57 protein-coding genes (2 of these 57 only partly in view) are annotated in these 53,935 nt (G+C 71.1%); 22 read left to right on the forward strand and 35 right to left on the reverse strand.

What is annotated here, in order from left to right; all coding sequences use genetic code 11:
• The 3 genes in view from ACIBHX_RS12655 to ACIBHX_RS12665 are tightly spaced (at most 56 nt apart) and all read right to left on the reverse strand, a layout consistent with a single transcriptional unit that may run on beyond the window.
• Positions 1–274 carry the 5' portion of an NCS2 family permease gene (locus tag ACIBHX_RS12655; protein ID WP_397066929.1) on the reverse strand. The gene continues 1,103 nt to the left of window position 1, outside the view, so the window shows 274 of its 1,377 coding nt (coding positions 1–274); its start codon is at positions 272–274; the stop codon falls past the left edge of the window.
• Positions 275–330: 56 nt separating this feature from the next.
• Positions 331–555, reverse strand: coding sequence for an EF-hand domain-containing protein (locus ACIBHX_RS12660; RefSeq protein ID WP_397066930.1), 225 nt, complete (start codon positions 553–555; stop codon positions 331–333).
• Complete coding sequence (locus ACIBHX_RS12665) at positions 552–2,765, reverse strand: molybdopterin cofactor-binding domain-containing protein (protein WP_397066931.1); 2,214 nt, start codon at positions 2,763–2,765, stop codon at positions 552–554. The genes ACIBHX_RS12660 and ACIBHX_RS12665 overlap by 4 nt, the downstream gene beginning before the upstream one ends.
• A gap of 93 nt (positions 2,766–2,858) precedes the next feature.
• Here ACIBHX_RS12665 and ACIBHX_RS12670 point away from each other — a divergent pair, with 93 nt between their 5' ends.
• Positions 2,859–4,337 (forward strand): PucR family transcriptional regulator, encoded by a 1,479-nt coding sequence (locus tag ACIBHX_RS12670; RefSeq protein WP_397066932.1) that lies wholly within the window; start codon positions 2,859–2,861, stop codon positions 4,335–4,337.
• Between the two features lie 85 nt (positions 4,338–4,422).
• Here the strand turns inward: ACIBHX_RS12670 and ACIBHX_RS12675 are convergent, their stop codons facing one another.
• Positions 4,423–5,136 (reverse strand): DUF3105 domain-containing protein, encoded by a 714-nt coding sequence (locus ACIBHX_RS12675; protein WP_397066933.1) that lies wholly within the window; start codon positions 5,134–5,136, stop codon positions 4,423–4,425.
• Between the two features lie 101 nt (positions 5,137–5,237).
• Between ACIBHX_RS12675 and ACIBHX_RS12680 the strand changes: the two genes are divergently transcribed.
• The gene (locus ACIBHX_RS12680; RefSeq protein WP_397066935.1) at positions 5,238–5,870 is read left to right on the forward strand and encodes a DUF305 domain-containing protein; all 633 of its coding nucleotides are present in this window, start codon (positions 5,238–5,240) and stop codon (positions 5,868–5,870) included.
• Positions 5,867–7,321: a phytoene desaturase family protein gene (locus ACIBHX_RS12685; protein ID WP_397066937.1), complete on the forward strand. Its 1,455-nt coding sequence runs from the start codon at positions 5,867–5,869 to the stop codon at positions 7,319–7,321. The genes ACIBHX_RS12680 and ACIBHX_RS12685 overlap by 4 nt, the downstream gene beginning before the upstream one ends.
• Positions 7,322–7,349: 28 nt before the next feature.
• On the opposite strand, the gene ACIBHX_RS12690 is transcribed toward ACIBHX_RS12685, so the two are convergent.
• The 6 genes from ACIBHX_RS12690 to ACIBHX_RS12715 form a co-directional block, all read right to left on the reverse strand.
• Positions 7,350–8,390, reverse strand: coding sequence for a threonine aldolase family protein (locus ACIBHX_RS12690; RefSeq protein ID WP_397066939.1), 1,041 nt, complete (start codon positions 8,388–8,390; stop codon positions 7,350–7,352).
• Positions 8,387–9,016: an SDR family NAD(P)-dependent oxidoreductase gene (locus tag ACIBHX_RS12695; RefSeq protein ID WP_397066940.1), complete on the reverse strand. Its 630-nt coding sequence runs from the start codon at positions 9,014–9,016 to the stop codon at positions 8,387–8,389. Before ACIBHX_RS12695 ends, ACIBHX_RS12690 begins: the two co-directional genes overlap by 4 nt.
• Complete coding sequence (locus ACIBHX_RS12700) at positions 9,013–11,085, reverse strand: DUF6421 family protein (protein WP_397066942.1); 2,073 nt, start codon at positions 11,083–11,085, stop codon at positions 9,013–9,015. The genes ACIBHX_RS12695 and ACIBHX_RS12700 overlap by 4 nt, the downstream gene beginning before the upstream one ends.
• A gap of 358 nt (positions 11,086–11,443) precedes the next feature.
• Complete coding sequence (locus tag ACIBHX_RS12705; RefSeq protein WP_397066944.1) at positions 11,444–12,100, reverse strand: response regulator; 657 nt, start codon at positions 12,098–12,100, stop codon at positions 11,444–11,446.
• Positions 12,101–12,157: 57 nt separating this feature from the next.
• A complete protein-coding gene (locus ACIBHX_RS12710) occupies positions 12,158–13,645 on the reverse strand; it encodes a serine/threonine protein kinase (protein ID WP_397066946.1) in 1,488 nt (495 codons plus the stop codon).
• Positions 13,645–15,123 (reverse strand): hypothetical protein, encoded by a 1,479-nt coding sequence (locus ACIBHX_RS12715; RefSeq protein WP_397066948.1) that lies wholly within the window; start codon positions 15,121–15,123, stop codon positions 13,645–13,647. Before ACIBHX_RS12715 ends, ACIBHX_RS12710 begins: the two co-directional genes overlap by 1 nt.
• Positions 15,124–15,226: 103 nt before the next feature.
• Between ACIBHX_RS12715 and ACIBHX_RS12720 the strand changes: the two genes are divergently transcribed.
• Both ACIBHX_RS12720 and ACIBHX_RS12725 read left to right on the forward strand, forming a co-directional pair.
• The gene (locus ACIBHX_RS12720) at positions 15,227–17,206 is read left to right on the forward strand and encodes a hydantoinase/oxoprolinase family protein (protein WP_397066950.1); all 1,980 of its coding nucleotides are present in this window, start codon (positions 15,227–15,229) and stop codon (positions 17,204–17,206) included.
• Positions 17,203–18,846, forward strand: a complete 1,644-nt coding sequence (locus ACIBHX_RS12725; protein WP_397066951.1) for a hydantoinase B/oxoprolinase family protein — start codon at positions 17,203–17,205, stop codon at positions 18,844–18,846. Before ACIBHX_RS12720 ends, ACIBHX_RS12725 begins: the two co-directional genes overlap by 4 nt.
• On the opposite strand, the gene ACIBHX_RS12730 is transcribed toward ACIBHX_RS12725, so the two are convergent.
• The 9 genes from ACIBHX_RS12730 to ACIBHX_RS12770 form a co-directional block, all read right to left on the reverse strand.
• Positions 18,843–19,472, reverse strand: coding sequence for an adenosylcobinamide amidohydrolase (locus ACIBHX_RS12730; protein WP_397066952.1), 630 nt, complete (start codon positions 19,470–19,472; stop codon positions 18,843–18,845). The genes ACIBHX_RS12725 and ACIBHX_RS12730 overlap by 4 nt on opposite strands.
• Positions 19,469–20,242, reverse strand: coding sequence for an ABC transporter ATP-binding protein (locus tag ACIBHX_RS12735; RefSeq protein WP_397066954.1), 774 nt, complete (start codon positions 20,240–20,242; stop codon positions 19,469–19,471). Before ACIBHX_RS12735 ends, ACIBHX_RS12730 begins: the two co-directional genes overlap by 4 nt.
• The gene (locus ACIBHX_RS12740; RefSeq protein ID WP_397066956.1) at positions 20,239–21,264 is read right to left on the reverse strand and encodes a FecCD family ABC transporter permease; all 1,026 of its coding nucleotides are present in this window, start codon (positions 21,262–21,264) and stop codon (positions 20,239–20,241) included. The genes ACIBHX_RS12735 and ACIBHX_RS12740 overlap by 4 nt, the downstream gene beginning before the upstream one ends.
• Complete coding sequence (locus ACIBHX_RS12745; protein WP_397066958.1) at positions 21,264–22,211, reverse strand: ABC transporter substrate-binding protein; 948 nt, start codon at positions 22,209–22,211, stop codon at positions 21,264–21,266. The genes ACIBHX_RS12740 and ACIBHX_RS12745 overlap by 1 nt, the downstream gene beginning before the upstream one ends.
• 199 nt (positions 22,212–22,410) lie before the next feature.
• On the reverse strand, positions 22,411–23,271 hold the full coding sequence (locus tag ACIBHX_RS12750) for a Gfo/Idh/MocA family protein (RefSeq protein ID WP_397066960.1): 861 nt from the start codon (positions 23,269–23,271) through the stop codon (positions 22,411–22,413).
• Between the two features lie 10 nt (positions 23,272–23,281).
• On the reverse strand, positions 23,282–24,079 hold the full coding sequence (locus ACIBHX_RS12755) for an SDR family NAD(P)-dependent oxidoreductase (protein ID WP_397066962.1): 798 nt from the start codon (positions 24,077–24,079) through the stop codon (positions 23,282–23,284).
• Complete coding sequence (locus ACIBHX_RS12760) at positions 24,076–25,257, reverse strand: cytochrome P450 (RefSeq protein ID WP_397066963.1); 1,182 nt, start codon at positions 25,255–25,257, stop codon at positions 24,076–24,078. Before ACIBHX_RS12760 ends, ACIBHX_RS12755 begins: the two co-directional genes overlap by 4 nt.
• Positions 25,203–26,192, reverse strand: a complete 990-nt coding sequence (locus ACIBHX_RS12765) for a phosphotriesterase (protein ID WP_397066965.1) — start codon at positions 26,190–26,192, stop codon at positions 25,203–25,205. The genes ACIBHX_RS12760 and ACIBHX_RS12765 overlap by 55 nt, the downstream gene beginning before the upstream one ends.
• Complete coding sequence (locus ACIBHX_RS12770; protein ID WP_397066967.1) at positions 26,189–26,950, reverse strand: phytanoyl-CoA dioxygenase family protein; 762 nt, start codon at positions 26,948–26,950, stop codon at positions 26,189–26,191. The genes ACIBHX_RS12765 and ACIBHX_RS12770 overlap by 4 nt, the downstream gene beginning before the upstream one ends.
• Before the next feature lie 97 nt (positions 26,951–27,047).
• Between ACIBHX_RS12770 and ACIBHX_RS12775 the strand changes: the two genes are divergently transcribed.
• On the forward strand, positions 27,048–27,707 hold the full coding sequence (locus ACIBHX_RS12775) for a hypothetical protein (RefSeq protein WP_397066969.1): 660 nt from the start codon (positions 27,048–27,050) through the stop codon (positions 27,705–27,707).
• 218 nt (positions 27,708–27,925) lie between these two features.
• Positions 27,926–28,843, forward strand: coding sequence for a TIGR03621 family F420-dependent LLM class oxidoreductase (locus ACIBHX_RS12780; RefSeq protein WP_397066970.1), 918 nt, complete (start codon positions 27,926–27,928; stop codon positions 28,841–28,843).
• Between the two features lie 47 nt (positions 28,844–28,890).
• Here the strand turns inward: ACIBHX_RS12780 and ACIBHX_RS12785 are convergent, their stop codons facing one another.
• Positions 28,891–29,193 carry a DUF4260 family protein gene (locus ACIBHX_RS12785; protein ID WP_397066972.1) on the reverse strand — a complete coding sequence of 101 codons (303 nt, stop codon included), beginning with the start codon at positions 29,191–29,193 and terminating at the stop codon, positions 28,891–28,893.
• A gap of 314 nt (positions 29,194–29,507) precedes the next feature.
• On the opposite strand from ACIBHX_RS12785, the gene ACIBHX_RS12790 reads away from it, so the two are divergent.
• Complete coding sequence (locus ACIBHX_RS12790; protein WP_397066974.1) at positions 29,508–30,092, forward strand: histidine phosphatase family protein; 585 nt, start codon at positions 29,508–29,510, stop codon at positions 30,090–30,092.
• A gap of 77 nt (positions 30,093–30,169) precedes the next feature.
• On the opposite strand, the gene ACIBHX_RS12795 is transcribed toward ACIBHX_RS12790, so the two are convergent.
• The 6 genes from ACIBHX_RS12795 to ACIBHX_RS12820 form a co-directional block, all read right to left on the reverse strand.
• A complete protein-coding gene (locus ACIBHX_RS12795) occupies positions 30,170–30,436 on the reverse strand; it encodes a sigma factor (protein WP_397066975.1) in 267 nt (88 codons plus the stop codon).
• Complete coding sequence (locus tag ACIBHX_RS12800; RefSeq protein WP_397066976.1) at positions 30,436–31,743, reverse strand: hypothetical protein; 1,308 nt, start codon at positions 31,741–31,743, stop codon at positions 30,436–30,438. Before ACIBHX_RS12800 ends, ACIBHX_RS12795 begins: the two co-directional genes overlap by 1 nt.
• Before the next feature lie 123 nt (positions 31,744–31,866).
• On the reverse strand, positions 31,867–32,634 hold the full coding sequence (locus tag ACIBHX_RS12805; RefSeq protein WP_397066978.1) for a hypothetical protein: 768 nt from the start codon (positions 32,632–32,634) through the stop codon (positions 31,867–31,869).
• Between the two features lie 66 nt (positions 32,635–32,700).
• Complete coding sequence (locus ACIBHX_RS12810) at positions 32,701–32,940, reverse strand: hypothetical protein (RefSeq protein WP_397066980.1); 240 nt, start codon at positions 32,938–32,940, stop codon at positions 32,701–32,703.
• An 87-nt stretch (positions 32,941–33,027) separates the two neighbouring features.
• Positions 33,028–33,264: a DUF397 domain-containing protein gene (locus ACIBHX_RS12815; RefSeq protein ID WP_214326735.1), complete on the reverse strand. Its 237-nt coding sequence runs from the start codon at positions 33,262–33,264 to the stop codon at positions 33,028–33,030.
• Positions 33,265–34,086, reverse strand: coding sequence for a helix-turn-helix transcriptional regulator (locus ACIBHX_RS12820; RefSeq protein ID WP_214326867.1), 822 nt, complete (start codon positions 34,084–34,086; stop codon positions 33,265–33,267).
• A 223-nt stretch (positions 34,087–34,309) separates the two neighbouring features.
• Between ACIBHX_RS12820 and ACIBHX_RS12825 the strand changes: the two genes are divergently transcribed.
• Both ACIBHX_RS12825 and ACIBHX_RS12830 read left to right on the forward strand, forming a co-directional pair.
• Positions 34,310–34,825: an ATP-binding protein gene (locus ACIBHX_RS12825; RefSeq protein ID WP_397066981.1), complete on the forward strand. Its 516-nt coding sequence runs from the start codon at positions 34,310–34,312 to the stop codon at positions 34,823–34,825.
• Positions 34,826–34,903: 78 nt separating this feature from the next.
• The gene (locus ACIBHX_RS12830; RefSeq protein ID WP_397066983.1) at positions 34,904–37,306 is read left to right on the forward strand and encodes a helicase-associated domain-containing protein; all 2,403 of its coding nucleotides are present in this window, start codon (positions 34,904–34,906) and stop codon (positions 37,304–37,306) included.
• Here the strand turns inward: ACIBHX_RS12830 and ACIBHX_RS12835 are convergent.
• The gene (locus ACIBHX_RS12835) at positions 37,290–38,261 is read right to left on the reverse strand and encodes an ABC transporter substrate-binding protein (RefSeq protein WP_397066985.1); all 972 of its coding nucleotides are present in this window, start codon (positions 38,259–38,261) and stop codon (positions 37,290–37,292) included. The genes ACIBHX_RS12830 and ACIBHX_RS12835 overlap by 17 nt on opposite strands.
• Before the next feature lie 84 nt (positions 38,262–38,345).
• Between ACIBHX_RS12835 and ACIBHX_RS12840 the strand changes: the two genes are divergently transcribed.
• From ACIBHX_RS12840 to ACIBHX_RS12855, 4 genes are all read left to right on the forward strand, one after another.
• Positions 38,346–39,344, forward strand: a complete 999-nt coding sequence (locus ACIBHX_RS12840) for a FecCD family ABC transporter permease (RefSeq protein ID WP_397066987.1) — start codon at positions 38,346–38,348, stop codon at positions 39,342–39,344.
• Complete coding sequence (locus ACIBHX_RS12845; RefSeq protein ID WP_397066989.1) at positions 39,341–40,348, forward strand: FecCD family ABC transporter permease; 1,008 nt, start codon at positions 39,341–39,343, stop codon at positions 40,346–40,348. Before ACIBHX_RS12840 ends, ACIBHX_RS12845 begins: the two co-directional genes overlap by 4 nt.
• Positions 40,348–41,142 carry an ABC transporter ATP-binding protein gene (locus ACIBHX_RS12850; RefSeq protein WP_397066991.1) on the forward strand — a complete coding sequence of 265 codons (795 nt, stop codon included), beginning with the start codon at positions 40,348–40,350 and terminating at the stop codon, positions 41,140–41,142. The genes ACIBHX_RS12845 and ACIBHX_RS12850 overlap by 1 nt, the downstream gene beginning before the upstream one ends.
• Positions 41,143–41,279: 137 nt before the next feature.
• Positions 41,280–41,894 carry a pyridoxamine 5'-phosphate oxidase family protein gene (locus ACIBHX_RS12855; protein WP_397066993.1) on the forward strand — a complete coding sequence of 205 codons (615 nt, stop codon included), beginning with the start codon at positions 41,280–41,282 and terminating at the stop codon, positions 41,892–41,894.
• Here the strand turns inward: ACIBHX_RS12855 and ACIBHX_RS12860 are convergent.
• The gene (locus ACIBHX_RS12860; protein ID WP_397066994.1) at positions 41,857–42,483 is read right to left on the reverse strand and encodes a TetR/AcrR family transcriptional regulator; all 627 of its coding nucleotides are present in this window, start codon (positions 42,481–42,483) and stop codon (positions 41,857–41,859) included. The two genes, ACIBHX_RS12855 and ACIBHX_RS12860, sit on opposite strands and share 38 nt — an antisense overlap.
• A gap of 35 nt (positions 42,484–42,518) precedes the next feature.
• On the opposite strand from ACIBHX_RS12860, the gene ACIBHX_RS12865 reads away from it, so the two are divergent.
• Complete coding sequence (locus tag ACIBHX_RS12865; RefSeq protein ID WP_397066996.1) at positions 42,519–42,845, forward strand: rhodanese-like domain-containing protein; 327 nt, start codon at positions 42,519–42,521, stop codon at positions 42,843–42,845.
• Between the two features lie 144 nt (positions 42,846–42,989).
• Positions 42,990–43,907, forward strand: coding sequence for an endonuclease/exonuclease/phosphatase family protein (locus tag ACIBHX_RS12870; protein WP_397066997.1), 918 nt, complete (start codon positions 42,990–42,992; stop codon positions 43,905–43,907).
• Here ACIBHX_RS12870 and ACIBHX_RS12875 read toward each other — a convergent pair.
• From ACIBHX_RS12875 to ACIBHX_RS12885, 3 genes are read right to left on the reverse strand one after another with little or no spacing between them, the layout of a single operon-like run.
• Positions 43,894–44,457, reverse strand: a complete 564-nt coding sequence (locus tag ACIBHX_RS12875; RefSeq protein WP_397066998.1) for a DUF1349 domain-containing protein — start codon at positions 44,455–44,457, stop codon at positions 43,894–43,896. The two genes, ACIBHX_RS12870 and ACIBHX_RS12875, sit on opposite strands and share 14 nt — an antisense overlap.
• 5 nt (positions 44,458–44,462) lie before the next feature.
• Positions 44,463–45,152, reverse strand: coding sequence for a spherulation-specific family 4 protein (locus ACIBHX_RS12880; RefSeq protein WP_397067000.1), 690 nt, complete (start codon positions 45,150–45,152; stop codon positions 44,463–44,465).
• Positions 45,149–46,195 carry an NAD-dependent epimerase/dehydratase family protein gene (locus ACIBHX_RS12885; RefSeq protein WP_397067001.1) on the reverse strand — a complete coding sequence of 349 codons (1,047 nt, stop codon included), beginning with the start codon at positions 46,193–46,195 and terminating at the stop codon, positions 45,149–45,151. Before ACIBHX_RS12885 ends, ACIBHX_RS12880 begins: the two co-directional genes overlap by 4 nt.
• Before the next feature lie 361 nt (positions 46,196–46,556).
• Between ACIBHX_RS12885 and ACIBHX_RS12890 the strand changes: the two genes are divergently transcribed.
• Complete coding sequence (locus ACIBHX_RS12890) at positions 46,557–46,877, forward strand: GroES family chaperonin (protein ID WP_397067002.1); 321 nt, start codon at positions 46,557–46,559, stop codon at positions 46,875–46,877.
• Between the two features lie 29 nt (positions 46,878–46,906).
• Here ACIBHX_RS12890 and ACIBHX_RS12895 read toward each other — a convergent pair whose 3' ends face one another.
• Together ACIBHX_RS12895 and ACIBHX_RS12900 are read right to left on the reverse strand one after the other, a co-directional pair.
• Positions 46,907–47,845, reverse strand: coding sequence for a hypothetical protein (locus tag ACIBHX_RS12895; protein WP_397067004.1), 939 nt, complete (start codon positions 47,843–47,845; stop codon positions 46,907–46,909).
• A 61-nt stretch (positions 47,846–47,906) separates the two neighbouring features.
• On the reverse strand, positions 47,907–48,308 hold the full coding sequence (locus ACIBHX_RS12900; protein WP_397067005.1) for a TIGR02611 family protein: 402 nt from the start codon (positions 48,306–48,308) through the stop codon (positions 47,907–47,909).
• A 193-nt stretch (positions 48,309–48,501) separates the two neighbouring features.
• On the opposite strand from ACIBHX_RS12900, the gene ACIBHX_RS12905 reads away from it, so the two are divergent.
• From ACIBHX_RS12905 to ACIBHX_RS12920, 4 genes are all read left to right on the forward strand, one after another.
• Positions 48,502–49,401, forward strand: a complete 900-nt coding sequence (locus ACIBHX_RS12905) for a phosphotriesterase (RefSeq protein ID WP_397067007.1) — start codon at positions 48,502–48,504, stop codon at positions 49,399–49,401.
• A 90-nt stretch (positions 49,402–49,491) separates the two neighbouring features.
• Positions 49,492–49,881: a PPOX class F420-dependent oxidoreductase gene (locus ACIBHX_RS12910; protein WP_397067009.1), complete on the forward strand. Its 390-nt coding sequence runs from the start codon at positions 49,492–49,494 to the stop codon at positions 49,879–49,881.
• Positions 49,882–49,904: 23 nt separating this feature from the next.
• A complete protein-coding gene (locus ACIBHX_RS12915; protein WP_397067011.1) occupies positions 49,905–50,780 on the forward strand; it encodes a sensor histidine kinase in 876 nt (291 codons plus the stop codon).
• Positions 50,777–51,430 (forward strand): response regulator, encoded by a 654-nt coding sequence (locus ACIBHX_RS12920; RefSeq protein WP_397067013.1) that lies wholly within the window; start codon positions 50,777–50,779, stop codon positions 51,428–51,430. The genes ACIBHX_RS12915 and ACIBHX_RS12920 overlap by 4 nt, the downstream gene beginning before the upstream one ends.
• 8 nt (positions 51,431–51,438) lie before the next feature.
• Here the strand turns inward: ACIBHX_RS12920 and secY are convergent, their stop codons facing one another.
• Positions 51,439–52,728 (reverse strand): preprotein translocase subunit SecY, encoded by a 1,290-nt coding sequence (gene secY, locus ACIBHX_RS12925; RefSeq protein ID WP_397067015.1) that lies wholly within the window; start codon positions 52,726–52,728, stop codon positions 51,439–51,441.
• An 88-nt stretch (positions 52,729–52,816) separates the two neighbouring features.
• Here secY and ACIBHX_RS12930 point away from each other — a divergent pair, with 88 nt between their 5' ends.
• A complete protein-coding gene (locus ACIBHX_RS12930) occupies positions 52,817–53,413 on the forward strand; it encodes an AAA family ATPase (RefSeq protein WP_397067016.1) in 597 nt (198 codons plus the stop codon).
• Here the strand turns inward: ACIBHX_RS12930 and ACIBHX_RS12935 are convergent.
• Positions 53,355–53,935: the 3' portion of a TetR/AcrR family transcriptional regulator gene (locus tag ACIBHX_RS12935; RefSeq protein WP_397067018.1), read on the reverse strand. Its footprint extends 28 nt past the window's final position; 581 of the gene's 609 nt are visible here — the last part of the coding sequence; its start codon lies off the right edge, out of view — the gene reads right to left on this strand; it ends in the stop codon at positions 53,355–53,357. The genes ACIBHX_RS12930 and ACIBHX_RS12935 overlap by 59 nt on opposite strands.

Genomic DNA, 53,935 nt, shown 5'->3' on the forward strand with positions numbered 1-53,935 from the left:
CCACCACCGCGTTCAGCCCCAGCCCGGCCGCCAGGCCGAACGGCGCGTTGCCCACGAAGGCCATCAGCAGCGTCGAGACCGCCGCCGCCAGCGCGGTCGAGGTCGTCAGCTGCGCGATCGTCAGCTTGGCGCCCGTGACGTCGTGCGCGCCGCCCAGGATGATCGGGTTGAGCAGGATGATGTAGGCCATCGCCATGAAGGTGGTGATCCCGCCACGCACCTCCCGCGCGACCGTGGTCTCCCGGCCGCGCAGCTCGAACAACCCGTCCAGCACCGATCTCTCCCCCCGTCGCCGGGGGATGAGCGGTTCCTACCCTGTCTCGGGTACGGCTACCGCTTCTCGTGCCTGCCGCCGCCCACCAGGGCGACGAACTCCTCCAGCCCCACCTTGCCGTCGCCGTCGCGGTCGGCCGAGGCGATGAACGCCTCGATCTCCTCCGCCGACGCGCCGTGGTCGCCGAGCGCCTCGTTGACCTGGCGGATCTCGGCGGCCGTCAGCACACCGTCGCCGTCGGTGTCGTACTTCTCGAACTCGGCCCTGGCAGCGTCACTCATCGGATTCCCTCCCCGTAGTCAACCAAGGCGATATCTTCGGGCCGAATCGGAACCCGCGTCAACTGCCGGCCGCTCGCCGCCCGGACCGCCGCGGCTATCGCCGGGGTCGAGGACAAGGTGGGAGGCTCGCCCGCGCCGCGCAAGCCATAGGGGGCCGCCGGGTCCGGATTTTCCAGGATCTCCATGGTCATGGGTGGCATGTCGAGAATTGTCGGGATCAGGTAGTCGGTGAACGATGGATTCAGCACCCGGCCGTCCCTGATCTGGATCTCCTCCATCAGCGCCAGGCCGAGCCCCTGCGCCGAACCGCCGTGGATCTGGCCCTCCAGCGCCTGCGGGTTCATGATCCGCCCCACGTCCTGCACCGCGGCCAGCTCCACGACCTTGACCAGCCCCAGCTCGGCGTCCACGTCCACCACCGCCCGGTGCACGCACAGGGCCAGCTGCGTGTGCGAGGAGCCCTGCCCGGTCATCGGGTCCAGCGGGTAGGTCGGCCGGTGCCGGTAGACGCGCGTCTCCTCGATCGGGCCGAACTTCTCCAGCGCCTCGCGCGGCGGCAGCCCCTCGAAGCGCTCCCGCACGGCCTCGCAGGCCGTCTTGACCGCGCCACCCGTGACGTACGACTGCCGGGAGGCCGACGACGAGCCGGCCGAGCCCACCGCGGTGTCGGCGGTCGCCACGGTGACCTGGTCGATGCCCAGCTCGGTGCGGGCGATCTGGGCCTGGATCGTCACCAGGCCCTGGCCCACCTCGGCCGCGGCGGTGTGCACGGTGACGTGCGGCTCGCCGTTGATCAGCTCCGCGCGCACCCTGGCCGTCGAGTAGTCGTCGAAGCCCTCGGAGAAGCAGATGTTCTTGATGCCGACGCCGTAGCCGACGCCCCGCCGTACCGACTCGCCGTGGGTGGTCTGGGAGACGCCGCCCGGCAGCGAGCGCAGGTCGTCGTCGGCGGGTGGCGGCAACGGCATGGCGTGGAGGCGGCGCAGCATGTCGGCCAGCGGCGCGGGCGAGTCGATCACCTGGCCGGTGATGAGGTGGGAGCCCTGCGAGACGGCGTTGCGGATCCTGATCTCCAGCGGCGACAGGCCGCACGCCTCGGCCAGGCGGTCCATCTGCGACTCGTAGGCGAAGCAGGCCTGAACCGCGCCGAAGCCGCGCATCGCGCCGCACGGCGGGTTGTTGGTGTAGACGCCGGTGGCCACCACGTCCACGTTGGGCACCTCGTAGGGGCCGACGCCGAGCGAGGCCGCGTTGCCGACCACGGCGGGCGAGGAGGAGCAGTACGCGCCGCCGTCGAGCAGGATGTCAGCCTTGACGTAGACCAGCCTGCCGTCACGGGTGGCGCCGTGCTCGTAGCGCATCCTGGCCGGGTGGCGGTGCACGTGGCCGAAGAACGACTCCTCCCGCCCGTAGACGATCTTGACGGGCCGGTTCAGCCGCAGCGCCAGCATGCAGGCGTGCGCCTGCATCGACAGGTCCTCGCGGGCGCCGAACGCGCCGCCCACGCCCGACAGCGTCAGCCGCACCTTCTCCGGCGGCAGGCCCAGGCAGGGGGCCAGCTGGTCGCGGTCCACGTGCAGCCACTGCGTGGCGATGTACAGGTCCACGCCGCCGTCCTCGGCCGGGACCGCCAGGCCCGACTCGGGGCCGAGGAAGGCCTGGTCCTGCATGCCGACCTCGTACTCGCCGGTCACCACGACGTCCGCCTCGAAGGTGTCGCCCACCTTGACCGGCTGGCGGCGCAGGATGTTGCCGCCCGGGCGGAGCTTGGGCTGGGTCTCGTCATGTGCCGCTTTATAGGGATCCGTCACGGCTTGCCGGATCTCGTACTCGATGACGATCTTCTCCGCGGCCCTGCGCGCCGTCTCCGGATGGTCGGCCGCCACCAGCGCCACCGGCTCGCCCTGGTAGTTCACCTGGTCGATGGCCAGCACCGGTTGGTCCTTGTGCTCCAGGCCATAGCGCTTGTCACCCGGCACATCCTCGTGCGTCAGTACGGCCAGCACCCCCGGCACCGCCAGCGCCGGTCCCACGTCGATCGACCGGATCCACGCCGAGGCGTGCGGGCTGCGCAGCGTCACGCCCCAGACCATCCCGTCGAGCCACAGGTCGGAGGCGTAGGCGAACTCCCCCGTCACCTTCAGCACCCCGTCGGGGCGCCGCACGCTCTCACCGACGCCCTGCCGCGTCACGCTGGCCGTCTCCGTCATCTTTCGAGTAGAGCACCGGCGTTCTCGCAGTCCAATGCATGTGCGGTGAAATTGCGGTCAGGGGTTCGCGGGACGACTTGTATATTCCTCCAAGTGCGGATCAGTGACCTGCTGGCGATGCCGGAGCTTCGGCTGAGGCTGCTCTCCGGGGATCCCTCGCGCGAGTTCAGCACCGTGCACATCACGGATCTGCCCGCGCCTGGCCGCTACCTGTCGGGCGGCGAGCTCGTGCTGACCGGCCTGATGTGGCGCCAGTCGCCCGGCGACTCGGCCGCCTTCGTCGCCGCCCTCGTCGAGGCCGGGGTGGCGGGCCTGGGTGCCGGACAGGCCTGGCTCGGCCACGTCCCCGCCGACCTCGTCGAGGCGTGCAGGGAGGCGGGGCTGGCGCTCTTCGAGGTGCCCACCGAGATCTCCTTCCGCACGGTCGCCGAGGTGGCCGTGCCGCGCCTGGCGGGCGACGTGCGTGACGCGCTCGGCCGTCAGCGCCGCATCGTCGCGGCCGTCGCCGAGGGCGCCGACCTGCCCGAGCTGTTCGCGCTGACGGCCGCCGAGCTGGGCATCACGGCCACGCTGCTGTCCGCGACCGGCGCCCCGCTGGTCGGCCCGCTGCCTGAGAGCGAGGAGACGGTACGGCTGGCGCGGGACTACCTGACCGCCGCCCGCCTCCCCACCAGGTCCGGAAATTTCACCATCTTCGCCGTCGGGCGGGGCCATCGCGCGGCCGGATGGCTGCTGGCATGCGAGGGCGACCTCATGGACCGCGCCGACCTGGGATACGAGCTGGCCGCCGGCCTCGCCCTCGAACGCAGCCGGATGGAGGAGGGCCGCCGGGTCGAACGCCGCCTGGCCGAGCAGCTCGTCGGCGCCGCCCTGGCCGACGCCGACCAGGCCGAGCTCACGGCACGGCTGCGCACCTGCGGGATCGAGGCGGCCGAGCCGTACGCGATCGTCGACGCCACCGCGGCGGCCCGCGGACCCGACGACGCCGCGCTGGGCGGGCAGGTGATCGAGGAGCTGCTGGCGCGCGAGGTCGTCGCACCCGCCGGGGCGGACGGCGCCGTGGCACTGGTCCCGCTGCGCGGCACGACCGTCGACGAGCTTTCCCGGCGCCTGCGCCGCGGCGCGGACGTCCTGGCGGCACTGCCGGACACCCGGGTCTGCGTCGGCGTGAGCGGCGCCCTCACCGGCGCCGCCGCCATCAGGGGCGGCGTCCAGGAGGCCGGGCACGCCAGGCGCCTGGCCGAGGCCCGTGGCGGCGGCGTGGTCACCAGCGACGAGATCTACACCCACGCGCTCCTGCTCGCCACGGTGCCGGGCGACATCCGCCGCTCCTATGCCGACAGGCTGCTCCAGCCGCTCGTCGACTACGACCGCGGCCACCAGTCGGACCTGGTGCGTACGCTGGCCACGTTCCTGGACTGCACCGGCTCGTGGAACGCCTGCGCGGAGCGGCTGCACGTGCACGTCAACACGGTCCGCTACCGCATCCGCCGCGTGGAGGAGCTGACAGGCAGGGATCTGGCCACGATGGCCGACAGAGTCGACTTCTTCCTCGCCCTCCAGGCCCTCTGAGAGCAGCGTTTCCCCATGCGATGGGTGGAAACGGAAAGGCGCGCCGCTGTCGGTCAGCGGCGCGCCTCGTGGTGAAGCGTCGTGGTTACTTCTTGGTCGGCGAGGGCGAGATCGTCTCGGTGGGCATCGTCTGCTGCTGCTGGGTGTTCTTCGGCTGCGGCGGCAGCGGGGCCTGGTCGGCCGTCGTGGTGATGGCGTCGGGGCCGCCGCAGATGGCGCCCGGCTCAGGGGTGTCCTTGCCGTTCTGGAACTTCTTGATGAAGGCGGGCAGCCTCGGGTCCTCGGCGTCGTCCAGCTTCAGCTGGTGACCCCAGGAGCTCACCACCACCGGCGACGGCAGCCCCGGATACGGGCTGACCAGCATGTAGTCCTGCTGGCCCGTCGAGGTGGCCACCTTCTTCAGCGCCGCCACCTTGTCCTTGGCCAGGTCGGGCCGGTAGGTGATCCACACGGCGCCGTGCTCGAGCGAGTGCACGCCGTGCTCGTTGTGTATGGGCTTGTCGTAGACCGCGCACTGCTGCCAGTAGTTGTTGTGCTGGCCGCCGACGGGCGGGGTCTCCTTGTACTGGACCGGGTTCCAGACGTGCTCACCGGCCTTGTAGTTGTAGTTGGCGACGGCGTCGAGCGAGGTCTCACGCGACTGCTTGATCAGATAGAACCCGACCAGGCCGACGAGCAGCACGACCACGAGGCCGCCGGCTCCCCACATGAGCATCGCGGCGCGGCGCTCCTTGCGCTTCTGCTCGGCGCGCATCTTCTGCAGATGCTCGCGGCGCGCCTGCGCCTTCTCCTTCGTCATCGTTCCTCCATCGGCCAACCAACTCCGGGTCACCCTATGCCCTCGGGGCGTATGCGGTGAATAAGACCGCCGGGCCCATCGGTGGGTAGGCTGGACGCGCCATGGAAAAGCCTGCCAAAAGATCGCTCCTCATCGCCCTCGCGGTGCTCGTCGTCGCCGCCGCGGCCGTCTTCGTCGTGCTGGGCAGGAGTGGCACGCCGGGCGACGCCTCCGCCGATGCGGGGTTCGCCCGCGACATGGCCACGCATCACGCGCAGGCCATCGACATGTCGTTCACGATCAGGGACAAGACCTCCTCCAAGGACGTCCGCAACCTGGCCTACGACATCATCACCACCCAGGCCACCCAGCGGGGCATGTTCCTCGGCTGGCTCCAGGAGTGGGGCCTCGACCAGGCCACCGATCGGCCCGCGATGGCCTGGATGGCGGCGCACGGCGGCGGCCACGGCCCGGTCGCCGCGGGCGGCTCGATGCCGGGGATGGCCTCCCCACAGGACCTGACCAGGCTCAAGGACGCCCAGGGCACGGCCGCCGAGGTGCTGTTCCTGCAGCTGATGATCCGCCACCACGAGGGCGGCGTGCAGATGGCGCAGGGGCTGGTCAAGCTGTCCAACCGCGACGAGGTCGTGAGCATGGCCCAGAAGATCATCAATGGGCAGACGGGCGAGATCAAGCTGATGACGGACATGCTGCACCAGCGCGGCGCCCAGCCGCTTCCCTCGATACTGAAGTGAACCCCGACGCGGTCGTGGTCGGCTCCGGTCCCAACGGGCTCGTCGCCGCCGTGACCCTCGCCTCCGCCGGACGCCGCGTGCTCCTGCTGGAGGCGGCCGACGCCTTCGGCGGCGGGCTGCGCTCGGCCGAGCTCACGCTTCCCGGCCGCGTGCACGACCTCGGCGCCACGATCATGGCGATGGCGATGGCCTCCCCCGCCTTCCGCTCGCTCGGCATCCTCCACGACGCCTCCGCACAGGCTCACGGCTCCGGTACGGCGGGCGCTGCCGCCGTGGAGGTGGTGCATCCCGCGGTGGCGGCGGCGCATCCGCTGGACGGGCGGCCTGCCGTCCTGGTGTACCGGGACGCCGAGCGGACCGCGGCGGAGCTGGGGCGTGACGGCTGGGCGTGGCGGGCCACCGTGGGAGCCGCCGCGGAGGCCGGGTTCGCGCTGACGGATCTGCTGCTGCGGCCGCTGGGGCCCTGGGAGGTGCCCGGCGTGGCGACGCTGGCGGCGGCCGCGCGATTCGGCGCGTTCGGGGCGCTGCCGGCCACCACCGTGGGCAGGCGGCTGTTCAGGACCGTCGAGGGACGGGCGGTGCTGGCGGGGATGGCCGCGCACTCGGTGCTCGACCTGCGCTCCCCCATCACCGCCGGGTACGGCCTGCTGCTCGCGGCCACCGCGCACCTGGTGGGCTGGCCGCTGGTCAGGGGCGGGTCCCAGGTGCTGGCCGACGCGCTGGTGGCCCGGCTGAGGGAGCTGGGCGGCGTGGCCGTGTCCGGGCACCGGGTCAGGCACCTGCGCGAGCTGGACGCGCCCGTGATCGTGCTGGACGTGACGCCCAGGCAGCTGGCGGCGATGGCCGATCTGCCACCCCGCTACCGGCGGGCGCTCGCGCGGTACCGCTACGGGCCCGGCGTGTTCAAGCTCGACTGGGCGCTGGACGGGCCGGTGCCGTGGCGGGATCCGGCGGTCGCGGCGGCGGGCACGGTCCACCTGGGCGGCACGATGGAGGAGATCGCCCTCGGCGAGGCCGAGGTGGCCGCGGGCCGCCACTCGCCCCGGCCGTACGTGCTGCTCGTCCAGCCGTACGCGGCCGACCCGACCAGGGGCGGGCACACCCTGTGGGCGTACTGCCACGTGCCGAACGGCTCGACGGCGGACATGACGGCCGCCGTCGAGGCGCAGATCGAGCGGTACGCCCCGGGCTTCCGCGACCGGATCCTGGCCAGGCACGCGATGACCACCGCCGACCTGGAGTCCATCAACCCGAACCTGGTCGGCGGCGACATCGGCGGCGGCTGGGCCGGGCTCGGCCAGTTCGTCAGGCGGCCGGTGTGGTCACCGGCGCCGTGGCGCACTCCGCTGCCCGGCGTCTACCTGTGCTCCTCGGCGACGCCGCCGGGCGGAGGCGCCCACGGCATGGGCGGCTGGCAGGCGGCCCGCCTGGCCCTCCACGACACCCGCTAGCCGTCGGGCCGGCGCCCGCTGGCTTGTACTAGCCGAGCTCCTCGGTCAGCGCCTCGGCGAAGGCGTCGACGTCGGCCTCGGTGGTGTCGAAGGAGCACATCCAGCGCACCTCGTTGAGCGCCTCGTTCCAGACGTAGAAGCGGAAGCGCTTCTGCAGCCGCTCGATGACGTCCTTGGGCAGGCGGGCGAAGACGGCGTTGGCCTCCACCGGCCGGGGCACCTCCACGCCTGGCAGGTCGCGGACGGCCTCGGCCAGCCGCCGGGCCATCGCGTTGGCCTGCCGCGCGTTGCGCAGCCACAGGTCGCCGGACAGCAGCGCCTCGAACTGCGCCGACACGAAGCGCATCTTGGACGACAGCTGCATGTACGTCTTGCGGATGTACTCGATCCCGGACGCGGCGCCGGGATTGAGGACCACCACGGCCTCGCCGTACAGCAGCCCGATCTTCGTGCCGCCGAAGGACAGCACGTCGACTCCCGCGTCGGTGGTCAGCGCGCGCAGCGGCACGTCGAGCGCCGCGGCGGCGTTGGTGAGGCGGGACCCGTCCAGGTGCAGCAGCAGCCCGAGGCCGTGGACGTGGTCGGCGATCTCCCTGATCTCGGCGGGGGTGTAGACGGTGCCCAGCTCGGTGCTGTTGGAGATCGACACCACGCGTGGCTGTGACCGGTGCACGTCGCCGAAGCCCCACGCCTGCCGGTCGATCAGCTCGGGCGTGAGCTTGCCGGCCGGCGTCGGGACGGTGAACAGCTTGAGCCCGGCCACGACCTCGGGGGCGCCGCCCTCGTCGGTGTGGATGTGGGCGGTGTCGGCGCAGATGACCGACTGCCAGGGGGCGGCCATCGAGCGCAGCGACACCACGTTGGCGGCGGTGCCGTTGAACACCGGGTACGCGGTGGCCTGCTCGCCGAAGTGGGCCTGGAAGACCCCCTGGAGCGCCTCGGTGTAGACGTCCTCGCCGTAGGAGATCTGGTGGCCGCCGTTGGCCTCGGCGATGGCCCGCAGGATCTCCGGGTGGACGCCGGCGTAGTTGTCGCTGGCGAAGGCCTTGAGCTCGGGATCGTGCCTCACGCGGTCAGGTCCCGTCGTGCGCCGTTGACCTCGGAGGCGGGCAGCTCGAAGAGCTCGCCGACTGCCTCGGCCAGATCGTTGACGTCGGTGAATCCGGCGAACTTGGCCTCCGGCTTGGCGGCCCTCATCTCGTCGTTCACCAGTGCCTTGACCACCAGGATCGTCGCCGCTGAGCCCGTGTCCTTCAGCGCGTCGGCCAGCGACAGCGTCCACGCCTCCGAGGCCGCCTTGGCCGCGGCGTAGGCGGCGCCGCCCGCCGTGGGCTTCTCGGCCGCCTTGGCGGACACGATCACGAAGCGGCCGTTCTCGCTCTCGCGCAGCAGCGGCTCGAAGGCCAGCGACACGTGCTGGAGCGTGCGGACCAGCAGGTCGTGCAGCGTGTCCCAGTCCTCCAGCTTGGTGTCGGCGAACGTCTTGCCGCCGCGCCAGCCGCCGACCAGGTGCACGACGGCGTCCACGCGGCCGTGCTCGCGCTCGATCCCGTCGGCCAGAGCCTGGACGGCATCGCGGTCGAGAAGGTCGACGTCATCCTTGTCGACCCCGATCACGGTGTGCCCGTTTTTCTCGAAATATCCGGACACTGCCTGACCGGTGGGACCGGCCGAGCCGGTGATGAGGATGATCATGCGCGGATGCCTTTCGTGGACTCGACCACATCGGCCAGCTTACGGCGCAGTGCCTCGTAGAACATGCTCAGGGGGAACTCGTCGGACAGCACCGCGTCCACCTTGGCCTTCTGCTCCTCCGGCAGCGCCTGGATGCCCTTGGCCCAGGTCGAGCCCGGGTTCGGCTCGACGTAGGCGCTGACGAGCTCGTAGGCGGCCAGCCAGTGGGCCAGCTTGGAGCGGTCGATGCTGTCGCGGTAGAGCTTCTCCACCTCGCCGCGCAGGTCGGCCACGCCGCCGGGCACCCGCTCCCAGTCGATCGACAGCCGGTTGTCGGTCCATCGCACGATGTCGTTGCGGTGCAGGTAGGCGAACAGCAGCTGCCCGCCGAGCCCGTCATAGTTGCGCACCCGCTCGCCGGTGATCGGGAAGCGGAAGAGCCGGTCGAACAGGATGGCGTGCTGCACGTAGCGCGCGTGCGCCACGCCCTGCCGCTCCAGCTCGACCGCCTCGCCGAAGGCGGTCAGGTCGCAGCGCAGCTCCTCGAGCGAGTACAGCCAGTACGGCATGCGCTGCTTGATCATGAACGGGTCGAACGGCAGGTCGCCGTGGCTGTGCGTGCGGTCGTGGATCAGGTCCCACATCACGAACGTGTCCTGGGCCAGCTGCTGGGAGTCCAGGAGCCGGGCGGCGTCCGGCGGCAGGTCCACCTTGAGCGTCTGGGTGGCCGCCTTCGAGACGCGGCGGAAGCGGGCTGCCTCGCGGTCGGCGAAGATGCCGCCCCAGGTGAAGCGCTCGGGCGCCTGCCTGACGGCGACAGTCTCGGGGAACAGCACCGCCGAGTGGGTGTCGTAGCCGGAGGTGAAGTCCTCGAACGCGATCGGCACGAACATCGGGTTGTCGTAGCCGCTCGCTTCCAGCCTGGCCAGCCAGTCGGGCCAGATCGTGCGGATCCAGACGGCCTCGAGGTTGCGGTTGAGGTTGCCGTTCTGGGTGTACATCGGGAAGACCACGAGGTGCTCGAGGCCGTCGACGCGCTGGCTGTCGGGGTGGAAGAGGTTCAGCGAGTCCAGGAAGTCGGGCACGCCCAGGTCCTGCTCGACCCACGCGGCCAGGTCGTTCCGCACGGCCTGGAGGTAGTCGGCGTCATGCGGGAAGTGCGGCGCGATCTTGCCGATCTTCGCGCTGATGGCCTCGACGAGGGACTTGGCGTGTTCCTTGTCCTCCGGCACCGAGCCGTCCTTGACCTGCAGCGGGCGCAGCTCCTCCACGCTCGCCTTGAGGTCGGCGAACAGCCCCGCCACCGGAGACTCGGTACGGCCGGCCGCGCCGTCGGCGGGCACCCGGGCCACCCAGGTGACCAGGTTGCCCCAGAGCCGCCGGTGGTCGTGGTCCTCGATCGAGTCGTCTCCGAACAGGTCGGAGTCGGCGAGGACCACGACGCGGCCCTCGCCGTACGTCAGTGCCAGGGCCAGCGGCGCGGAGGCCGGGGTGGCGGTCGGCGAGCTGCGGAACAGCACGGTGGCGCTGGCGGACAGCTCAGGCAGGACCGTGAGCGCGCCGGAGCGGTAGAAGGCGGCGGTCCTGACGCCGGCCAGGATGCCGTCGCGGGTGGCGGGCTCGCCGAGCACCCAGGTGGCGACGTCCTTGTGCGCCCGCTTCGGGTCACGGACGGTGGTGTGCTCGACGCCGACGCCGAAGCGGGCGAGCAGGTCGGCGAGGTTGTTGCCGTACTTGTCCTGCTCTTCCTCGGCGAGGACGACCAGGCCGCCGCCGTCGCGGACGTAGTCGGCGATCGCGTCGAGCTCGGCCGCGGCGAAGACCGGGCTGCCCTGGCCGGTGGTGCGCTCCCAGCGCTCACCCGACGGGTGCGCGATGACCAGCACGTCCTGGTCCTGGAGCGTTCCCGGCTCGATCGCGCCCTCGACGTGGGCAGTCACCGTGTGCCCCAGGTGGCGCAGTTGCTCGGCGGCGCGCGCGTAGCTGTTGTCGTCGGGATGTCCGGGGTTGATGGACTCGGCGACGTCGCGGCGGATCGTCCACGACTCGCTGTGGGCCTCGTCGAACAGCACCTTGGGGAAAGACCGCATGAAATATCTCCTGTACTTACGACCTTCTAACGGAAAATATACACATACATGAGGTGTGCAACGCCAGAGCCTCCCGAATGGCGAGACAGCGTGTGCGTCCGGTTACGTGGCGCTAACCCCGCGCTGACCCGTACCCATCTACGGTTCTGGCCAGCGGTCGCCCCGGGCGAAGCAGATTCCGAGCCGTCGCGAGCACGGCAAGGGCGCCACGCCGCCCGGGGCGATCGTGCCGCGACCGGATCCGCCGTCCAAGCCCCCCCGCTCCGCGGCGGATCCGCCCCCTCCCACGACCCCCGCTCCGCCCCCGTCCCCCCGCACGCGGGAGCGGAGCGGGCCCACAGCCAGGTGTGGAACGTTCTCAGGCGGCGCCGGGGCTGACCACGCCGGATTCGTAGGCGAACACGACGGCCTGGGCGCGGTCGCGCAACGACAGCTTCATGAGGACGCGGGCCACGTGGGTCTTGACCGTGGCCTCCCCGACGTACAGTTCCCTGGCGATCTCCGCGTTGGTGATGCCGCGGGCCAGCAGGCGCAGGACCTCGAGCTCGCGGGGCGTGAGTTCCTGAAGGCGGGGCGAGGGCGTGGGGTCGGGGCGGGCGGCGAAGGAGGCCAGGACGCGGCTGGTGACGGCCGGGTCGAGCAGGCCGTCCCCGGCGTGCACGAGCTTGATCGCCGCGATGAGCTGCTCCGGCGGCGACACCTTGAGCAGGAACCCGCTGGTGCCCGCGCGCAGCGCCGCGTACAGGTTCTCGTCCGTGTCGAAGGTGGTGAGTGTGATGACCTTGGGCGGGTGGGGCGTGTCGAGCAGCTCCCTGGCCGCGGCGACGCCGTCCATGCGCGGCATCGAGATGTCCATCAGCACGATGTCGGGCCGGGTACGGCGGGCCACGGCGATGGCGTCGCGCCCGTCGCCGGCCTCACCGACGACCTCCATGCCGGGCTCGCTCTCCACGATCATGCGCAGGCCGGCCCGGACCATGGCCTGGTCGTCCACGATGACAATGCGAATACCCACATCCGGAGGGTAGACGCTGGCCGAGGCGGAAAAAAGCCGGTCCAAGTCGGTTGCAAGTCAGAAGACATGCACGCTCTGCGCGATGCGCCGCTCGGTGGCGTCGTCGCAGCTGTTGCGGGCGCAGAAGTACAGCAGCAGCACCGGCTTGGGCTGCCGGTCGATGACGTAGCTGACGAAGCCGAGCCCTGAGCCGCTCCTGGGGTCGTGCAGGGAGCCGTCGTAACGGGTGGCGTCGCGGTCGCCGGCCCGGTCCTGGACGGGCTTGCTCAGCTCGACCCTGCCGGGCAGCAGGCCTTCCAGGATGGTCTTCATCTGCTCGTCGCTGGCGCCGGGGTCCAGCGTGTCGGAGACCTGCACGTAGAAGCCGGAGGCGGAGTCGGGGTCGTCGTTGATGATCGGCTGCACGGCCGACCAGTCGGCGCCGGCGCCGCCGACGAACAGCGCGTCGAACTCGTCGTGCCGGGGCGAGGCCAGCGCGAACAGGTCGCCGTGGTTGCGCGCGGTCCACGTGGCCGGGTAGCTGAACGTGAGCGGCGCGGCGATGCTCTGCTGGTAAGTCGACCACGAGTCGCCGCGCTGGTTCATGACGAGCAGCACGACCAGGGCCAGCGCGGCGATGGCGGCGACCAGGGTCACCGCGACGATGGGCAGGCGGCCGGGGCGGCTTCGGCGTACCGGAGCGGTCCGGGGCTCGGTGGCCACCGGATGGCCGCTGATCGCGTCGCGCAGGGCGGTGACGAAGGCCGTGCAGGAGGGATAGCGCTGCTCGGGCGACTTGGACAGCGCCCGCATCATCACCGCGTCGACCTCGGGCGGCAGTTCCGGGCGCACGTGCGACAGGGGCACGGGCCGGTCGGCCAGGTGGGCCCAGAGCAGCGCGATGTCGTTGTCGCGCTCGAACGGCAGCCGGCCCGACAGCGCCTCGTAGATCACGCAGGCCAGCGCGTACTGGTCGCAGCGGCCGTCGATGTGCTCCTTGTTGATCTGCTCGGGTGACATGTACCGGGGCGTGCCGATGAACTGGTCGGTCTGGGTGAGCCCGGAGATCGAGGTGCGGTGCTTCGTGATGCCGAAGTCGGTCAGGTAGACGTGGTCACCAGCGAGCAGGATGTTGGCCGGTTTCACGTCGCGGTGGATCAGGTCGTGCGCGTGCGCCGCGTCGAGGGCGGCGGCCACCTGGGCGAAGATCTGGTTGGCCTGCCCGACCGGCAGCGGCCCGTTCTCGTAGAGCAGGCGGCGCATGTCGAGCCCGTCGACGTAGCGCATCGCGATGTACAGCACACCGTCGGCGTCGGCGTTGGCCTCGTAGATCGGGATGATGTTGGGGTGCTCGATGCTGGCGACCGTCCTGGACTCCAGCACGAAGCGCTGGCGGAAGCGCTCGTCCATGCTGAGCACCGGGTTGAGGATCTTCAGCGCGACCCGCCTGGACAGGCGCGGGTCCAGTGCCAGGTAGACGACGGCCATGCCGCCCTTGCCGACGATGTCCTCGATGTAGTACCCGGCCACCTCCTGGCCGATGAGTGATCTGTCATTCACCTGCATCACGTCTCGATGGGGTGGCCGCAGTAGCCGCAGAACCGGTGCGCGGGCCCGAGCCGCATGCCGCATTCGGTGCAGTACTTGACGGATGGCTGCTCGTTGGCGGTCATCAGGGGCTGCTGCCGGGGGACCACCTGGAAGGGCTGCGAGCGCCGCACCACGACGGTCGGGTTGGCGCCCTCGTCGAACGGCTGCTGTGGTGACGCCGTGGCCACCGGCGCGGGCGGCTCCTCCACCCTCTCCTCGGGCGCCCGCCGCCGCCACAGCAGGAAGGCTCCCACCAGCGCGGCGACCAGCAGCACCGCGGCGGCCACGATGAACGGCCACAGGGGCAGGGACCTGGGCGTGGGCGAGACGGCCCCCTTGGTGCCCGCGTCCTCGGCGGTGCCGCGCTTCTGTAGGGAGATCTTCAGCAGCCCGGCGGCCACCACGTTGCCCGGATACAGCTCGAGCACGCGCTGGAAGCCGGAGGCCGCCTCTGTGTAGTACTTGGTGTGGTAGCGGGTCAGCGCGGCCTCGAAGGCGGAGTCGATGGCGCCGCGGCGCGGGGCGACCCCGGCCTTGGCCAGCGCGGCGGTGATCTCGCGCACTCCGATCATCCTGCCGTCCTGGCCGCCGCCGAAGAGCATGCCGACGACGTGCCCGTCCTTGTCGCCGATCACGGGGGCGCCGAGGAATCCCTCGTCGATGAGCTTGCCCAGCTTGACCGGCTCGTCGACCTTCTTCTCCGGGTCGGCGAACTGCCTGCCCTGCGAGTCTCCCCCGCCCCCCTGGCGCAGGTGCGCGATGTCCACGGTGAACGGCAGGTTGGGCGCGGGCCGGCCGAGGAAGCCTGCCACGTTGGTCGGCGAGCCCGCGGCGTCTGGCACCTTGTCGGCCAGCGGCGCGGTCGGCATGCCGAGGCTGCCGAGGACGCGGCCGGACAAGGTCAGCACGGCCGGGCTGTCGAGCGTGTCGCCCGCCTTGACCAGGTCGGCCTTGAGGCCCTTGGGGTCGGCCGGTGAGACGTTCGGGAAGACCGTGATGTTCGTGGTGACGTTGATGATGCAGGTCGCGGTGGGCGTCTTGGGCGGGTAGCACTCCTGCAGGTGGTGGTTGAGCACGTCGTCCTTGAGCTTGTGCCTGGCGAAGTCGGCCGGGATCTTCACCTTGTGGTGCTCGGCGAACACCCGGTTGGCCGCGTAGACCGCCACGTCCCTGTCGGTCTTGACGACCCGGGTCAGCGTGACGATGCCGCCCTCGGGGTTGATCACGATGCCGGTGCCCGAGCCGATCGGCACGTCATAGGAGCGCTCCACATGGACGAGTTCGCCGATGTGGTCTAACAGGGTGATGTCCACGTGGGCCGTGGCCTCGACCCGGACCACGGCGGGCGTCACCAGGTCGGTGATGCCGCTGGGGTGGTTGTGCGCCATCGCTGGGGCGGCCAGCAGCACCAGCGCCACCGCGAGGCCGCCGGCAAGTGCTGTGAGACGCGCCATCTCCGCTCCCAACTGAGGAATATGACCAGGGTCCCAAGCGCCTGCCGTAAGTCAAGAGATCGACTCGTAGACAAGCGCTTGGTAGGGGTTTTACGGTACTCCGGTGGGCTACGCGATCGGCGTCGACGTCGGGGGCACCTTCACGGACGTGGTCCTGCGGGCCCCCGCGGGCGAGATCACGGTCGCCAAGCGGTTGAGCACCCACGATGACCCCATCGCGGGCATCACCACCGGCGTTACGCAGGTCCTCGGCGACCTCGACCCGGCGCTCGTCACGCGGGTGGTGCACGCCACGACGCTGGCCACCAACGCGGTCCTGGAGCGCAAGGGGGTCCGGGTCGCCTATGTCACCACGCGCGGCTTCCGCTCGGTGATCCCGCTCGGCCGCTACGCCCGCGTCGAGGAGGACCGCTACGACCTGCGCTTCACTCCCCCGCCGCCGCCGGTGGACCCGGCCGACTGCTTCGAGGTGGCCGAGCGCGTCTCGGCCCGCGGCGAGGTCCTCGAGCCTCTCGACCTGGACTCGGTACGGCGGGCCGCGGCCGAGATCGGGCGCCGCGGGATCGAGTCGGCGGCCGTCTGCCTGCTGCACTCCTACGCCAATCCGGCACACGAGCAGCAGGTCGCCGCGATCCTGCGGGAAACGGTCCGGAACGTGGTGGCCTCGTCGGAGGTGTGGCCGGAGATCCGCGAGTACGAGCGGGCCACCACGACCATCATGTCCGCCTACGTCGGCCCGCTCATGGCCTCCTACCTGACGCGGCTGCGGTCCCGGCTGGCCGAGCTGGGGATCTCGGCGCCCATCCACGTGATGGAGTCGGGCGGCGGCGTGATCTCCGCCGAACTGGCGGCCCGGCGCGCGGTCTCCACGATCGAGTCGGGTCCCGCGGCGGGCGTGCTCGCGGCGGCGGCCACCGGGCATCCGGACGTGATCTCCTTCGACATGGGCGGCACCACGGCCAAGACCTGTGTGGTGCGCGGCGGCAGCCCCGAGATCACGCACGAGTTCCACGTGGGCGGCAAGGGCAGCTTCGGCGGACGGAGGGCGGGCACCGGCGTGCCGATCAAGACGCCCGCCATCGACCTGGCCGAGGTGGGCGCGGGCGGCGGCAGCATCGCCTGGCTCGACGGCGCGGGCGCGCTGCGCGTCGGGCCGCACTCGGCGGGTTCCTCGCCGGGTCCTGCCTGCTACGGGCTTGGCGGCTCGGAGCCCACGGTGACGGACGCGAACCTGGTGCTCGGCTACCTGTCATCCGCCTCGATCCCGCTGTCGCCCGCGCTCGCGGACAAGGCGCTCGACCGGCTGGCCGGGCCGCTGGGCGTGACGCGGGCCCAGGCGGCGCACGCCGTCCACGAGATCGTCAGCGCCTCGATGGCCTCGGCGGTGCACGTAGTGACGGTGCAGCGGGGCATCGATCCGCGCGGCTTCGTCCTGGTCGCCTTCGGCGGCGCGGGCCCGATGCACGCGGCCAGGGTCGCCGAGCGCTTCGGCATCCCGCGCGTGATCGTCCCCCCGCACTGCGGCGTGGCGTCGGCCGCCGGTCTCCTCACCGGCGCCCTGTCCACCGAGCGCGTCCTGTCCCGGCTCGGCGTCTCGGATCCCACGGAGATCTTCGACACTCTCGCCGCGGAGGCCGCCGCCGACCTCGGCGTCCCGGGCGGCGAGATCGCGCGCTCGGTGGACGTCCGCTTCAGGGGCCAGTCCCACGACCTCACCGTGCCCTGGAGCGAGTCCCACCATGACCTCGCATCCCACTTCTTCGCGAAATATCGCCAGGTGTACGGCATAGCCCAGGAAGGCGAGATCGAGATCGTCAGCTACCGGGTCCGCCTGACCCTGGAAACCCCGGCCTCGGGCGCCGGTGCGGCGCGGAGAGGGCCCGCCGCACCACGTGTGCCGGACAGGCCCGCGTACTTCCCTGAGACCGGCGGCTACACCGACGTCCCTGTCCTCACCCGGGACGGCCTGGAGGCCGTGGCGGGCCCGGCGATCATCGAGGACCCGGAGTCCACGATCGTCGTCCCACCGGGCTGGGCCGCCACGGTGGACGGGACGCTCGCCGTACGCCTGGAGAGACGATGACGGACCTGACCGCGGAAGTCCTGCGCAACGCCCTGGTGGTCGCCGCCGAGGAGGCGAGCATCGTGGTGGTCAGGTCCGCGTACTCGACGTTCATCGTGGAGGGCTCCGACGCCTCGGCCGCGATCCTGGACGCCGGCGGGCGCCTGATCGCGCACTCCATGGCCACGACGCTGATGAACAGCATGGCCCTGCGGGTCGCGCTCCCGTCGCTGGCCGAGGACGTGCCGCCGGAGACGATGCGGCCCGGCGACGTCTACGTGCTCAACGACGCCTACCGCGGCGGCGTCCACACCAACGACCTGCTGGTCTTCCGCCCGGTCCACTGGGCGGGGCGGGTGGTGTACTTCACCGCCACCATGATCCACGTCTCGGACCTGGGCGGCCTGTCGGCGGGCGGCATGGCGCCGCTGGCCACCGACATCTACCTGGAGGGCCTCCAGCTCCCCCCGGTACGGCTGGCCACCGCCGACGGCATCGAGCCGGCCATCGAGGCCGTGCTCCGCGCCAACAGCCGCACGCCCGACAAGGTCATGGGCGACGTCCGAGCCCTGGTGGCAGGCACGGCGGTCGCCGCCGCCCGCGTCGAGTCGCTCCTGGAGGAGTACGGCGAGGCGGGCCTGGCCGCCGGCGTCGAGGAGTACCTCGACTACACCGAGGCCCGCACCCGCGCCGCCCTCACCGACCTCCCGCCCGGCACCTACCAGGCGTCCTACCCCATCGACGACGACGGCATCGACCTGGACACCCCGCACCACGTCCACGTCACGATCGGCGTGACGAACCCGCCGGCCGCGGTGGTGGTGGACTTCGCGGGCACGGGGCCGCAGGTGCCGGCGGCGATCAACGCGTCGGCCTCGCAGTCGCTGGCGGCGGCCGTGTTCGCGGTGCGGTGCTTCCTGGATCCGACGATCCCGATGAACGAGGGGTGCCTGCGGGCGATCGACGTCCGCCTGCCCGAGGGGTCGCTGCTCAACGCCCGGCGCCCCTTCCCGTGCGGGGGCCGCTACGTGCCGATCTACGCCGCCATGGAGGCCGTCTTCCAGGCGCTGTCCGACGCGATGCCCGAGCGGGCGATCGCGGCGAGCGGGATCCTGCAGCCGTTCTCCATCGCGGCGGTCGGCGCGCCGTACTGGATCCATCTGTCCTACGACTTCGGCGGCGTCGGCGCCCGGCCGGGGCTCGACGGTCCCGACGCGACCGGCGTGCACTTCGGGATCGGCCGTAACTCGGTGCCGCAGGTCGAGCCGGTCGAGAGCCGCTGCCCGCTGATCGTCGAGTCGATCGAGACGATCCCCGACTCGGGCGGGCCGGGCCGGCACCGCGGCGGGCTGGGGTCGCGGACGGTCTACCGCTTCCTGGCCGACTGCCACGTCACGACCCGCGGCGACCGGCTGCGCCTCGCCCCGCCTGGCCGCGACGGCGGGCAGCCCGGCAGGCTGGGCGGCTTCTTCAAACGCCACCTGGACGGCAGGGTCGAACGCCTGGCCTCCAAGGTCAACAACGTCCGCTTCGCCGCGGGCGAGGCCTTCATCGTCGAGACCACGGGCGGCGCCGGTCTCGGCGTGCCCGCGGAACGTGACCGCTCCGCCGTACGGGAAGACGTGCGCGCGGGACGCGTCACGCGGCAGAGCGACTACTAGCGGGCGCTCCAGGCGCGGGCGCCCTGGCGGACGGCGGCGTGGACGGCACGGGCGATGCGGGCGCCCCAGTCAGAGCGCGGCCCGCCGAAGATCTCGGGCATCCCGTGGTCGGGCACCGCGACGCAGACCGCGTCCGAGGCGGTGCCCGTGCCGGCGAAGCCTTCCTCGACCAGCGCCTGCGTCTTGGCCTCCGTCACGGTCATGACGGCGTTGACCAGCGCGGCGTCGGTCATGGCGACGGGCACGACGACCAGGATGTTGATCGTTCCCACCCGGATCGGCGCCAGTTCGGGATCGGCCGTGCCCGCGGGCGCGGCCGCCCAGGTCGGGACGCGCAGCCCGACCGTGGCGGTGGCCTCGACGCCGTCATCGGCGGCGGTGACGTGCCGCTCGACGGAGGCGGCGGTCATCATGCCCACGCCGTCGCCGCCGGGTCCCAGCTCGATCAGGTGCTCGACCGGATCCATGCGCGAGTATCCGGCCGCGACCTGGGCGTTCAGCACCCAGGTGCGCGGCCCGATGCCGCCGCCGAGCATGGCCGAGGAGATCATGCGCCACCCGGATCCGAACTCCCACAGCAGCGACCCCAGCCGCTCGCCGTCCTCGTCCCGGTAGCTGAGCCTCACGCCGCGCCTCTCACCAGATGGACGACCGGCCGCCCGCCGGGGCCGGGTTCGATCTTGACGTGCGCGTCGAAGTGCGTGCCGACCAGCGCCTCGGTGAGCACCTCCGCAGGCCTGCCGGTGGCCACGGCGCGGCCACCGGCCAGCAGGAGGAGCATGTCGGCGTACTGGCCCGCCACGGTCAGGTCGTGCAGCGTGCTCAGCACGGTCAGCCCGTCGGCCAGCCGCAGCCGGTCCACCAGCTCCAGGACCTGCTGCTGGTGACCGAGGTCGAGGGCGGTGGTGGGCTCGTCGAGCAGGAGCACGGGCGCCTGCTGGGTCAGCGCCCTGGCCAGCACCACGCGCTGCCGCTCGCCGCCGGACAGCTCGCCCAGCCGCCGCCCGGCGAAGGCGTCCAGGTCCAGCCGTTCCAGCACGCCCGCGGTCACCTCACGGTCCTGCCTGCTCTCCCGGCCGAAATAGGAGATGTACGGCGTGCGTCCGAGCAGGGCGTAGTCGAACACGCTCATGTCAGCGGGTAGCGCCGGCGACTGCGGCGCGTAGGCCACCAGGCGGGCGCGTTCCTTGGGCCGCAGGGCGCGGCCCGGCCTGCCGTCCAGCGTGATCTCGCCGTGCTGGCCGACCAGGCCCATCACGGCCTTGAGCAGCGTGGACTTGCCCGCTCCGTTGGGGCCGATGACGGCCAGCCACTGCCCCCTGGGCACCTTCAAGTCGACGCCGTGCAGCACCTCCCGCTCGCCGAGGGCGACCGACAGCCCGCTGACCTCGATCATGTCTCTGCCCGCCGGGTCATGCGCAGCACGCCCACGAAGAATGGCGCTCCCACGAACATGGTGACGACCCCGATGGGCAGCTCGGCCGGGGCGATCACGGTGCGTGCCAGCAGGTCGGCGAGCACCAGGAAGGCGGCGCCGCCGATGAGCGAGAGCGGCAGCACGATCCGGTACGAGCCGCCCGCGAGCCGCCTGACCACGTGCGGGATGACGATCCCCACGAATCCGATCAGCCCGCTCACGGCGACGGCCGCCGCGGTGGCCAGGGAGGCGGCCAGCAGGACGGCCAGCCGTACCCGGGTGGCGCGCAGGCCCAGGCTGGTGGCCTCCTCGTCGCCGACCGCCAGCACGTCGAGCACCCGGCCGTGCAGCAGCAGCAGGACGGAGGAGACGGCGGCGTAGGGCAGGACCAGCCAGAACTGGTCCCAGCCGCCGCCCACGTCGCCGAGGATCCAGGAGTAGATGCGCTGCAGTTCCTCGACCTTGAACTGCTGGATGAACGTCTGGATCGCGGTGAGGAAGGAGGTCACCGCGACCCCGGCCAGCACCAGCGTGGCGGTGCCGCCGGAGCGCCCGGCCGTGTTGCCGAGCAGGTAGGCCAGGAAGACCCCGCCGACGGCCCCCGCGAAGGCGGCCAAGGGGACGCTCGCGACCGGGGCGGGCACGAGCACGATGACCAGCGTGGCCGCCATGCCCGCGCCCGCCGCGGACCCGAGCAGGTAGGGGTCGGCCAGCGGGTTGCGGAACACGCCCTGGTACCCGGCGCCCGCCATGGCCAGCAGCCCGCCGACCACGGCGGCCACCAGCACCCGGGGCAGCCGGATCTCCCACAGCAGCCCCTGCTCCACGGGCGCCAGCCCGGACTCCACGTGGACGAACGGCAGCCAGTCGAGCGCCTGGAGCACCACCTGCCACGGCGAGATCCCGGCCGCGCCGCCGAGCAACCCGGCGAGCATGGACGCGGCCAGCACGACCAGCGCCGCCGCGATCCACAGCGGCCTGGCCCTCGACGGCTTGACCACTACCGGTTCGACGCCTTGGTCACCGCGTCGCCGACGACCTTGGCCAGGTCCACGATGCGCGGGCCCCAGCGGGAGGCGATGTCGTCGTCGAGCTCGATCACCTGGCCGTTCTTGATCGCGGACAGGCTCTTCCAGCCGGGCCGCTTGGCCAGGGTGTCCTTGCTCTGCTGGCAGCACTTGACGTCGGCCAGGAAGATCAGGTCGGGGTCGGCCTGGGCGATGAACTCGGCCGACAGCTTCGGATAGCCGCCCGCCGCCTCGGGCGCCTTGTCGGCGACGTTGGTCAGGCCGAACATCGCGTAGATCTGCCCGATGAACGTGCTGGAGGTGGCGCCGTAGGGCGTCTGGTCGATCTCGTGGTAGTACGTGAGCTTCTTCTGGGGGGCGTTCGCGGCGAGCTTGCCCAGCTCGCTCTTCATGCCCGCGACGACCTCGTCGGCCTTGGCCTTGTTGCCGGTGGCGGCGCCGAGCTCGGCGATCTCCTGGTAGGCGTCGTCCAGCTTGGTCGCCGCCGGTTCCAGGAGCACGGGCACGTTGAGCTTGCCCAGCTCGATGACGACCTTGTTGATGTCGTCGGAGACGATCACCAGGTCGGGCTTCTTGGCGACGATGGCCTCGACGTTCGGCTTGTAGCCGGACAGGTCGGATTTGGGGGCGTCGGCGGGGTAGTTCGACAGGGCGTCGACGGCCACCACCTGGGGGCCCGCGCCGATCGCGAAGAGCGTCTCGGTGTGGGTGGGCGACAGCGACACGATCCGCTGCGGCTTCTTGGGAATGGTGATCTTGCCGTTGCCGGCCTCGATCGTGACGGGGAAGTTCTGGTCCTGCGGCGGGGCTGCCGCGGTCGAGGGGTTGCCGGCCGGGGTGTTGCTGGTCGTCTGGCCGCATCCGGCCAGGAGGAGTGTTCCCAGCAGCGCGCCCGCGAAGGCCATGCGTACGGGCCTCACGAGGAGTCCTTTCACACTGTCGGAACCGAGAGACCCGCGTTGAGGGACGGATCACCCTTTTCCACGAGGGTTGATGACGTCAGCGCAGAGGCAGGCGACCTGGCTATGACAGTTGCGGGACAGCGCCGGACTCGCACCGGACTTCGCTGCAACACTGCGCGTCGGACAAACGTTATCAATTCTCCAGATGGGCCCGAAGTCAAGGGCCTGCCAGTTGCTCCTCCGCCGAAACGACGATCTCCTGCAGCCGCAGCCCGTGCGCGGCGTCCAGCGGGTGCCCGCCGCCCTGCCGTACCGTCCGCGCGAACTCCTCCGCGACGGTCTCCAGCGGGTCGTCGTCGAAGGCCTCCAGTACGGCGCTGCCGCCGCGGCCGTAGACCGCGAAGTACGACGGCGGTGTGTCCCCAGGGGCGGCCATGCACAGGGACGCCTCGCTGACGGCGCCGCCCTCGTGCTCGAGCAGCAGCCCGGTCCACTGCCTCGCGTCACCGTGCGCGCGCACCCCCGTCACCTTGCCGAGCGCGGCGTCCAGCAGGTCGATCACGTGCGGGCCCACGTCGAGCAGCGCGCCGCGCTCCTTTCGCCACGGCGTGCCGAACGGATGGTCGCCGAGCAGCACGCCGGAGATGTTGGCCGCGTGCCCGCCGAAGGGGTCGATCTCGCGGCAGCGGGCCAGGAAGTCGCGCGTCTGCCGGGCGTAGCGCATGGTCAGGATCATCTGCGAGGCCACGCCGTGCTCCGCCACGGCCTCGGCCAGCTTGCGCGCGCCCTCGATCGAGTCGGCCAGCGGCTTCTCGAGCAGCAGCGCCTTGCCGGCCGCCGCCGCCTTGATCGCCAGCTCCGCCTGTACGGCGGGCGGCACGCAGAACGCGACCGCCTCGCAGTTGTCGAAGAGCTCCTCGATCCGCTCGTAGACCGGTGCGCCCAGCCGGGCCGCCGCCTCGGGCCTGCGCGCCCACACGCCCGCCAGCCGCGTGTGCGGCCCCTTGGCCAGCATCGGCGCGTGCGCCATTTCGGCCCACGGCCCCGCCCCTACCAAACCCACCGAAACCGGATCCATGGCAGCAACCTTAGAGGGCCTGCCTGATCGCGTGCTCGGGGCGGTGCGCCAGGGTGCCCGAGTCGATCACCACGGTCTGGCCGGTGATGCAGCGGGCCTCGTCGGAGGCCAGGAAGCAGACCAGGCCGGCCACGTCGCCGACCTCGCACGGCCAGGGCAGCAGGCGTTCGGCCGCCTTCTCGGCCAGCCGCTCGGGTCCGAGCGCCCGCCTGGCCTCCTCGGTCATGACCAGGGCGGGGGCGACGGCGTTGCACCGGATGCCGCGCTTGCCGTACATCGTGGCGACATAGCGGATGAAGCCGCCGATGGCGGCCTTGGAGGTGCCGTAGGCGGCGTGGTCGGTGTCGCCGGTCAGGCCGGAGACCGACGAGGTGACGACGATCGCCCCGCCGTCGGGCATCGCGGGCACCGCGTGCTTGACCATGAGCATCGCGCCGCGCAGGTTGACGGCCATGGTCCTGTCCCACACGGCGGCGTCCAGCGCGTCGTCGTCACGGCCGTAGACGTCACGGCCGAGCGCGGCGGCGTTGGAGTGCAGCACGTCCAGCCGCCCGAAGGAGGCCACCAGCTCCGCCACGGCGCTCTCGACCTGCTTCTCGTCCGAGACGTCGCAGGTCAGCGCCACGGCGGTGCCGCCGTGGCCGCGGATGGCCGACGCCGACGCCTTGGCCGCCGACGCGCGCACGTCCAGCACGCCCACGCAGGCGCCCTCGGCCGCCAGGCGGGCCGCGCAGGCGGCGCCGATGCCCGACCCGGCGCCGGTCACCAGCGCGACGCGCCCGTCGAAGCGCCGCATCTCCCTGCTCACCAGGCCACCCGTAGCGCCTGCAGTCCCCGTCCCACGATCGACCTGCGGTAGGCGATCGGCTCCCCCTCGACCAGCCGCAGGGACGGCAGGCGCCGCCCGAGCACCTCCAGCGCGGTACGCAGTTGGAGGCGGGCGAGCGCGGCGCCCACGCAGAAGTGGATGCCGTAGCCGAACACCAGGTGGGCGTCGGCGTTGGCGCGGTCGATCACGAAGCGCTCGGGGTCGGTGAAGACGCTCTCGTCGTGGGCGGCGGAGTCGGTCGACAGCAGCACCAGCGCCTTGGCCGGGATCGTCACGCCGTGCAGGGAGATGTCGGTCGTGGCGTAGCGGAAGGAGCCGAGCGAGGCGCCGTCGATGCGCATGCACTCCTCGACGCAGTTCTGGATCTGGGGCGGCGGCACCGGCCAGCGGCCTTCGCGCAGCAGCCGCAGCACGGAGTTGCCGAGCTGGTTGGGCACGGTGTCGTTGCCGCCGAGCAGGATCGTGGAGATCAGCTCGACCACCTCGCGATGCGACAGGCCCTCGGCGCCGGCCATGAGCGAGGTGAAGTCGTCCCTGGGCTCCTTGCGCCGGTCGGCGACCAGCCGGTCGACGTAGTCCAGGTACTCCAGGAAGCTGTCGGCCAGCTCCAGCTGCCGCGCCGCGGGCTGCGGCGATAGGAACAGCTGGAACCAGTCCTTCACGTGCGCCTGCACGAACGCCTCGTCCGCCTTGGGCACGCCGATGAAGCGGGCGGTCAGCTTGATCGACGGCTCGTGCCCGATCTGGGCGATGAAGTCCGCTTCGCCCGCGGGCTCGACCCGGTCCACGGCCTCCTCGTTGAGCTCGCGGAACAACCGCTCCATGGCGGCGACCGCGCGGGGCGTGAACGCCTTCGACACCGACCTGCGCAGTCTGGTGTGGTCGGGCGGGTCCACGTTGGCCACGAAGCTCGACAGGAACGAGCCGTGCTCGCCCAGCCTGGCCCGCGTCTCCTCGGTCAGGCTGCGCGAGATCGTCAGCGAGCCCGCCGAGGAGAACCGGCACGGATCACCGTAGGCGGCGCGCACGTCGGCGTAGCGGGTCAGGACGTAGGCGCCCAGGTGCTCGCTGTGGAAGACGGGCCGCTCGTGGCGGAGCCTCCTCAGGAACTTGTACGGCGAGGCGACGTGCCAGTCGGCGGTGACGTCGAAGTCCATCCGAAGATCCTCCGCGGGTTGTCGACGAGCATCTGGTGGATCTGCTCCTCGGTGACGCCGCGCTTGCGCAGCTCGGGCAGGACGTCCCGGGGGATGTGCAGCAGGTGGTAGTTCGGGTGGCGGCGCCGTACCACCTCGGCGTCGAAGCGGTCGTTGAAGCAGTAGGAGTCGTGCGACAGGACCATCCGGCCGGCGTGGCCGCGCTCGCAGAGCTCGGCCACCACCCGGACCCGGTCCTCGAACGGGCTGATCGAGTCGATGCCGAAGCGGTCCATGCCCAGGTAGGACCCGCTTTCAAGGAGTTCTTCGAGGTATTTCACATCGGTGGAGTCGCCCGCGTGGCCGATCACGACCTTGCTCAAGTCCACGTCGAGTGCTTCGAGGAGGCGTTGCTGTTCGAGGCCGCCCGGCTGGGAGCTGTGGGTGGTGATCGGCGTGCCCGTCGCCCGGTGGGCTTCGGCGACGGCGCGGAAGACGCGTTCGCAGCCCTTGGTCATGCCCAGGTGGTCGCTGGCGCACTTGAGCATGGCCGCCTTGACGCCGGTCCTGCCGATGCCGTCCACGATGTCCCTGACGAAGAACTCGGCCAGGCGGTCGGGGCCGCCGAAGAGGGTTCCCGGGCCCTTGTTGGCGAAGTAGGGCGGCAGGGCGTCGTAGGTGTACAGGCCGGTGGCGGCCACGATGTTGACGCTGGTCAGCTCGGCCACTCTTTGGACGGCGGGAATGTAACGGCCCAGGCCCACCACGGTCAGGTCGACGATCGTGTCGATGCCTTCCGCCTTGAGCGCGTCGAGCTTCTCCGCGGCTTCCGCTGCTCTTTGCGATATGTCCCACTTTTCTGGGATATCGGGCCAGTTCCAGAGGATTTCGGGACTCAGGCCGAAGATGTGCTCGTGCATGAGCGTGGCGCCCAGGTCGGCCACGGGCCCTCTCATGGTCTCAGGCATGGGAACCTCGGGTGGTCGAAGGGCTTGTTCACCCCGAGCCCAAGCCCGTCCGTCTGCTGGTACGGCGTGCCGGTGTAGAGGGCGTCGGCGTCGAAGTAGGTCACCGTGAACGACAGCCGCGGGGTGTCCCGCTGGTTGGCGGGGGCGCCGTGCACGGTCAGCGCGTGGTGGACCGTGGCGTCGCCCGCCTTCAGGTCGAGCGGTGGCGACAGCTCCAGCTCCTTCAGCCACGGATGCTGGGTGAGCTGGTCGTCTCCCGCCCGGGTGAAGCTCCGTCCCAGCACGCCGTACCGGTGCGAGCCGCTGTAGAAGCGCAGCGAGCCCATGTCGGCGGGGACGTCCACCAGCGCCAGCCAGACCGTCAGCATCGCCGAGCGGTCCATCGGCATCCACGGGAAGTCCTGGTGGAACTCCGTGGCCCCGTGCTCGCCCGGCTCCTTGACCAGCAGGTTCGTCACCTGGATGCGCACCGCCTCGACGCCGCGCAGCAGCCTCGCGGCGTTGCCGGCCATCGCGCGACTGACGGCCCTGAACAGGTCGTCGGCGTCGGCGATGTCGCGGGACTGGCCGAAGGCCTGGTCGACCAGGGTGCGGTGCTCGCGCGCGCGGGCTTCCAGGTAGGACAGGGCCCGCTCGCGCAGGTCCGCCACCGTGCCCGGGTCCACCAGCCGCGGCAGCCGTACCCAGCCATGACTGTCGAAGGAGGCGACCTCGTCGTCCGTCGCCTGCCGCACCGGGATGTCCATGCCCCGAGTCTCGCATCTAAAGCAAGCGCTTGGTAAGGGCCCGATTTGAGTAGGGGTTACTCATGCAGGCCGGAAGGCGTCGGTCGACTCTCGGATCATGACGACTCTCGACACGGCCCCCAGCACGGGAGCCGACACCTTCGCGCGCTACGCGATGATCGCCTGCGCGATCATCGCCCCCCTCGCCATCGCGACAAGCCTGCTGATCACTCCGATCGCGGTCACCGCCGAAGGCGAGTCCTTGGTCCGGAGCTTCGCCGCACACCTCGACAGCTATCCCACCGAGAGCTACCTCGGCCTGCTGAGCATGATCGCGATGATCCCCGGCATCCTCGCGGTGAGCAAGGTCGCGCGGGCGGGCAAACCGGTGCTCGGCCTGGTGGGTATGGTCCTTGCCTTCATTCTCGCGCTGCCCGTGTCACCCGACACCGATGACCCGTTGTACGCCGCCCTCAAGAGCGGCCTGGACCCGCAGACCGCCACCAAGCTCCTCAATGCCCTCAACAACGACATGCCCACGTCCGTGCTCGGGATCAGCTTCTTCCCCGGTCTGATCGGCTTCGTCCTGCTCGGCGTTGCCGTCCTGCTCGGCAAGTCGGCGCCCGCCTGGTCGGCGATCCTGCTCATCGTCGCGCCGTTCCTGATCCCGGTCGCCTGGCTTGCGGGCCTGTCCAACACCGTCGCGGCCGTCGCCTGGCTGGTCATGACCGCCGCCATGGGCTCGGTCGCCCTCGCCCTCCCCAAACCCACCCCGTGACCTCTCTCTGACCCCCAGCTCCGCCGCCCTCCCCGCGCCCGCCGTCGCCCCCTCGACGGCGGCCGCTCCACGCCATCCGCCCCTCCGACTCCCCGAAGCCCACCGCGCGACCCGGTCTTCCCGAGCCTGGGCCTGCCTTCCGAGCTCGGCACATGACATGGGTGGGTGGTCGGGCGTAGGTTGGCGAGACTAGCGCTTGGTTGGTTGGGAGGTCACGGATGGCGGGACGGCGGTTCCGGTTCGGGGCGGTGGTGCGGGGGGCCGCGTCGGGGAGGGAGTGGGCGGAGAAGGCGCGGCGGCTAGAGGACTCCGGGTTCGACGTGCTGCTGGTGCCCGATCACCTGGTCGGGCCCCGGCTCGCGCCGGTCGCCGCGCTGACGGCCGCAGCGTGCGCGACCACCAGGCTGCGGGTGGGGACCCTGGTGTTCGCCAACGACTTCCGGCACCCGGCCGTGCTGGCCAAGGAGACCGCCACGCTCGACCTGCTGTCAGACGGGCGCCTGGAGGTGGGCCTGGGCACGGGCTGGATGGCCGCCGACTACGCCGGTGCGGGCCTGGCCTTCGAGCCACCCGGCACCAGGGTCGACCGGCTCGCCGAGGCGGTAGCCGTACTGAAGGGCCTGTGGGGTGACGAACCCTTCACCCACGAGGGCACCCACTACCGCATCACCGCGCTCGACCAGCAGCCCAAGCCGGTCCAGCGCCCGCACCCGAGGCTCCTGCTCGGCGGGGGCGGCCGCCGCATGCTCCGCCTGGCCGCCCGCGAGGCGGACGTGGTCAACCTCGGCATGCGCGTACGGCCTGACGGCACGGGACCCGACGGCACGGACGGCGGCCTCAAGACCTTCCTCGCCAAGATCGACACCGTCTGCGAGGCGGCCGGCGACCGCTACGACCGCCTCGAACTCGGCACCAGCATCATGCAGTTGGGCGTCCGTAAGCCCGAGGAATCATGGAGCGCCGCCCACACCACGGGCCAGGACGAAACCCCCCAGGTCCTCCTCGGCACCCACCACGACATCGCCGACAAACTCCGCCACTGGCGGGACGAGCACGACATCTCGTACTACGTCCTCCACCACGAACGCGACCTACCCGCCTTCACCCCCATCGCCGAATCCCTGGCCACAACCTGACCCCCACGGGCCTGTTGCGAAGTCTGGGCGGGGTGTCCTACGAACCGTCAAGACCCACTGTTCAACGGAAGTCCGCGCCCGAACGCTCGCTCAAGGCCGATGCGGGTAAGCCAACCAAGGGCGGCAGTGAAGAGCGGCGGCCACACGATCGGACCGAAGGCATAACCGACCAGCACCACAAGCGGGATCCACACGCGGTGCACGGCTTGGTAGAGCCACCCCGGCGGGCGGACCCCAGCGAGCCTCGCCACGTCGGGTAGCGCGAAGAACACCAGCGTGGCGGCCGTGGTCGGCAGTCCATACTTGACGCTCTCGAAAACCGCGAATGCGGCCAGGAGCAGCGCGATCATCCCCCAGCCGGTCTTTCGCAGCCAACCGCCGACTTTCGGGACAGGCCGGGATGCCTCGCCCGTTCGTTCAGGTGCCACGCACACAGCGTAGGGCGGCACGTCGCCGACTTTGGAACAGGCCTAGTCGCCCCCACAGCCTCAAACGAGGCCGCACCAGCCCCACGCCTGCGGCATGTACGGCGAGCCGCGCCTCCCCGGCACGGGACTCTTCCAAGTGTGGGTTCTCAGGCGGGCCAGAGGAATGCAAAGTGATCGCACACGTGTTGTCCACCCTGCTGTCTGAAGTGCGGTCGAGGTCAAGGAAGATGGACGTCATGGACGAGATGTTGCTGCTCAGGCATGGTGAGACCGAGTGGAGCAGGGACGGGAAGCACACAGGCCTCACCGACCTGCCGCTGACGGAGCGCGGCGAGGAGCAGGCGCGGGCCCTGGCGCCGCTGGTCAAGGAGCGCACGTTCGACCTCGTCCTGGTGAGTCCCGCCCAGCGGGCGCGCCGCACGGCCGAGCTCGCGGGCCTGACGGACTACGAGGTGGATGCGGACCTCTGGGAGTGGGACTACGGCGGCTACGAGGGCATCACCACGCCCGCGATCCGGGAGAATCATTCCGGCTGGTACCTGTGGCGCGACGGCGTGATCCCCGGTGACGCCGCCCATCCGGGAGAGACGGCCGAGCAGGTGGCAGCCAGAGCCGACCGCGTCATCGCCCGCGCCAAGGCCACGCCCGGCACGGTTGCCCTCGTGGCGCACGGCCACTTCCTCCGCGTCCTGGCATCCCGCTGGCTCGAACTCCCGCCCGAGGACGGCCGCCTCTTCAAACTCGACACCGGCACGTACTCCCGCCTCGGCTTCGAACACGCCAAACCAGTGATCACCACCTGGAACGCCCCGGTCAGCTGACACCATCACACGTCTGTCACCCCACGATCACCTGACAGTTGTGCGCATCTGTCAGCTGATCGGCAGACAGACAGAGGTCAGCTGACGCGGGTGTGGTGGGCGGAGGAGTGGAGGGCTCGGGTGACCAGCCAGCCGCGTAAGGAGCCGAGGGCGGGTTCGAAGGAGAGGGGTTGCTCCCAGAGGGCTACGAAGACCGACTGGGTGATCTCCTCCGCTGCTGCGCTGGTGCCGGTGATCTTGAGGGCCACGCCGTACACGTAGGGGGCGTGCTGGTCGTAGGCGAGCATGAGTGCGTCGAGGTCGCCGGCGGCGAGCCTGTTTCTGAGGTCGGCGTCCGCGGACATCAGTCGCATCCCAGCGTGGCGGCGGCGCGGACGAGGTCGTGGGCCAGGGCTGTGTCCCCTTCGGCTGCATAGGGGAAGGCGTTGGGTGGCCAGCGGTTGGCCAGGAGGCGGCAGAAGTCGACCGCGTCTGCGGAGATCACCACGCTGACCCTGGCGGGGGTGGGTGAGAGGGGGATCGTCCAGGTGCCGCCGCCCGGGCCGGTCAGCATGATCGTGGCCGATACGTCTCGTCTGGGGCCTTTGAGAGCTCGGGGCAGGAGGGCCAGGCCGAGCTCGGCGATCATGCGGACGTGGCCCGGCGGCGGGTTGGTGCGGTGGCGGCCGGTGGCGGTGCGGATGTCGTCGGCGTGGGTCCAGGTCTCGAACGTCCGCTGGACGAGCGCGTGCCGCAGCGGGCCGCGGGCCGGGCGGGTACCCGCCAACTCCAACTCCACGTCGAGCAGTACGTCGGCGCACCCGGAGACGCGCTCGAGCAACCGGCCCGCCTGCTCGCGCCACCGCCGATGCACGCTGACGCCTCCGACGAGGGAACCACCGACCGCCTCGGGAGGCAGCGCGCCGTTCGGAGCGGCCGCCAGCCCCAGAGCCTCGCCGGCGGCGTAGGGAAGCAAGGCCGCCGCCGAGGCGGGGGGCGCGGCAGGAGTGGGAGGCGCCTCGGGAGGGGCGGCGTGGTTCGGAGAGGCGGGGGTGCCGTCGATGGCTGGCAGGGAGGTCGCATCGGGCTTCGGGCCGTTGGGCGGCTCTGGGCGGTCGGTCGTGGAGGAAGGGGTGGCGGCTCTCGGAGGATCGGTGGGCTCTTGGGAGGTACTGGCAGGGGCGAAAGCTGGCGCGGCCAGCTCCTGGCCTGCGGGTTCGTGATCTGCGGTGGCGGGGTCGCGTGGTGGGCCGGTGGGTGCGGGAGCTGGGGTGGCAGGGTTGCGGGGCGGACTGGGGGGTGCGGGAGGTGGGGTGGAGGGGCTTAGGCCCATGAGGTGGGCTACCGGGGTGTCGTTGGTGGTGAGGTGGGTGACCAGGTCGCGGATGGTGCCGTGGTTGGGGATGGGGGCGTTCCACTGCTCGCCGTTCAGGTCGGCCAGCAGCTCGTCCATGAGGGCGACCTGGGTGGCGTACGGCACGGCCAGCGCGGCCACCTGGGTCACCGCGGGAGTCCGTCTTCGGCGGGCCGTGGACAGGACGGCTTCGCGCAGGCGGGGTGGTGGGGTGGCGGCGTGGTCGGCCTCGACGAGGGCGATGGCCGCGCTGCAGTCGGGGCAGGCGGCTATGTGGTCGTCGGGGTTCTGCCCGTTGTAGAGGTACGGGTCCGTCATGGCTACCTCCGCAGCCCGACGCTAACCCGGCCCCGACCCGACGCCAAGCCCAGCAGGACGTCAATCACCGGACGTCAATCAATGGGCGTCACATCAATGGGCGTCACATCAATGGGCGTCACATCAAGGGCGTCGGTCGAGAGCCAGGCGGGAGCCGGGGAACGGGGACAGGAGGGTCTCGCGCCAGGGACCGGACAGGTAGTCGCGGGCCCGCTTGCTCCAGTCGAGCAGCCGCGGATCCCCCGGCACCTCGTCGTCCAGCCCGAGCGCCGCGTCCCTGGCGCGCTGCATGGCCAGGTGGGAGTCCAGCGACATGCCCCACAGCGTCACCACCTCGGTGTCGCAGAACAGCACCTCGTACAGGCCCACCAGGCGGTGCCCATAGGAGGCCAGCAGCGGCGCCCGCTCGGCGCGGACCGCCTCCAGGTACTCCAGTGCCGCGCCCGGCCGCACGGTGGCGGACTCGAAAAGGTAGAACTCGGCCGCGTAGCCCTCGGCGCACAGCGAAGACAGGGCCGGCGACCCGTGGACCGCGCCGAGCGGCCGGGAGAAGGCCGAGAAGCGCAGGTCGTCGATGTCGGACAGGAAGAGCTTGCCGTCGACGCCGGTGTAGATCTCCATCATCTGCCGCCACCCGCCGTCCCACCCGCCGTGGCAGTCCCACAGCGTGACGGCCTTGAACTGCGGATGGCCGGTGATGCCGACGGCGTAGAAGGCGCCGACGAGGTCGATCTCGCGGGACCTGATCGACATGCCCGAGGTGAGCTCGGGCGCCGACCGGAGGCGGTCCTCCTGCTTGTAGCGGGTCAGCCAGGTCAGGTACTCCAGGGGCCGCTTGGAGTTCATCGGCCGGAAGTCGACCTCTTCGAGCAGGTAGATGCCTCGCCGCACGACGGCCTCCAAACCGGACAAACCAAGCGTTTGCTCGAGAGAGTAGCACGCCGTACCGGAAAAAGATCAGTGAGGCTGGGGCCCGCGCCCGGTGAGCCACTCCAGGACCCGCCGGTGCCCGGAGGCGGCGTCCTCGTAGTGGCCCCACCGCCAGTAGCGGGGCTGGTCACGCAGTCCGGTGACCCAGGTGCGGAAGGAGACCGCGCCGTCTCCCGGCGCGACGCCGTAGGTGCGGATCACGACCTTGCCGCCGGGTGCGAACAGCACGTCGTCGGCGATCGGATAGAGGTTCAGCTGATCGAGCATGGCCCGATCCTCGCCAGGCCAGGAGGCCCGGTGGTTACGCCTCCGGCGCACCTCCGTTAAGCAGGCGCGCCGGAGGTAAACACGTTGTTACACCAGCAATCCGTCGAACTCTCCGTCCTTGACTCCGAGTACGAGCGCTCGGATCTCGTCGCGGGTGTAGATCAGGGCGGGACCGTCGGGGAAGCGCGAGTTACGCACCGCGACGCCGCCGTCGGGGAGCTCCGCGAGCTCCACGCAGTTGCCCTGCGAGTTGCTGTAGCGGCTCTTGCGCCAGGCGACCTGCTTGAGGTCTGCCGCGGGCATGCCGTTATAGGTCTGCTTCATCTACATCTTTCTGAGAAGACCGCCGATGAGCTCGACGGTGCCCCCTGGCGTGGTGCTCTCCACGCACAACTGCTCCATCGCAGTGAGGTACGGGTCGATGTCTTCACGCTTGTCCAGGTACAGGGCACCCCAGAGCTGCTCGACGTAGACAACGTCCGACAGGTCGGACTCGGGAAACCTCAAGATGCTGAACGCGCCCCCCTCGGCGGCGTGCATGCCGTACCTGAAGGGCATCACCTGGATGGTGATATTGGGAAGGGCAGCCACTTCCAGCAGATGCTGAAGCTGCTCACGCATGACCTCCCGCCCGCCGATGATCCGCTTGAGGGTCGCCTCGTCGATGACCGCCCACAGGCGTGGGCCGTCCTTCTGCGAGAATCGCTCTTGCCGTTGCATGCGCAGATGCACGCGGCGTTCTATCTCCTCCGGAGTTGCATCGGGGTTGCCCAGCTGGAACACGGCCCGCGCGTAGTTGGCCGTCTGCAGCAGACCAGGCACGAACTGCACCTCGTAGGTGCGGATCACGCTGGCCGCCTCCTCCAGTCCCACATACGTGGTGAACCAGGAGGGCAGGACGGCGGAGTACTTGTGCCACCACCCGGGGGTGTTGGCCTCGCGGACCATCTCGAGCAGGGCCCGGCGCTCGGCGTCGTCGACGACGCCGTACAGGGTCAGCAGGTCCTCTACATCACGTGTCTTGAACCCGACGCGGCCGAGCTCCATCCGGCTGATCTTCGACTCCGAAGCCCGGATGTGGAAGCCCGCCTCTCCGCGTTCCAGACCACTGGCCTCACGCAGGCGCCTCAGACTCGCACCGAGCATGATGCGCCGAACGGTCGAACCAGAGCCAGGCGGATCGATGGACACGTGCTGCTCCTTGGTCGTTTCCTTGCCACACAGTCTGTCACTTCACGGCCGAAAGATCATGGGCCGCGGACAAGATCCCCTTTCCCACTGATTGACCTTTTGATGACCAACGGTAGCGCCTGCAAACCCCCTATGCACGTGCATTCGCCCTTGCATCTGCACGAGAGTTTGGCGCAGAATGATCTACGTGCAATCCACCACGGCGCCCGGCCTGTGGACCACGTTCGACTGGTGGCCTCCGGTCGGGTGGTGGCCGGAGGCGGCGCGCGACCTGCTCGGCCCCGGCCAGTATGCGAGTCCGTGTGCGAGCGCGACGTTCGTACTCCCCCCGACCGCCTCCTCGGTGCACTCCGCGCGCAGCTACACCACGGGCGCGCTGACCGGCTGGGGGCTGGGCGAGCTGGTCGAGAACATGGAGCTGGTCGTCTCCGAGCTGGCCACCAACGCGCTGCGCCACGGGCTGCGGTTAGCCGAGCCGCGCTGCGAGCGCCCCGTGCACATGTCCCTGGTACGGCGGGGCCCCCTCGTCACCTGCGCGTTCACCGACCCTGGATCGTCGGTGCCGGTGCTGCGCTACCCGGGCCCGCTGGACGCCGGCGGATTGGGCCTGCACATCGTGGAGTCGCTCAGCCATCGCTGGGGATGGTCGGCGCTCGCGCCGTACGGGAAGATCGTCTGGGCAGTCCTCTCCTGACGGACAGTGATCTGCATTACCGTGGATGGTCATGGCTCACGGTGAGTCCCGCGCGAGACCCCATGAGAGTGCTGACCGATGGATGATCACCTGCTCGGCTGGCTGCGAAACCTTGATGAAGATCGGCTTGGCCGCATCCTCGAGAACAGGCCTGACGCGATAGCCCCGCCGTGGCCGCGGCGACTTGACACGCTCGCGCAGCGGCTCGGCAACGGCTTCGCCGTGATGGAGGCGCTGCGCGGCCTGCCGCTGCCGTGCCTGGAGCTGGCGCAGGCGTGCCTGGTGGTGCGGGAGGCGACGCCGGAACGGCTCGCGGAGTTCCTGGGCGTGCCGGTCGAGGAGCTGGCCCCGTGGCTGGACCGGCTCTACGATCACGCGCTGGCCTGGCCGGACGCCGCGGGTTCGATCCATCTGGCCGAGGCGGTCTCCCGCTGGTGGGCGGCTCCGCTGGGGCTGGGCGAGCCGCTTGAGCACTATCTGAACTCGTGGACGATCAGCACCGACGCGCTGCGGTCCCTGGCGCGCAACCTGGGCCTGCCGCCGCACGGCAACAAGCGCCGCACGATCGTGCGGGTGAGCGAGGTGCTGTCAGAACGTGAACGGCTGGACGCGCTGCTGAGCCACGCCCCCGAGGGCACGCAGCCGTTGCTGGAAGGCTTCGCCTGGGACGGGCCCGTGCGTGACGTCGACGGCGGCCGCTTCGTGATGCCGGGCTCGCCGGAGAAGTGGGCGGCCGATCACGGCCTGCTGTATCGGCCCAGCTGGCACGTGGCCGAGATGCCGCGCGAGGTCGCGCTCGGGCTGCGCGGCCCCGGCTACCATCCGCCGTTCACCTCCGAGGCGCCCGAGGTCGCCACGCTGCCGGTCGACCCCGAGGAGGTCGATCACCTGATGACGCTGGCCGCGCCGCACGTGGTCGAGCGGTGCGCGGCCCTGCTCGACAACACCGCCAAGACCCCGCTGCCGCTGCTGAAGACGGGCGGGGTGGGCGTGCGCGAGGTGCGCAGGGTGGCCAAGGAGACCGGCTGCGACGAGGACGAGACGCGGCTGCTGCTGGAGATCTGCGCCGTGGCCAGGCTGCTGGCCTGGGACGAGAAGTCGGGCGGCATGGTGCCCACCGACCGCTTCGACCGCTGGCGCCTGGACGAGGGCGCGGCCCGGCTGCGCGTGCTGCTGGCAGGCTGGTGGCGGATGGAGCGCTCGTCGCTGCGCAAGGTCGACGGCAAGTACGGCACGGTGCTCGGCGACGATCAGACCGGCGCCGCCGTCGCCCGGGTACGGCGGGCGGTCCTGGCCGTGCTGGCCCACCTGCCCGCGGGCACCGCCTACGCCGACCGGGCGAGCCTGGTGCGGAACGTGCATTGGCACGCGCCACTGCTCGATCAGGCGCTGCTGACCGAGTGCGCCTCCGCCGTGCTGGACGAGGCGCGGCTGCTCGGCCTGCTGGCCAACGACGCGCTGACCGATCTGGGCCGCGCGCTCGCCGGCCTGACCGCGCACCCGGGTGACGAGAGCGATGACACCGTGCCGCTGGTCGAGCACGACCCGGTCCTGGTCGAGGCGTCGACCAGGGCACTGGCCAGCGTCCGGCGCAGCGCGCTGTTCGGCCCCGACCTGACCGCGGTGGTGACGGGGCCGCCGTCCGCGGAGCTGGCCGCGCTGCTGGACCGGGTGGCCGAGCGGGAGTCGCGCGGCGCCGCGTCGGTGTGGCGTTTCACCACCGAGAGCGTGCGCGGCGCCCTCGACTACGGCTACGACGCCGACGAACTCCTGGAGGAGCTGTCCGGGGTGGGCACGGTGCCGCAGCCGCTTGAGTACCTGGTGCGCGACGTGGCACGCAGGCACGGCGAGGTCACGGTAACCACGGTGGGCTGCGTCGTGCAGGCCTCCGATCCGGCGCTGCTGGCCGAGATCGCCGCGCACAGGCGCCTGTCCAGGCTGGGGCTGCGGTTGCTGGCCCCGACCGTGCTCGTCAGCTCGGCCTCGGCCGACAAGACGCTGGCCGGGCTGCGCGAGCACGGCTACTCCCCCGTCCCCGTGGCCGACACCGGCGAGATCTCGATCAAGCGGACCAGGATCGAGGAGCCGCAGAACGGCAAGCTCATCCTGCTGCCCGGTGGCCAGGTCGCCGAGCTGGGCGATTTCGAGGCGCCGCCGCACGTGTTCGCCGATCCGGCGCCCGATCCGCACGAGCACGCGCGCCGGTTGATCACCGCCGGCCGTACCGTCGCCGAGCAGAACGGGCGGACCTGGGCGATCATCGGGCGGATGGCCACCCGGTTGCCGACCGCCCAGCAGTCGCTGCTCGGCTTCGTGGTCGATCGGGGGGTGCGGGCCGGGATCACGCTGACCGGCGGGCTGACGGCCACGATCAGCCATGGCGAGCTGCGCGCGGGCGCGCTGGACGCCTGGTGCGAGGAGGCCGGCGACTACCTGGAGTTCCCGCTGGCGGAGATCGTGGAGGTCAGGGGAGCTTACTAGCCTTCTCCAGGTTGGCCACGAGTTCCTCCAGCATGCTCGCGTACCCCTGGTAGCTGAACGGCGCCTCGGCCCGCCAGGGGTAGAGCTGTCCCGCCTTGACGGCCGGGAGCTTGGCGAAGGTGGGCTTCCTGAGCATCTCCTGCGGTGTCAGCGACTGCGTCCGCGTGTCGTAGAGGATCACGTCGGCGTCGTAGGTGTCGGCGTTCTCCCAGCTGAGCGTCTGGAAGAAGCCGCCCTTGTCCACGGTCGTGGGCTTGACGACGTCGAGGCCGGCGGTCATGAGGGTGACGATGTCGGGGTAGTCCGGCGGGTTGACGACCCACATGTTGTCGGCGCCGCCGGACATCATGAGGATCTTCAGTTTCCCGAACTTCTTGAGCTCCTTCAGCGCCGCCTGGAAGCGGGTCCTGGCCTCGGCGACGCCGGCCAGGTCGGCGCCCAGGGACGTGGCGAGCTCCTCGTACTTTCCGATCACCTGCTCGGCACTCCTGCCCGGCAGCATGATGCCGGCGGTGGGCGCGACCTGCTCGATCGTGGCCTTGGACTTCTCCGGCACGTACCAGAGCCGCCCCTGCTCCCACATGTTGCTGACCAGCAGGTCGGGGCGCAGCGCGATGTACTTCTCGACGTTGAACTCGTCGAAGACGTTGCCCAGCCCCTCGACCTTGGTGATGTCGACGTTGCCTACCTGGGGGTCGCGGCCGCCGTCCTTGAGCTTGTGCGGGCCGAAGACCGCCACGGGCCGCACGCCGAAGTCCCACAGCGCCGCCGCCGCGCCGACCTGGGCGACGATCCGGCTGGGGCGCCCGGGCAGCTCCAGCTTCTTGCCGCGGTCGTCGGTGAAGGACCACGCGGTGCCGGTCGCGGCGGTCTTCTCGAGTGCGGGCTGGGTCCCGCACGCGGCCAGCGTGAGGACGGCGGTGGCCACCAGGAACCCCCTGCGCGTCAGCGACATCTCATCTCCTTAGGCTAGGCTTGCCTTACTTGAGGCACATTAGATTAGCCTTACCTAAATTTGACGATGAGGGAAGGGGGGCAGGTGCGGCCTGCTGTACTGGCTGGGGGGTTGTTCGCGGCGCTGGGCCTGCTCGTCCTGGTCGCGGCGGCGAGCGTGGCGCTGGGCGCCCGGTCGATCCCGCTGCACACCATGCTCGACGCTCTCGCGGCGCCCGGCACCTCCAGCGACCACACGGTCGTGCGCGAGGTGCGCATCCCGCGCACGCTGCTCGGCGTCGGTGTCGGCGCGGCGCTCGGCCTGGCGGGGGCCCTCATGCAGAGCCTGACCCGCAACCCACTGGCCGATCCCGGGCTGCTGGGCGTCAACGAGGGCGCCGCGCTCGGCGTCACCGTCGCGATGGGGCTGCTCGGGCTGTCCGACCCGGCCGTCTATGTGTGGTTCGCCTTCGCCGGGGCGGCGCTGGCCTCCGTCGCGGTCCACACGCTCGGCTCGGCCGGCCGCTCGGGCGCGGGTCCGGTACGGCTGGCGCTGGCAGGCGTGGCCCTGGGCATGGTGTGCACGGCGGTCGCCTCGGCGATCCTGCGCATCGACCCGGAGACGTTCGACCGGATGCGCTTCTGGCTGACCGGCTCGCTGGCCGGCCAGACCCCCGACGTGCTGGTACGGCTGGCGCCGTTCCTGGTGGCCGGGTTGGTGCTCGGCCTGCTGCTGGCCCGCCCGCTGAACATGCTGTCGCTGGGCGAGGACGCGGGCAAGGCGCTGGGCGTGGCCGTCACCAGGACCCGGGTGCTGACCGCGGTGGCCGTCACGCTGCTGTGCGGCTCGGCCACGGCCGCGGCGGGACCGCTGTGGTTCGTCGGGCTGGCGGTGCCGCATGCCGTACGCGCGGTCGTCGGGCACGACCAGCGCTGGGTGCTGCCGTACTCGGCGCTGGTCGCGCCGGTGCTGTTGCTGGCGGCCGACGTCGCGGGCCGCCTGGTGGCGGTGCCGGGCGAGGTCCAGGTCGGCATCATGAGCGCGGTGGTCGGCGCCCCGCTCTTCATCCTGATGGCCCGGCGCAGGAGGCTGGCGGCGCTATGACGATCCGGTTCGGGTCCTGGTCGGTGCGGGTGGCGCCGCGGGCCCTGGTCGTGGGGGCCTTGCTGGTGGCCGTCGCGTTCGCGGTGACCGTGGTGGCGATCTCGACGGGCGAGTACACCGTGGCCGTCCCCGATGTGCTGAAGGCGCTGTTCGGGCAGGGCACGCCGGTGGCCGAGCTGATCGTGGGCAGGTTGCGCGCCCCGCGGGTGGTCACCGGGTTGCTCGTGGGCGCCGCGTTCGGCGTCAGCGGGGCGATCTTCCAGAGCCTGACCCGCAACCCGCTGGGCAGCCCCGACTTCATCGGTTTCACCGCCGGCGCCTCGACCGGCGGCATCCTGGCCGTGGTGCTGGGCGGCTCGGCCATGGTGATCGCCGGTGGGGCGCTGGCGGGCTGCCTGGTGACCGCGGTGCTGGTGTACGCGCTGGCGTTCCGGCGCGGGGTGCAGGGCTACCGGCTCGTCCTGGTCGGGATCGGGGCGAACGCGCTGCTCGTGGCCGTCAACTCCTACCTGCTGACCCGGGCCGACATCAACGACGCGGCCACCGCGGGAGCCTGGCTGACCGGGAGCCTGGGCGGGCGCGGGTGGGACCATGCGATCCCGGTGGGGGTGGCGCTGACCGTACTGCTGCCGCTGGTGGCGTGGATCTCGCGGCCGATGCGGATGATCGAGATGGGCGACGACGCGGCGCGGTCCATGGGGATCAGGGTGGAGGCCGTGCGCGCGGGCGCGGTGGTCGCCGGGGTCCTGCTGTGCGGGGTGGCCACCGCTGCGGCCGGGCCGGTGATCTTCGTGGCGCTGGCGGCGCCGCAGATCGCGCGGCGGCTGGCGCGCTCGCCCGGCGTCACGATGATCTCCTCGGCGCTGGCGGGGGCGGTGCTGCTGATCGCGGCCGACCTGGTGGCGCAGCGCGTGATCGCGCCCTCCCAGCTGCCCGTCGGCGTCGTCACCGCCGCGATCGGCGGCACGTACCTCGCCCTGCTCCTGCGAAAGGATCGCCACTGATGGACCGGTTGACAGGCAGCGGGCTGACGCTCGCCTACGACCAGCGGATCGTCGCCGACGAACTGGACGTGACGATCCCTGACCGATCGTTCACGGTGATCATCGGGCCGAACGCGTGCGGCAAGTCCACGTTGCTGCGCGCGCTGGCGCGGATGCTCAAACCCCGCCATGGCGCCGTCCACCTGGACGGAAGCGTGATCACCTCGCTGCCGTCGAAGGAGGTGGCGCGGCGGCTCGGGCTGCTGCCGCAGAGCTCGATCGTGCCCGACGGGATCACGGTCGCCGACCTGGTGGCGCGTGGGCGGTATCCGCACCAGCGGCTGATGCGGCAGTGGTCGCCGGCCGATGAGCAGGCGGTCTCCCACGCGATGACCGCCACGGACGTGGCGGGGCTGGCCGACAGGATCGTGGCCGAGCTGTCGGGCGGGCAGCGGCAGCGGGTGTGGCTGGCCATGGCGCTGGCGCAGGAGACGCCGATCCTGCTGCTGGACGAGCCCACCACGTATCTGGACATCTCCCACCAGATCGAGGTGCTGGACCTGTGCGCCGAGCTGCACGAGGCGGGCCGGACCCTGGTCGCGGTGCTGCACGACCTCAACCAGGCCTGCCGCTACGCCACGCACCTGATCGTCATGCGGGACGGCGCGATCGTGACCGAGGGTGATCCCGCCTCCGTCGTCACGCCGTCGCTGGTGCGGCAGGTGTTCGACCTGCGCTGCGAGATCATCCCTGATCCGCAGACGGGGACGCCGCTGATCGTGCCGGAGGCGCGCAGGGTCCGCGAGAGGGCATGAAATAGGCGGTCGGACAACGTCATGTCGGGCGATCGTCGCGTGATTTCCGGTGACAGCATGCTGGCCTAGGCGCACGCGAACTTCCATGACAGATTGCAATTTTCCGGTTACAGGCTTCCGGAAACGGGAGGAATGCCATGGACCCGCAAGGCAGTCCCGGTGAGCGGCACCTGCAGGAGCAGTGCGGCACGCAGGCGCGGGCGGCCCGCTTCTACGCCGACCAGATGCTCGATCATCTGAACCCGCGGATGCGCGAGTTCATCGCCCTGCAGGAGATGGTGTTCGTCTCCACCAGCGACGGGCGGGGCGAGTGCGACGCGACCTTCAGAGCGGGCCCGCCCGGGTTCGTGACCGTGCTGGACGACCGGACGGTCACCTTCCCGGACTACCGGGGCAACGGGGTGATGGCCAGCCTCGGCAACATCGTCGAGAACCCGCACATCGGGCTGCTGTTCGTCGACTTCTTCCGCGACCTCATCGGCCTGCACGTCAACGGCCGCGCCGCCGTGGTCGCCGACGAGATCATGCGCGCCGCGCATCCGATGCTGCCGGTGCCCGACATTCCCGGACGGCGGGCGGAACGCTGGGTGGTGGCCTCGGTCGAGGAGGCCTACATCCACTGCTCCAAGCACATCCCCAGGCTGGCCAAGCTCCCCCGCCAGCGGCACTGGGGCACCGACGACGTCAAGCGCAAGGGCGGCGACTACTTCGGCGTCAGGGCGTTCGCAGCAGGCTCTCCGCCAGCGCGGTGATGCCGCGTCTGGCCCTGTCCTGGCCGTACCGTTCGGTCAGGACAGCGGTCAGCTCCCCGCTCAGCGCGGCCAGCAGCGCGTGGGCCAGCACGTCGGCGTCCTGGGACGGGCATGCCTCCCCCAGCAGGATGGCCAGGTGGCGGTGCCAGAAGCGGTAGGCGCCGATGCGGTAGCGCGCGCCGGGGCTGGCCGTCTCCGACATGCGGGTCAGGTCGAGGTGGCCGAAGAGGTAGTCCAGGTAGGCCTCGACGAAGGCGATCAGCCGTTCCCCCGCGTCCGCACCCGGGCCGAGCGGCGGCGGGCCGGACAGGATGCGTTCCTGCAGGTCGCGCTCGCGCGCGTCCAGCAACGCCACCGCGAGCCCGGACTTGTCGCCGAAGCGGCGGAACAGGGTGCCCTTGCCCACCCCCGCCTCGGCGGCGATCGCGTCCATGGAGACCGCCTCGACGCCCTTCTCCGCGAAGAGCCGGGCGGCGGCCGCCAGGACCTTCTCCCGGTTCCTGGCCGCGTCCGCGCGCTCCCTGACCGGTTCCGGGCGCAGGAGTTCCAGTCTTGACGAAGCGGACTGCGGTCCGTTAACTTCTCCCACAACCGGACTGTAGTCCAAATTCATGGGAGCTCACAATGACCACCATCACCCGCGAGGAACTGCACGCGTCGCTGGACGACGTGATCGTGCTCGACACGCTCGGCGGCCAGTACTACGAAAGCCAGCACCTGCCCGGCGCGGTCGCGCTGACCGAGGGCGAGATCGCCGAGCGCGCCGCCGCGCTGCTGCCGGACAAGGACGCCGCGATCGTCACCTACTGCTCGAACCCGGCCTGCAACAACAGCAAGGCCGTCGCCGGCCGGCTGACCGCGCTCGGCTACACCAACGTCCGCCGCTACGTGGAGGGCATCGAGGACTGGACCGAGGCGGGCCTGCCCGTCGAATCCAGCGTCGCCGACTGAGCCCCGGCACGCCGGTCAGACAGTTCCGCCCCACCGAACGGCGAGCCTCGGCGTCGTCGACGGCGTTCAGTACCCGGGATTCCACGTCGCGCATGCGGCCCACGATCTTATGAACCCTTTGCGGTGTTCGTGGCGATACAGGTCATGCGCGCCGTCGTGTGGGTCCTTGTCGTGCCCTTCGCCGTCTGGGCCGCCCTGCGGGTGTCCGGGCTGGCGCCGGTGTTCCGGTGGGTGCAGGTGGTGGCCTTCACCCCCTATGCCGCGCTCGCCGCGATCATCCCCCTCGCGCTCGCGGGGGCGCTGCGGCGGTGGGTTGCCGCCGGGGTCGCGCTGGCGAGCGCGGTGGCGCTGGGGGTGGCCGTGCTGCCCAGGTTCTTCGGCGACGGCAACCCGGAGGCGGGCGGGATGGCGCTGCGGGTGCTGTCGGCCAACCTGGAGGTGGGGTCGGGGGACGCGGCGGAGCTGGAGGCGCTGGTGCGGCGGCTGCGGCCCGACGTGCTCACGCTGCAGGAGCTCACGCCCGCCGCCGCGGCCCGGCTGGCGGGGGTACGGCGCCTGCTGCCCCACGTGGTCGACAGGTCCGCCCCGGGCGCGTCGGGGTCGGGGATCTTCTCGCGGTTCCCGCTGTCGGAGGAGCCGGTGATCGAGGTGGGGTTCCGGCAGGCGCGGGCCGTGCTCCGGCCGCCAGGCGGGCCCGCGGTGGAGATCGTGTCGGTGCATCCCTGCGCGCCGCGGTTCGCCTTCCGGGCCGCGTGCTGGGCTCAGGGGCTGCAGGCGCTGCCCAGGGCGGGCGGGATGCCGCGGGTGCTGGCCGGCGACTTCAACGCCACGCTCGACCACGCGCCGCTGCGCGACCTGCTGGCGAGCGGCTACCGGGACGCCGCGGACGTCACCGGGCAGGGACTCACGGCCACCTGGCCGATGCGCGAGTGGGGGCTGCTGCCGGGCGTCACGATCGACCACGTGCTCGCCGACGCGCGCATCGCGATCCGCTCGTACGGCGTGCAGACACTCACCGGGACCGACCACCGGCCGGTGTTCGCGGAACTCAGGTTGCCGTGATGCGGATGTCGCTCACGCGGACGGCGAAGCCCTTGCCCACCGGGGCGGCGGCCATCGCGCCCGCCAAGGCGGGCTCGGCGGGCGGGAAGTAGGCCAGGCGCATCTGGTGCTCCGGCGGCTCGTCGTCGAGCCCGTAGCGGACGGTCACCGCGTCGCCCTGCCGTACCAGCTCGAACGTGACCCGCCGGACCGGGCGCGGCAGCGGCAGGACGGACCAGTCGGACGCCTCGCGGGTGACGACCGTGCTCAGGTGGAAGGCGCCGTCCACGTACTCGACGCCGGCCTTGATCCAGTTGTTCTCGTCGATGCGGAGCACCGCCCCGGCCTGGTCGTACTGGTCGGCGTACTCGCCCGTGAACGTGACCGCCAGGCGCAGGTCGCCGGGTAGCACCCGGCCGAACAGGTGGGCGTTGTCGAAGGTGTAGCCGTAGTGAGTGCGCCGCCACAGGTCGGTGCCCTCGTCGCAGAACAGGCTCAGGCCGTCGTCGGCGGTCCATTGGCGGGGCGGGTTCATCCACTGCCAGCCGGAAGCTCCGAAGGCCATGATCATGACCGTTATCCTGCCACGATCGGCGTTCCGTAGTAAGCGGGCAAATCACTCCACGGTGCCGATCCTGCTCGGTCGGTGACCGCCACCGTGCCCGCCAGCCTCGCCGCCCTGCGCAGCGTGGACTCCCTCGCGTGCCCGGGCACGTCGTGGATCACGTGGCAGAACCGACCCCTGGCCTGGTCGCGGGCCCAGGCCGGCTCGCGCGTGGCCCGGTAGGCCGACAGCGGGCCGTCGAAGGTCACCACCACGTCGGCCAGCTGCGCGTAGCCCGGATCGGGGTAGACGCCCGGGTTGAGGGCGATCGTGCCGCGGACGCCGTCGACGATCTCCCGGTAGTGGTCGAGGCGGTCCGCACCCGAGGCCACCTGGTCCAGGTAGACGCCCCGCAGGCCGTACCAGGAACGGTAGTGCCGCAGGTCGGCGCGGACGTCCTCGATCGGGCGCAGGCCGAAGTCGGTGTCGACGCGGCCGAGCACCTGGATGCCCGCCCCGAGGAGCCTGGTGACCAGCGTGGCCAGCGCGGGGTCGCGGGCCACGCCCGGACCTTCCTCCACGTCTATGACCACCAGGTCGGGCGGGGTCTGGTGCAGTCTCGGCCAGGCGTGCGGGTGGCCTGGGCGGAAATACGCCAGCACCAGCATCGCAGGGGCCGGTCCCTGGTCGGGCTTGACGCCCACCGCGGTCGGCATCGTCATGTCGTCCCACCTCCTGTGCCTGTCGGCCGCCATTCCCCCGGCCATGTCACCTGGTTCGCGTCTCGCGCCTGCGTGTGGGGGGTCGCCGGGCTCTGGGTGGGCCACGGCGCGGTCGGAGCCTCAGCGAGATCGACGCTCGCCTCGCTTCCGGATGCGTCCTGGCCGGATGGGTGCGTCGCGCCCTCCCGCCAGGGGTGCCGGGCGGTGGTCCAGAGGGATTCCAGGGTGGCGCGGAGCGGGATCTCGGGCCGCCAGGCGAGGGACTCGGCGGCGCGGCTGATGTCGGCGGCCTGCCAGGGAATCGCGGGTGCGCGGGTGGCGCCCGGGACGACGCGCGTGCCCGGCCGGGCGATCTCGACGAGCGTCGTGATGAGGTCGCGCACGGCTGTCGCCCGGCCGCTGCCCACGTTCACCACCGGCGGCAGCGCTCCCTGGGCCCGTACGGCCAGCGCCACGGCCCGAGCCACGTCCCGCACGTCGACGAAGTCCCGGTAGACCTCCAGCCCGCCCACCACGAGGTCGCCGTCCTCGCGCAGCCCGCGCGCCAGGCGCATCGGCAGCGACTCGGGCGGCGCGCCCGCGCCGATCACACTGAACACGCGCAGCACCACGGCGTCCAGGCCGTCGGCCGCGGCGGCCCGCACCAGCTCGGTGGCGGTCAGCTTGGTCACGCCGTAGTCGCCTGCCGGACGGCACCCGGCCTCCTCGCCGATCAGCGGCCCCATCGGCACGCCGCCGTACTCGGCCGCGCAGCCCACGTGCACGAACCTCGCCTTGGGCGCGGCGGTCGTCACCGCGTACAGCAGGCGGGCCACGGCTACGGCGTTCGCGCTGGTCAGGGTGTGTACGTCGCCCGTGATGGCGCCCGCGCAGTTGACCACCGCGTCGGGGGCCACCTCGTAGAGCAGGCCGGTGAGGTCGTGGTGCGAGGCCGTGGCCAGGTCGATCCGCTCGCGCGGGGCCTCGACGACGTCGTCGCCGCCGCCGAGCGCCTCCCGTACGTGCCTTCCGATGAACCCCCCGGATCCGAACAGCAGAATCACGCCACGCCTTTTCTTCTCGCCCGTTTATGTGAAGCCCGAATTCCGACATTTCCCAATTTCTCCCCCTGGGAAAATGCGGCTCAAGCAGAGGACTTTATAGCGGATTCCCTCACCCGCCCGCCCTGCAATCCCCCGGATACACATCCCCAGAATCGCGGCACCGTATCCCACCTGCCCGGGATACGCGGCCGCGAGGCCACGGGGACGAAGCGTCGTAACGGCGGCCGGCCCCATGTCACCGGCGTAGCGTCCCCCTGGACAGGGCCCGGCCCCGTGCGGCGGGTGGCGGCGGCGGCTCGCCGTACAGCAGAAAGGATCAGCCTGGTAACGGTCGGTCCGCGGGACATCTAGAGTTTGAGGTGTGGTAGAGCCGAAGTTCGAGATCCAGATGCTGCACGACCGGGTGATGATCCGGCTGGAGCCGGCGGCCGAGGAGCGCAGGAGCGGGTCGGGCATCGTCATCCCCGCGACCGTGAAGATGGCCAACCGGCTGGTCTGGGGCGAGGTCTGCGGCGTCGGGACGTTCGTGCGTGCGGTGAAGGTGGGCGACAAGGTCCTGCTCAGCCCCGATGACCAGCTCGAGGTCGAGGTGCAGGCGCAGACGTACCTGGTCGTGCGCGAGCGCGACCTGCACGCCGTGGCCACCCAGGAGACCGATCACGGCACGGGCCTGTACCTCTGACCTCTCCCGGGTGGCGGGCTCCGTGAGCCTCAGCTCGGCGTGTAGACCAGGTAGGGCTCGTTCTTCTTCCACGAGGCGGCGGTGATGTCGGCGAGCACCTGCGTCGTCTGCCCCTGCAGGTCGAGCGCGACGACCTGGTAGGCGCCGCCCTGCTTGACGACCGCGAGCAGGTGGTCCTCGTCCCACCATCCCCACGACCGGTTGACCTGCACGTTGACCCGCTTGCCGAGCTTGCCGCTCGAGGCGTCCCAGAGGCAGAGGTCCTCGTCGTAGCGGGCCGGGCAGTACGTGACCAGCTGCTTGCCGGAGGGCGAGAACGCGTCCTCGCCGCCGGCCAGTGCCCCGATGCCCGTGAAGGTCCGCTCGACCTGCCCGTTCGGCCGGTAGAAGCGGACGCCGTCCTTGTAGGAGGACACCAGGCTGCGCCCGTCGGGGCTCCACTCGAAGTACGCGTCCTTGGCGACGCCCGGCACGGTGACCGTCCTGGCCTTCCGTGCGCGGACGTCGACGGTGACGAAGCCCTGCGCGAGCCACTTCTTGCCGCTCTTGCGCTGGATCGTGACGACGACCTTCCCGCCGTCCCGCGTCCAGTACGGCGCGTCGGTGACGAGCGGCTGCTTGACCGTCTTGATGCGCACGGACTGCCGCGGGCCGGGGCCGATGACGATGACCGAGTCGCGGTTGCCCGCATAGGTGGTGGACAGGCCTACGGCCCTGCCGCCCTTGGGCGCCGGGATCAGTTCCACGAAGCCCTTCTTGGCGGTGAAGGTGTCGGCGTCCTTGTCGCGCAGGTACGGCTTGTCGGTGGCGAAGGCGGCGACCCGCTTCGGGTCACCCGGCTGCTCGTGCAGCGTGACGCCGACGTGGGGGATCTCGATGTCCACCGGGTCGTCCAGGCGCGACGCGGCGGCGGATGGCGCGGCGATTCCCAGGACCGCCAGGCCCACGAGTAAGGGGAGCGTTTTCACGGCGGCAGCCTAGTGGATCATCGCCGCGAAATGCGCCCCATTATTGTCCCGAAATTTCGACTTATTGGATGAAGCGTTGGGCGACGTCGATCAGGTCGATGCCGATGCTCTTCATCCCGACGTAAACGATGACCGCCGCGGCCGCCACGGTCACCACCAGCACGACGATCCGGACGGTCCAGCCCTGGCGTTTGTACCATTCCGTCCACGCGTGCAGGGTCCGCTTGCCGAACTCCAACACCCGGTGTGCCCAGTGGAACTCGGTCGCCAGTACGGCCAGCCCCGCGAACACCACCAGCCAGCCCGGCCCGGGGAACGGCACCATGATCAGCCCGCCCACCACCATGACGGCGCCGATCACGCCGATCACGATCTTCAGCGTCAGAGCGCCGGTACGAGTCGACCGGACACCGTCCAGCCAACCGTTGATCCCGGTACGCCGCTCCTGCACCTCTTCGGACACCCTTCCCCCGCGATAGTTCACACACTTGGTCTGCATCATGCAACGTCCCCGCCCGTGCTATCGCTTCCCCCCTCGTCCGGCAAGGCGCCCAGCCAGGGGGCATTGACCCGAAGCGGGTTGATGGAATCAGGAAATTAGGTAAATTTTCTGGCCTGACCAGGCGGGTTGCGGCAAACATCGGTTAATGTCGGGCATGCCCGAGGTCATGCTTCGCACCGTCACAGGCCCCATCCGCGCGGCCGCGATCACCGGTGCCGTACTCCCCCACGAGCACCTGCGTACCGACATGCGCTGGGCGGTCGGCATCGATTCCGACCCGCACCGCTGGCTGGACGAGGAGCACACCGTCACCGGCGAACTCCGTGAGCTGCGCCAGTCGGACCAGCTCGGCCTCGTCGTGGACCTGACCTGTCTGGGTATGGGACGCGACGCCGCCGCCCTGGCCCGCATGTCCGCCGGCACCCGCGTCCCGGTGATCGCCGCCACCGGTCTGTTCACCGAGCCGTTCTCGCACGTCGGCGACGAGAGCGTGGACTCCCTCACCCGCCGCCTGATGGGCGAGATCACCTCCGGCCTGGACGGCACGGGCGTCTTCCCCGGCGTGATCGGCGAGGTCGGCTGCTGGGGCCCCGAGCCCACCCCCGCCGAGGAGCGTGCGCTGATCGCGGCCGCCCGCGCCTCGATGTCCTCCCGGCTCCCGGTCGCCACCTATGGCCAGGACAGCCTGGGCCTGCTGGAGATCCTCCTCGGCCAGGGCCTGGCGGGCTCGAGCGTCAGCATCGGCTACACCGGCGCCGACGTGGCCGCCGCCCGCAAGATCGCCGAGGCGGGCGCGTACGTCAGCCTCTCGTCCCTCAACCTCGAGCAGACGGCCCGCCTCGCGCTCGCCCTCATCGAGGACGGCCACGCCGACCGCCTGCTGCTCAGCACCGGCATCAGCCGCGTCGCCCAGGTCCAGCGGTACGGCGGGCCCGGCTTCGCCCACCTGTTCCACCTCCTCCTGCCCCGGCTCCGCGAGCACGGCATCCCCGAGGAGACCATCCACACCATCACCCACGCCAACCCCATCCGCTGGCTCACCACCACCGCCTGACGTACTCGACGTTTCCTGTACGGCGAGCGGCGGAAACCCCCCGTGCGCCGGGATTGACCTCAAGTTTGGTTGAGGTTGCAGGGTTGGCCCATGACGTTCACACAGGCGGAACTCGACTTTCTCGGCACGCAGTTCCTCGGGCGGCTGGCCACGGTCTCACCCGAGGGCCAGGTGCAGGCCAGCCCCGTGGGATTCTTCGTGGACTCCGAGTCCGGGACGATCGCGGTCGGCGGGCACAATCTGGGCACGTCCAAGAAGTTCAGGAACATCCAGGCCGGCAGCACGGTCGCGATCGTGGTCGACGAACTCGCCTCCACCAACCCGTGGCTTCCCCGCGGCATCGAGATCCGCGGCACCGCCGAGGCGCTGACCGGGCAGGAGCCTCCCATGCCGGGCTTCAGCGGGGAGCTCATCCGGATCACGCCCAACAAGATCATCTCATGGGGTCTGGACGGTCCGCCGTCGAACCGGAGCGTGTGAAAACTGGCTAGGATCCGGGGGTGGTGAGCGAGCACACGCATCGGGACGGCCGTCTGCGCCGGTCCATGTCCCGCCTGACCAGGCTGGGTGACGTCCCGGTCGTGTTCATGCTCGCGTGGGCCGGCTGGCTGGCCGTACCGTGGTCCTTCGGCGGCCTCGCCCAGGCCCGCGCCGCGGCCGCCGCGGCCGCCGCCCAGGCCGAGCCTCCCGCGCTCCTGTCGGTACGGCAGGCCGCCCCCGCCTCGCCGTGGGGCATCTCCCCCCAACCCGCGCAGCCCATCACGGTCCGCTCCCCCCGCGACCCGCAGGCGCAGGTCGCCGAGGACGCGGTGGCGATGGAGCGGGCCAGGATCGCCGGGGAGGTGCATGACGCCGCCGGGCACGGGCTGGCGGCGATCGCGATGCAGGCCGGGCTGGCGCTGGTGGCGCTGGACGACGATCCGGACCAGGTGCGCGCCTCGCTGCAGGCGATCCGGGAGACGAGCACCCGGGCGCTCGGTGAGTTGCGGGCCGCACTCGACAGCCTCGACCCGCGGCCCGATCTGATGGGGCTCATCCAGGGCGTGCGGGCCGCGGGGCTTCCCGTCGACGTCGAGCCCGCGCAGCCGACCACGCCCGCGCACCTGAGCGGCACCGTCTACCGCGTCGTGCGGGAGTCGCTGACGAACGTGCTCCGCCATGCCGGGCCCACCCGGGCGCTGGTGCGGGTGACCAACGATCCGTGCGAGTTCGTCCTGGAGGTCGCCGACCGGGGCCGCGGCTGGACCGGTGCCGCCGAAGGGCGCGGGCTGGCGGGCATCCGGGCTCGCGTGGCCGACCAGGGCGGGCAGCTGTGGGCCGGGCCCAGGGAAGGCGGCGGCTTCCAGGTCGTGGCCCGATTCCCCACCACCCGGGCATGACCATCAGGGTCGCGGTCGCCGATGACGAGGCGGTCGTGCGGATGGGGCTGCGGGCGCTGATCGAGCGGGAAGCCGACCTGGAGTTCACCGGTGAGGCGGGTGACGGCGCCGGGGCTCTGGACCTGCTGCGCCGTACTCGGCCCGATGTGCTCCTGCTGGACATCCGGATGCCGGGCATGGACGGCGTGGAGACGTTACGCGCCATCGCGGCCGACCCTGGGCTGGCGGGGGCGAGGGTCGTGGTGGTGACCACGTTCGCGGTGGACGAGTACGTGTTCGCCGCGCTGCAGGCGGGGGCGAGCGGGTTCGTGCTGAAGGACAACGCGCCCGACGAGCTGGCCAACGCCGTGCGGGTGGTGGCCAGGGGCGAGGCGCTGCTGTCCCCGGCGGTGACCAGGAAGGTGATCGGCCTGTTCGCGCGGCACGGCGCGGAGCCGGTCGAGGGCCTGGAGCACCTGACGCCGCGGGAGCGCGAGATGGTGGCCTGGGTGTCGACCGGCCGGTCCAACGAGGAGATCGCCAGGGAGCTGGTCATCAGCCCCGACACGGTCCGTACGCACGTCAGCCGCGCCATGGTCAAGCTGCGCGCCCGCGACCGCGCCCAGCTCGTCGTCTTCGCCATGCGAGCCGGACTCACCCCGCCCGGCTAGACCCGGCGCTACCTGAGGAAGCCCTCGTAGTTGCGCTGCTGGAGCTGGGCCTCGATCTGCTTGACGGTTTCGAGGCCCACGCCGACCATGATCATGATGCTGGTGCCGCCGAAGGGGAAGTTCTGCACGGAATTGGGGTCGCGCAGGACGGCGAAGGCCACCAGCGGCAGCAGCGCGAGGATCCCCAGGTAGCCGGCGCCGGCCGCGGTCAGCCTGCTGAGCACGTACGACAGGTGGCCCGCCGTCGGCTTGCCCGGCCGCAGGCCCGGCACGAAGCCGTTGTAGCGCTTGATGTTGTCCGCGATCTCGACGGGGTTGAAGGTGATCGACACGTAGAAGTAGGCGAAGCCCACGATGAGCAGGAAGTACGCGGCCATGTAGAGCGGATGCGTCCCGCTCTTCAGGTTCCGCGCGATCCAGCCCCCGACCGGCTCCCCCAGCAGCGGCGCCACCAGCGACGGCAGGTAGAGCAGCGACGAGGTGAAGATGACGGGCACGATGCCGGCCTGGTTGACCTTGAGCGGGATGTAGGTGGCCGTCCCGCCGTACATGCGCCGCCCCACCATCCGCTTGGCGTACTGCACCGGGATGCGGCGCTGCGCCTGCTCCATGAAGATCACGGCCGCCACCAGCGGCACCGCCGCGGCCAGCATCAGCGCGAACCCGAACGGGCTCATCTGGAACACGCTCGACATGTACGCCGGGAAGACCGCCACGACCTGGGTGAACATCAGGATCGACATCCCGTTGCCGATCCCCCGCTCGGTCACCAGCTCGCCCAGCCACATCACGGCCGAGGTGCCCGCGACCATCGTGACCACGATGACGGTCACGGACAACAGCCCGTCGTGGAGCAGCAGCGGCCGCTTGCACCCCTGCATGAGCTGGCCGCTCCTGGCCAGCGCGACGTCCGCGGTCGCGTAGAGCACGGCCAGCCCCACGGTCAGATACCGGGTGTACTGGGTGATCTTCGCCTGCCCCGACGACCCCTCCTTCCTGAGCCGTTCCAGGCGGGGGACGACCACGGCGAGCAGCTGCATGAGGATGCCGGCGGTGATGTACGGCATGATGCCCAGCGCGAACACCGACAGCTTCAGCATCGCGCCGCCGCTGAACAGCTGCACCATGTCGGCCAGCCCGCCGCGCGCGGTCCCCACGCACTCCTGCACGGCCACCACGTCCACGCCCGGCGAGGGCAGGATCTGCCCCAGCCGGAACAAGGCGATCACCCCAAGGGTGAACAGCAGCTTCTTACGCAACTCGGGCACACGGAAGGACCTGGTCAGCACGCTCAGCATGCCCCGAGTCTGGCGACGCCCGCCCGCGAGATCGTCACCGCGGACGCGGCATCGGCCTACGCAAATCCGCGTACGGCACACTGGGCGGATGGTTCCACTCTGGGTGGTCAGCGGGCCGCCGGGCGCGGGCAAGTCCACGGTCGCCGCCGCCCTGCTCGCCCGCCTCACCCCGGTCCCCGCCCTGCTCGACAAGGACGCGGTCTACGGCGACTTCGTCGCGGAGATCCTGCGGGCGTACGGCAGGCCACCCGGCGAGCGGGAGGGCCCCTGGTACGACGAGCACGTCAAGCGGTTCGAGTACGCGGGGCTGACCCGGCTGGCCAGGCAGATCAGGGCGCGTGGCTGCCCGGTGATGCTGGACGGGCCGTTCACCACCCAGGTGCATTCCGCCTCGGCGTGGGCGTCGTGGACGGACGAGCTGGGTGGTGGGCCGATCCACCTGGTCTGGGTCCGCTCTGACGGGGCCACGCTGCGGGAGCGGCTGACGGCGCGCGGGCTCGGGCGTGACACGGGGAAGCTGGGCTCCTTCGAGGAGTACCTGCGTGCCATCCGGGTGGATGAGCCGCCGGCCGTACCGCATCTGGAGATCGACAACCGGAGCGGGGCTCCGGGGCTGGACGAGCAGCTCAGCGCGGCGGGTATGCCGCCGCGAGCACCCCGGGCAGGCGCGGCACCAGACGCGTGAACAGCCCTTCCTCGTAGGCGGCGTCGGGCTGGTTGGCCAGCTGCTGCGACAACAGTCCCGCGATCAGGCTGGACGCGAGCGCCAGCCCCTCCTCGCTCGCGGCGTCCTGGTTGAGCTCGCCGAGCTGGACCGCGCCGCGGATGACGGTGGCGAAGTGCTCGTGGATGGCCAGCGCCGGGGCGTAGGCCTCCTGCGACGGCTGGAATCCGGGCACCGGGCGCCAGAACAGCAGCTGAGCGAGCACCTGGTTGGCCATGATCCAGCGGGCCCCGGCCTCCATGGACGCGCCGAGCGCGCGCAGGCCCGCGAGTCCCGTCGCGGCCTGCCGTACGGCCTGCAGGTACTGCTCCTGGCCGCGCGTGAACAGCGCGTCGTAAACGGCGTGGCGGGACGGGAAGTACTTGTACAGCGACGGCGGCTGGATGCCAAGCCGCCTGGCCACGGTCGACAGGCTCAGGCCCGCGACGCCGTCCTCGGCCATCACCTCGAGCGCCAGGTCGAGGATCTCGGCCTGCGTCTCCG

It is taken from the genome of Nonomuraea sp. NPDC050536 (assembly GCF_044457685.1).
Classification (GTDB): domain Bacteria; phylum Actinomycetota; class Actinomycetes; order Streptosporangiales; family Streptosporangiaceae; genus Nonomuraea.

Bases quoted from the DNA above. Each gene is read 5' to 3' on its own strand.
- ACIBHX_RS12835 (WP_397066985.1), bottom strand. From the start codon at position 38,261: ATGTCGCTGACGCGCAGGGGGTTCCTGGTGGCCACCGCCGTCCTCACG.
- ACIBHX_RS12695 (WP_397066940.1), bottom strand. From the start codon at position 9,016: ATGATCATCCTCATCACCGGCTCGGCCGGTCCCACCGGTCAGGCAGTG.
- ACIBHX_RS12665 (WP_397066931.1), bottom strand. From the start codon at position 2,765: ATGACGGAGACGGCCAGCGTGACGCGGCAGGGCGTCGGTGAGAGCGTG.
- ACIBHX_RS12725 (WP_397066951.1), top strand. From the start codon at position 17,203: ATGACGGACCTGACCGCGGAAGTCCTGCGCAACGCCCTGGTGGTCGCC.
- ACIBHX_RS12825 (WP_397066981.1), top strand. From the start codon at position 34,310: ATGATCTACGTGCAATCCACCACGGCGCCCGGCCTGTGGACCACGTTC.
- ACIBHX_RS12790 (WP_397066974.1), top strand. From the start codon at position 29,508: ATGGACGAGATGTTGCTGCTCAGGCATGGTGAGACCGAGTGGAGCAGG.
- ACIBHX_RS12910 (WP_397067009.1), top strand. From the start codon at position 49,492: ATGACGTTCACACAGGCGGAACTCGACTTTCTCGGCACGCAGTTCCTC.
- ACIBHX_RS12845 (WP_397066989.1), top strand. From the start codon at position 39,341: ATGACGATCCGGTTCGGGTCCTGGTCGGTGCGGGTGGCGCCGCGGGCC.
- ACIBHX_RS12875 (WP_397066998.1), bottom strand. From the start codon at position 44,457: ATGATCATGGCCTTCGGAGCTTCCGGCTGGCAGTGGATGAACCCGCCC.
- ACIBHX_RS12880 (WP_397067000.1), bottom strand. From the start codon at position 45,152: ATGACGATGCCGACCGCGGTGGGCGTCAAGCCCGACCAGGGACCGGCC.
- ACIBHX_RS12820 (WP_214326867.1), bottom strand. From the start codon at position 34,086: ATGCTCGGTGCGAGTCTGAGGCGCCTGCGTGAGGCCAGTGGTCTGGAA.
- ACIBHX_RS12735 (WP_397066954.1), bottom strand. From the start codon at position 20,242: ATGATCGAGGTCAGCGGGCTGTCGGTCGCCCTCGGCGAGCGGGAGGTG.
- ACIBHX_RS12795 (WP_397066975.1), bottom strand. From the start codon at position 30,436: ATGTCCGCGGACGCCGACCTCAGAAACAGGCTCGCCGCCGGCGACCTC.
- ACIBHX_RS12715 (WP_397066948.1), bottom strand. From the start codon at position 15,123: ATGGCGCGTCTCACAGCACTTGCCGGCGGCCTCGCGGTGGCGCTGGTG.
- ACIBHX_RS12710 (WP_397066946.1), bottom strand. From the start codon at position 13,645: ATGCAGGTGAATGACAGATCACTCATCGGCCAGGAGGTGGCCGGGTAC.
- ACIBHX_RS12675 (WP_397066933.1), bottom strand. From the start codon at position 5,136: ATGACGAAGGAGAAGGCGCAGGCGCGCCGCGAGCATCTGCAGAAGATG.
- ACIBHX_RS12760 (WP_397066963.1), bottom strand. From the start codon at position 25,257: ATGGACTTCGACGTCACCGCCGACTGGCACGTCGCCTCGCCGTACAAG.
- ACIBHX_RS12660 (WP_397066930.1), bottom strand. From the start codon at position 555: ATGAGTGACGCTGCCAGGGCCGAGTTCGAGAAGTACGACACCGACGGC.
- ACIBHX_RS12750 (WP_397066960.1), bottom strand. From the start codon at position 23,271: ATGGATCCGGTTTCGGTGGGTTTGGTAGGGGCGGGGCCGTGGGCCGAA.
- ACIBHX_RS12850 (WP_397066991.1), top strand. From the start codon at position 40,348: ATGGACCGGTTGACAGGCAGCGGGCTGACGCTCGCCTACGACCAGCGG.
- ACIBHX_RS12830 (WP_397066983.1), top strand. From the start codon at position 34,904: ATGGATGATCACCTGCTCGGCTGGCTGCGAAACCTTGATGAAGATCGG.
- ACIBHX_RS12680 (WP_397066935.1), top strand. From the start codon at position 5,238: ATGGAAAAGCCTGCCAAAAGATCGCTCCTCATCGCCCTCGCGGTGCTC.
- ACIBHX_RS12770 (WP_397066967.1), bottom strand. From the start codon at position 26,950: ATGGACATCCCGGTGCGGCAGGCGACGGACGACGAGGTCGCCTCCTTC.
- secY (WP_397067015.1), bottom strand. From the start codon at position 52,728: ATGCTGAGCGTGCTGACCAGGTCCTTCCGTGTGCCCGAGTTGCGTAAG.
- ACIBHX_RS12855 (WP_397066993.1), top strand. From the start codon at position 41,280: ATGGACCCGCAAGGCAGTCCCGGTGAGCGGCACCTGCAGGAGCAGTGC.
- ACIBHX_RS12930 (WP_397067016.1), top strand. From the start codon at position 52,817: ATGGTTCCACTCTGGGTGGTCAGCGGGCCGCCGGGCGCGGGCAAGTCC.
- ACIBHX_RS12775 (WP_397066969.1), top strand. From the start codon at position 27,048: ATGACGACTCTCGACACGGCCCCCAGCACGGGAGCCGACACCTTCGCG.
- ACIBHX_RS12865 (WP_397066996.1), top strand. From the start codon at position 42,519: ATGACCACCATCACCCGCGAGGAACTGCACGCGTCGCTGGACGACGTG.
- ACIBHX_RS12765 (WP_397066965.1), bottom strand. From the start codon at position 26,192: ATGAGAGGGCCCGTGGCCGACCTGGGCGCCACGCTCATGCACGAGCAC.
- ACIBHX_RS12810 (WP_397066980.1), bottom strand. From the start codon at position 32,940: ATGCTCGATCAGCTGAACCTCTATCCGATCGCCGACGACGTGCTGTTC.
- ACIBHX_RS12815 (WP_214326735.1), bottom strand. From the start codon at position 33,264: ATGAAGCAGACCTATAACGGCATGCCCGCGGCAGACCTCAAGCAGGTC.
- ACIBHX_RS12920 (WP_397067013.1), top strand. From the start codon at position 50,777: ATGACCATCAGGGTCGCGGTCGCCGATGACGAGGCGGTCGTGCGGATG.
- ACIBHX_RS12905 (WP_397067007.1), top strand. From the start codon at position 48,502: ATGCCCGAGGTCATGCTTCGCACCGTCACAGGCCCCATCCGCGCGGCC.
- ACIBHX_RS12870 (WP_397066997.1), top strand. From the start codon at position 42,990: ATGCGCGCCGTCGTGTGGGTCCTTGTCGTGCCCTTCGCCGTCTGGGCC.
- ACIBHX_RS12780 (WP_397066970.1), top strand. From the start codon at position 27,926: ATGGCGGGACGGCGGTTCCGGTTCGGGGCGGTGGTGCGGGGGGCCGCG.
- ACIBHX_RS12700 (WP_397066942.1), bottom strand. From the start codon at position 11,085: ATGCGGTCTTTCCCCAAGGTGCTGTTCGACGAGGCCCACAGCGAGTCG.
- ACIBHX_RS12785 (WP_397066972.1), bottom strand. From the start codon at position 29,193: ATGATCGCGCTGCTCCTGGCCGCATTCGCGGTTTTCGAGAGCGTCAAG.
- ACIBHX_RS12800 (WP_397066976.1), bottom strand. From the start codon at position 31,743: ATGACGGACCCGTACCTCTACAACGGGCAGAACCCCGACGACCACATA.